At 70.9% G+C, this 43846-nt stretch carries 39 protein-coding genes; 19 read left to right on the top strand and 20 right to left on the bottom strand.

From position 1 onward, the window contains the following. The first annotated feature begins 233 nt into the window (after positions 1-233). A complete protein-coding gene (locus L2I40_RS01560; RefSeq protein WP_237213096.1) occupies positions 234-2591 on the top strand; it encodes a bifunctional salicylyl-CoA 5-hydroxylase/oxidoreductase in 2358 nt (785 codons plus the stop codon). Between the two features lie 3 nt (positions 2592-2594). Here L2I40_RS01560 and ade read toward each other — a convergent pair whose 3' ends face one another. From ade to L2I40_RS01545, 3 genes are all read right to left on the bottom strand, one after another. Further along, on the bottom strand, positions 2595-4295 hold the full coding sequence (gene ade / locus L2I40_RS01555) for an adenine deaminase (protein ID WP_237213095.1): 1701 nt from the start codon (positions 4293-4295) through the stop codon (positions 2595-2597). A gap of 110 nt (positions 4296-4405) precedes the next feature. Next, positions 4406-5365 carry a tripartite tricarboxylate transporter substrate binding protein gene (locus L2I40_RS01550; RefSeq protein WP_237213094.1) on the bottom strand — a complete coding sequence of 320 codons (960 nt, stop codon included), beginning with the start codon at positions 5363-5365 and terminating at the stop codon, positions 4406-4408. A gap of 127 nt (positions 5366-5492) precedes the next feature. Then, positions 5493-6296 carry an alpha/beta hydrolase gene (locus tag L2I40_RS01545; RefSeq protein ID WP_237213093.1) on the bottom strand — a complete coding sequence of 268 codons (804 nt, stop codon included), beginning with the start codon at positions 6294-6296 and terminating at the stop codon, positions 5493-5495. Between the two features lie 92 nt (positions 6297-6388). Between L2I40_RS01545 and L2I40_RS01540 the strand changes: the two genes are divergently transcribed. Continuing rightward, the gene (locus L2I40_RS01540; protein ID WP_237213092.1) at positions 6389-6952 is read left to right on the top strand and encodes a nucleoside 2-deoxyribosyltransferase; all 564 of its coding nucleotides are present in this window, start codon (positions 6389-6391) and stop codon (positions 6950-6952) included. Positions 6953-6955: 3 nt separating this feature from the next. On the opposite strand, the gene L2I40_RS01535 is transcribed toward L2I40_RS01540, so the two are convergent. Beyond that, positions 6956-7999: a hypothetical protein gene (locus L2I40_RS01535; protein WP_237213091.1), complete on the bottom strand. Its 1044-nt coding sequence runs from the start codon at positions 7997-7999 to the stop codon at positions 6956-6958. A 97-nt stretch (positions 8000-8096) separates the two neighbouring features. On the opposite strand from L2I40_RS01535, the gene L2I40_RS01530 reads away from it, so the two are divergent. The 3 genes from L2I40_RS01530 to L2I40_RS01520 all read left to right on the top strand — a co-directional run bounded on the left by L2I40_RS01530 (position 8097) and on the right by L2I40_RS01520 (position 11376). Next, positions 8097-8816: a DUF1194 domain-containing protein gene (locus L2I40_RS01530; RefSeq protein ID WP_237213090.1), complete on the top strand. Its 720-nt coding sequence runs from the start codon at positions 8097-8099 to the stop codon at positions 8814-8816. Positions 8817-8959: 143 nt separating this feature from the next. Then, a complete protein-coding gene (locus tag L2I40_RS01525) occupies positions 8960-10429 on the top strand; it encodes a circularly permuted type 2 ATP-grasp protein (protein ID WP_456305721.1) in 1470 nt (489 codons plus the stop codon). Positions 10430-10434: 5 nt separating this feature from the next. Next, entirely contained in the window at positions 10435-11376 is a 942-nt protein-coding gene (locus L2I40_RS01520) for an alpha-E domain-containing protein (protein ID WP_237213089.1), read from the top strand. Positions 11377-11498: 122 nt separating this feature from the next. Here L2I40_RS01520 and L2I40_RS01515 read toward each other — a convergent pair whose 3' ends face one another. From L2I40_RS01515 to L2I40_RS01500, 4 genes are read right to left on the bottom strand one after another with little or no spacing between them, the layout of a single operon-like run. Continuing rightward, positions 11499-12905 (bottom strand): FAD-binding oxidoreductase, encoded by a 1407-nt coding sequence (locus L2I40_RS01515; protein WP_237213088.1) that lies wholly within the window; start codon positions 12903-12905, stop codon positions 11499-11501. Then, entirely contained in the window at positions 12902-14260 is a 1359-nt protein-coding gene (locus tag L2I40_RS01510) for an FAD-binding oxidoreductase (RefSeq protein ID WP_237213087.1), read from the bottom strand. Before L2I40_RS01510 ends, L2I40_RS01515 begins: the two co-directional genes overlap by 4 nt. After that, complete coding sequence (locus L2I40_RS01505; protein ID WP_237213086.1) at positions 14253-15068, bottom strand: creatininase family protein; 816 nt, start codon at positions 15066-15068, stop codon at positions 14253-14255. Before L2I40_RS01505 ends, L2I40_RS01510 begins: the two co-directional genes overlap by 8 nt. 15 nt (positions 15069-15083) lie before the next feature. Next, complete coding sequence (locus L2I40_RS01500; protein ID WP_237213085.1) at positions 15084-16106, bottom strand: ABC transporter substrate-binding protein; 1023 nt, start codon at positions 16104-16106, stop codon at positions 15084-15086. Between the two features lie 227 nt (positions 16107-16333). Between L2I40_RS01500 and L2I40_RS01495 the strand changes: the two genes are divergently transcribed. Further along, complete coding sequence (locus tag L2I40_RS01495) at positions 16334-17350, top strand: aromatic ring-hydroxylating dioxygenase subunit alpha (RefSeq protein ID WP_237213084.1); 1017 nt, start codon at positions 16334-16336, stop codon at positions 17348-17350. Positions 17351-17390: 40 nt separating this feature from the next. On the opposite strand, the gene L2I40_RS01490 is transcribed toward L2I40_RS01495, so the two are convergent. Both L2I40_RS01490 and L2I40_RS01485 read right to left on the bottom strand, forming a co-directional pair. Further along, positions 17391-18824, bottom strand: a complete 1434-nt coding sequence (locus L2I40_RS01490; RefSeq protein ID WP_237213083.1) for an NAD-dependent succinate-semialdehyde dehydrogenase — start codon at positions 18822-18824, stop codon at positions 17391-17393. A gap of 65 nt (positions 18825-18889) precedes the next feature. Next, positions 18890-19921: a C-terminal binding protein gene (locus L2I40_RS01485; protein WP_237213082.1), complete on the bottom strand. Its 1032-nt coding sequence runs from the start codon at positions 19919-19921 to the stop codon at positions 18890-18892. 72 nt (positions 19922-19993) lie between these two features. On the opposite strand from L2I40_RS01485, the gene L2I40_RS01480 reads away from it, so the two are divergent. After that, positions 19994-20755 carry an SDR family oxidoreductase gene (locus tag L2I40_RS01480; protein ID WP_237213081.1) on the top strand — a complete coding sequence of 254 codons (762 nt, stop codon included), beginning with the start codon at positions 19994-19996 and terminating at the stop codon, positions 20753-20755. Between the two features lies 1 nt (position 20756). Here L2I40_RS01480 and L2I40_RS01475 read toward each other — a convergent pair whose 3' ends face one another. From L2I40_RS01475 to L2I40_RS01460, 4 genes are read right to left on the bottom strand one after another with little or no spacing between them, the layout of a single operon-like run. Beyond that, positions 20757-21659, bottom strand: coding sequence for a carbohydrate ABC transporter permease (locus L2I40_RS01475; RefSeq protein WP_237213080.1), 903 nt, complete (start codon positions 21657-21659; stop codon positions 20757-20759). Between the two features lie 14 nt (positions 21660-21673). Continuing rightward, complete coding sequence (locus tag L2I40_RS01470; RefSeq protein ID WP_237213079.1) at positions 21674-22630, bottom strand: carbohydrate ABC transporter permease; 957 nt, start codon at positions 22628-22630, stop codon at positions 21674-21676. A 52-nt stretch (positions 22631-22682) separates the two neighbouring features. Next, positions 22683-23999, bottom strand: a complete 1317-nt coding sequence (locus L2I40_RS01465; RefSeq protein WP_237213078.1) for an ABC transporter substrate-binding protein — start codon at positions 23997-23999, stop codon at positions 22683-22685. A gap of 33 nt (positions 24000-24032) precedes the next feature. Further along, complete coding sequence (locus L2I40_RS01460; RefSeq protein ID WP_237213077.1) at positions 24033-25073, bottom strand: ABC transporter ATP-binding protein; 1041 nt, start codon at positions 25071-25073, stop codon at positions 24033-24035. A 142-nt stretch (positions 25074-25215) separates the two neighbouring features. On the opposite strand from L2I40_RS01460, the gene L2I40_RS01455 reads away from it, so the two are divergent. Next, positions 25216-26400: a multidrug effflux MFS transporter gene (locus L2I40_RS01455; protein ID WP_237213076.1), complete on the top strand. Its 1185-nt coding sequence runs from the start codon at positions 25216-25218 to the stop codon at positions 26398-26400. Here L2I40_RS01455 and L2I40_RS01450 read toward each other — a convergent pair. Beyond that, positions 26389-27363 (bottom strand): alpha-ketoacid dehydrogenase subunit beta, encoded by a 975-nt coding sequence (locus L2I40_RS01450; RefSeq protein WP_237213075.1) that lies wholly within the window; start codon positions 27361-27363, stop codon positions 26389-26391. The two genes, L2I40_RS01455 and L2I40_RS01450, sit on opposite strands and share 12 nt — an antisense overlap. 1 nt (position 27364) lies before the next feature. Next, positions 27365-28351 (bottom strand): thiamine pyrophosphate-dependent dehydrogenase E1 component subunit alpha, encoded by a 987-nt coding sequence (locus tag L2I40_RS01445; RefSeq protein ID WP_237213074.1) that lies wholly within the window; start codon positions 28349-28351, stop codon positions 27365-27367. A gap of 87 nt (positions 28352-28438) precedes the next feature. Here L2I40_RS01445 and L2I40_RS01440 point away from each other — a divergent pair, with 87 nt between their 5' ends. The 4 genes from L2I40_RS01440 to L2I40_RS01425 are packed head-to-tail and all read left to right on the top strand — an operon-like array spanning position 28439 to position 33803. Continuing rightward, entirely contained in the window at positions 28439-29245 is an 807-nt protein-coding gene (locus L2I40_RS01440; protein WP_237213073.1) for a YunC family protein, read from the top strand. Continuing rightward, entirely contained in the window at positions 29246-30985 is a 1740-nt protein-coding gene (locus L2I40_RS01435) for a thiamine pyrophosphate-binding protein (RefSeq protein WP_237213072.1), read from the top strand. It begins immediately after the preceding gene. Further along, complete coding sequence (locus L2I40_RS01430) at positions 30985-32550, top strand: acyl-CoA synthetase (protein WP_237213071.1); 1566 nt, start codon at positions 30985-30987, stop codon at positions 32548-32550. The genes L2I40_RS01435 and L2I40_RS01430 overlap by 1 nt, the downstream gene beginning before the upstream one ends. A 23-nt stretch (positions 32551-32573) precedes the next feature. After that, positions 32574-33803 carry a metal-dependent hydrolase family protein gene (locus L2I40_RS01425; RefSeq protein WP_237213070.1) on the top strand — a complete coding sequence of 410 codons (1230 nt, stop codon included), beginning with the start codon at positions 32574-32576 and terminating at the stop codon, positions 33801-33803. Between the two features lie 33 nt (positions 33804-33836). Here L2I40_RS01425 and L2I40_RS01420 read toward each other — a convergent pair whose 3' ends face one another. From L2I40_RS01420 to L2I40_RS01405, 4 genes are read right to left on the bottom strand one after another with little or no spacing between them, the layout of a single operon-like run. Further along, complete coding sequence (locus L2I40_RS01420; protein WP_237213069.1) at positions 33837-34793, bottom strand: branched-chain amino acid ABC transporter permease; 957 nt, start codon at positions 34791-34793, stop codon at positions 33837-33839. Further along, positions 34793-35713, bottom strand: coding sequence for a branched-chain amino acid ABC transporter permease (locus L2I40_RS01415; protein ID WP_237213068.1), 921 nt, complete (start codon positions 35711-35713; stop codon positions 34793-34795). The genes L2I40_RS01420 and L2I40_RS01415 overlap by 1 nt, the downstream gene beginning before the upstream one ends. After that, positions 35713-36429 carry an ABC transporter ATP-binding protein gene (locus L2I40_RS01410; RefSeq protein ID WP_237213067.1) on the bottom strand — a complete coding sequence of 239 codons (717 nt, stop codon included), beginning with the start codon at positions 36427-36429 and terminating at the stop codon, positions 35713-35715. Before L2I40_RS01410 ends, L2I40_RS01415 begins: the two co-directional genes overlap by 1 nt. Continuing rightward, positions 36426-37172, bottom strand: a complete 747-nt coding sequence (locus L2I40_RS01405; RefSeq protein ID WP_237213066.1) for an ABC transporter ATP-binding protein — start codon at positions 37170-37172, stop codon at positions 36426-36428. The genes L2I40_RS01410 and L2I40_RS01405 overlap by 4 nt, the downstream gene beginning before the upstream one ends. A gap of 110 nt (positions 37173-37282) precedes the next feature. Here L2I40_RS01405 and L2I40_RS01400 point away from each other — a divergent pair, with 110 nt between their 5' ends. The 7 genes from L2I40_RS01400 to L2I40_RS01370 all read left to right on the top strand — a co-directional run. Further along, positions 37283-37618 carry a TIGR04076 family protein gene (locus tag L2I40_RS01400; protein WP_237213065.1) on the top strand — a complete coding sequence of 112 codons (336 nt, stop codon included), beginning with the start codon at positions 37283-37285 and terminating at the stop codon, positions 37616-37618. Continuing rightward, positions 37615-38652 (top strand): aldo/keto reductase, encoded by a 1038-nt coding sequence (locus L2I40_RS01395; RefSeq protein ID WP_237213064.1) that lies wholly within the window; start codon positions 37615-37617, stop codon positions 38650-38652. Before L2I40_RS01400 ends, L2I40_RS01395 begins: the two co-directional genes overlap by 4 nt. After that, a complete protein-coding gene (locus L2I40_RS01390) occupies positions 38645-39073 on the top strand; it encodes a DUF4440 domain-containing protein (protein WP_237213063.1) in 429 nt (142 codons plus the stop codon). Before L2I40_RS01395 ends, L2I40_RS01390 begins: the two co-directional genes overlap by 8 nt. 79 nt (positions 39074-39152) lie before the next feature. Beyond that, complete coding sequence (locus tag L2I40_RS01385) at positions 39153-40433, top strand: ABC transporter substrate-binding protein (RefSeq protein ID WP_237213062.1); 1281 nt, start codon at positions 39153-39155, stop codon at positions 40431-40433. Between the two features lie 104 nt (positions 40434-40537). Beyond that, on the top strand, positions 40538-41983 hold the full coding sequence (locus L2I40_RS01380; RefSeq protein ID WP_237213061.1) for an aldo/keto reductase: 1446 nt from the start codon (positions 40538-40540) through the stop codon (positions 41981-41983). Positions 41984-42045: 62 nt separating this feature from the next. Beyond that, positions 42046-42945 (top strand): polysaccharide deacetylase family protein, encoded by a 900-nt coding sequence (locus L2I40_RS01375; RefSeq protein WP_237213060.1) that lies wholly within the window; start codon positions 42046-42048, stop codon positions 42943-42945. Beyond that, positions 42942-43846: polysaccharide deacetylase family protein (locus L2I40_RS01370; protein ID WP_237213059.1), on the top strand; the 905-nt coding region annotated here is incomplete at its 3' end. The genes L2I40_RS01375 and L2I40_RS01370, both read left to right, overlap by 4 nt.

The following is a 43846-nucleotide window of genomic DNA, read 5'->3' as shown; positions in this document are numbered from 1 at the left end:
GCCGGCCCATCACGGTCACCCGCGCGCCGGCCGCGGTCAGCGCCGCGGCGCAGGCCGCGCCGATGCCCGTGCCGCCGCCCGTCACCAGCGCCTCGAGACCCGTCAGGTCCGTCCGCATCCGCCCTCCGATGCTTCAAGCTTAAAACATCGAAAGCCCGTGGCGCAACCTTGCATTTCCATGGACGCGCCAATCTTTGAAGCCTAAACTATCTGGGACAGGAAGAGGTGCCACCATGCGCATCGCGGTGATCGGCGGCGGCCCGGCCGGGCTCTACTTCGCCATCCTGATGAAGCGCGACATGCCGAGCGCCCGCATCACCGTGGTGGAGCGCAACCGGGCCGACGACACCTTCGGCTTCGGCGTGGTCTTCAGCGACGCGACGCTCGACATCTTCCAGGCCGCGGACGAGCCCTCCTACCGCGCCATCACTGAGAGCTTTGCCTATTGGGACGACATCGAGATCGTCCAGCGCAACGCCGACGGCAGCCTGAAGGCGCCGCCGCATCGCATCGGCGGCAACGGCTTCTGCGGCTGTTCCCGCCGCACGCTGCTTCTGCTGCTGCAAGAGCGCGCACGCAGCCTTGGCGTCGAACTCGAATTCCGGCGGGAGGCGCAGCCGGAGGACTTCCCCGACGCCGACCTGATCGTCGCGGCCGACGGCATCAACTCCCCGATCCGCGAGCGCTGGCGTGACCACTTCAAGCCCGAGGTGGACCTCCGTCCGAACCGCTTCGCCTGGATGGGTTCGACGCGCCCCTTCGACGCCTTCTCCTTCTTCTTCAAGGAAAGGCCGGAGGGCATCTTCATCGCCCATTGCTACCAGTACGAGGCGGGCGCGAGCACCTGGGTACTGGAGACCGACCCCGAGACCTTCGCGCGCGCCGGGCTGGACGGCATGGACGAGGCGGAGAGCGCGCGCTTCCTGGAAGGCGTCTTCGCCGAGGACCTGCAGGGTCACAAGCTGATCATCAACCGCAGCAACTGGCGCCGCTTCCCGGCGATCCGCTGCGGCAGCTGGGTCAAGGACAACATCGTCCTGCTGGGCGACGCCAAGGCGAGCGCGCATTTCTCCATCGGCTCCGGCACCAAGCTCGCCATGGAGGACGCGATTGCGCTGCACCAGGCCTTCATGGCCGGCGGTGACGTCGCGACCTGCCTCCGGCGGTTCGAGACGGCACGGCGCGAGGATGTCGAGAAGACGCAGCACGCTGCGGATGTCAGCCTCGTCTGGTTCGAGCATGTGAAGCGCTTCTGGCACTTCCACCCGACGAAGTTCGCCTTCGGCGTGATGACGCGGTCGAAGGCGATCACCTGGGACAACCTGCAGCTCCGCGCGCCGGAATTCGTCGAAGCGACACGGGAGGTCTTCGCCGCGGAGGCGCGCGCCAACGGCCATGCGGCGAAGGACGGCCGCCCGCCGATGTTCCAACCCTTCGCACTGCGCGGCATGCAGCTTGCGAACCGCGTCGTCGTCTCGCCGATGGACATGTACTCCGCGGAGGACGGGCTGCCCGGCGACTTCCACTTCCAGCACTACACCTCCCGCGCGCTGGGCGGCGCGGGGCTGGTCTTCACCGAGATGACCTGCCCCTCGCCCGAAAGCCGCATCACGCTCGGCTGCACCGGGTTGTGGAACGACGCCCAGCAGGCCGGCTGGACGCGCATCGTCGATTTCGTGCACCGGCACAGCGCGGCGAAGATCTGCCTGCAGCTCGGCCATGCCGGCCGCAAGGGCGCGACCAAGCTGATGTGGGAGGGGATCGACCAGCCTCTGCCCGAGGGCGCCTGGCCGGTGATCTCCGCCAGCCCGACGCCCTACTTCCCGCAGAGCCAGGTCCCGCGCGAGATGACGCGCGCCGACATGGACCAGGTGCGCGAGGACTTCGTCGCGGCCACGCGCCGCGCCATCGCCTGCGGCTTCGACATGCTCGAGCTGCACTGCGCCCACGGCTACCTGCTCGCGTCGTTCCTGTCGCCGCTGACCAATGTCCGGACCGACGAGTACGGCGGCAGCGTCGCGAACCGCCTGCGCTACCCGCTCGAAATCTTCGGCGCCATGCGCGCGGTATGGCCTGCCGACAGGCCGATGTCGGTGCGCATCTCCGCGACCGACTGGAAGGATGGCGGCCTCACGGACGAGGATTGCCTCGCCATCGCGCGCGCCTTCGCAGCCGCCGGCGCCGACCTGATCGACGTCTCGACGGGCCAGACCGTCCACGACGCCGAACCCGTCTATGGCCGCATGTTCCAGGTGCCCTGGTCCGACATGATCCGCAACGAGGCCGGCATCGCGACGATGTGCGTCGGCAACATCACCACCGCCGACCAGGTGAACACCATTCTCGGCGCCGGCCGCGCGGACCTCGTCGCGCTGGCGCGGCCGCACCTGACCAACCCGTTCTTCACGATCCATGCGGCGGCGCAGTACGGCGTGCGGGACATCGCCTGCCCGCCGCAATACCTCTGGGGCAGGGACGCGCTGATGCGCAACGAGGCGCGCAACCAGGCCGATCTGCGCGATCTGAAGCTCAAGGCGCGGCCGAAGAGCCATGCGCCGGAGCGCAAGGACCTGCCGCGCGCCGCGGAGTAGCGCTCAGCCGATCAGCTCGAAGCGGTCCACGTCCACCAGGCCGCGGTCGGTGATCTTCAGGTGCGGGATCACCGGCAGAGCGAGGAACGCGAGCTGGAGGAAGGGCTCCTCCAGCGTCGCGCCGATCTCCCGCGCGGCGGCGCGCAGCGCGACCAGCCGGTCGCGCACCTCCTCGAAGGTACCGAGGCTCATCAGCCCCGCGACCGGCAGCGGGAGTTCAGCCAGGACCTGTCCGCCCGCCGCGACGACGAATCCGCCCTCGATCTCGCCCAGCCGGTTGCAGGCCAGGGCGATGGCGGCGTCGTCGGCGCCGACGGCCACGATGTTGTGGTGGTCGTGGCAGATCGTGCCGGCGATCGCGCCGCGCTGCAGGCCGAAGCCCTTCACGAAGCCGACGGCGCGGTTGCCGTTGCGCCCGTGCCTCTCGACCACCGCGACCTTTAGGATGTCGGCGCCGAGATCGGCCACCGAGGCACCCTCCCGCACCGGCAGCACTGCCTCGAGCCGTTCGGTGATGATGCGGCCAGGGACCACGCCGATCACCGGCGTCGCCGCATTCGGCGCGGGCTTGCGGAAGTCGGCCGCCGTCACGCGCGGCGCGCGGACGCTGCGGCGGGCCACCGGCGGGATCGTCTCGCGTGCCGCAAACGCCGCCTCGTCCACCACCCGCCCGCCCGCCAGGACGAGCTGCGCATGGCAGCCTTCCAGGCTGTCCAGCGCGACGATGTCGGCGCGCCAGCCGGGCGCGATCAGGCCCCTGTCGCGCAGCCCGAAGATGCGCGCCGCCGAATGGCTCGCGGCGCGGTAGACGGCCAAGGGCTCCGCCCCGCGCGCGATCGCGGTCCGGATCATGTGGTCCAGATGCCCATGCTCGGCGATGTCGAGCGGATTGCGGTCGTCGGTGCAGAGCGCGAGGAACGGTGCATGGCGCTCCGTCAGGATCGGCAGCAGCGCCGCGAGGTCCTTCGAGACCGATCCCTGCCGGATCAGCACCGCCATGCCCTTGGAGAGCTTCTCCAGCGCCTCCGCCTCGCTCGTCGTCTCGTGGTCGGTGCGGATGCCCGCGGCGAGGTAGCCGTTGAGGTCCATCCCGCGCAGCAGCGGCGCGTGGCCGTCGATGTGCCGCCCCTGAAAGGCGGCGAGCTTCGCGAGGCACTCCGGGTCCTTCGCCAGCAGCCCCGGATAGTTCATGAACTCCGCGAGCCCGATGACCTTGGGATGGCCCGCGAGCGGCAGCAGGTCCTCGACGGTCAGCCGCGCGCCGGAGGTCTCGAGCGGCGAGGAGGGCACGCAGGAGGAAAGCTGCACGCGGAGGTCCATCACCAGCCGCTCGGCTGCCGCGAGAAAATAGCGGATGCCCTCGACGCCCGCGACATTGGCGATCTCGTGCGGGTCGCAGATCGCGGTGGTGATACCGCGCGGCGTGACGCAGCGGTCAAATTCGAAGGGCGTGATCAGCGAGGATTCGACATGCAGATGCGTGTCGATGAAGCCCGGGACCAGGACGAGGCCAGCCACGTCGATCTCGCGGTACCCGGCGTAGCTGCCGAAGGTGCCGACGATCCGCTCGCCGCAGATCGCGACGTCGGTCGGCACCAGCGCGCCGGTGACGAGGTCGAAGACGCGCCCGCCCTTCAGCACGAGATCGGCCGGCGCCAGGCCGCGGCCCTGGTCGATCACCGCGTTGAGGTCGAGCCCTGCCATGTCAGTCTCCCGGACGAGGCTGGGAGACTACACCGCGCGACCCCTCGGCGCAGCCTTGCCGCGCCGGTCCAGACCGCCGGGCCGAACGGCCCGACGGTCGTCGCAGCGCCTCAGCTGATCCAGGGCGCCTCGCGCCACAGCGAGGCGTATTGCTGCTGGGCGGCGCGCATCCGCGCTTCCCAGACCGGCCCCGGCTCCAGCGTCGGCGCAATGTGCTGCGCCTCGAAGGTCCGCACCGTCGCCGGGTCGGAGCAGGCTTCCTGGATGGCCTCGCGCAGACGCTCGACGATGTGCGCCGGGGTGCCGGCCGGCACGACGAGCCCCCGCTCGGAATACATCTCGAAGTCCAGGCCGAGGCTGCGGAAGGTCGGCACGTCGGGCGCGAAGCGGCTGCGCTCCGCGCCGCCATGGGCAAGAAGACGCAGGCCCCGCGGGTCCGGCATGACCTCGCCGATGGACATGGTGTTCACCATCACCTGGCCGCCCATCAGGTTGGTGCGCTGAATGGGCGCGCCGGTGAAGTGGACCAGCGTGAAGCGCGCGCCGGTCAGGCGCGTGATCATCGCCATCATCAGATGGTCGTCGGTGCCGATGCCGGAGGTGGAGACGGTGATCCCCTCCGGGTCCGCCTTGGCCCGCGCGATCAGGTCGGCGAGGTCGCGGATGGGGCCGTCGGCGCGCACCACGACACCCGTCGGGTCGGTCATGATGTTGCCCAGGAAGGCGAAGCTGTCGAGCGTGTACTGGGCGCGACGCTCCACCGGGACCGTCACGAAGGAGGGCATGTTGGTCAGCCCCAACACCTGCCCGTCCGGGCGGGACCGCGAGACGTAGGTCAGCGCCACCTCGCTCGACGCGCCGGGGCGGTTCACCACGGTGATCGGCTGGCCGAGCCGCGTCTCCAGATGCCGGGCGAAGAGGCGTGCCACGATGTCGGTGCCGCCGCCCGGTGCGAAGCCGACGACGAGTTCGACCGGCCTGTCCGGCCGCCAGGGCGCTGCGAGCGCGGGCGCAGCGAGCGGCGCGGCGAGCACGGTGCCGAGGATCGCGCGACGGGACAGAAGCGACATGGGTTCCCTCCGTGTTGGGGCCGCAGATGTGCGGCGCCAGAACGAAGGAGGGAACGGGCGTTGTGGGGTGGGCCCGGCGAAAGCTGTGCGCCGCTTTACAAGCCGCGCCTGTAAATCTGTGAAGGCTTTACCGCGCGAGCATCCGCTCCGCGGTCGCCACTGCCGCGCTGGTGGGATCGGCGAAGGGCGCGATGACCGTGAAGTGGTCGGCGCCGGGCAGCGCCTCCCATGTCCCGCCCCAGGCCTGCGCCATGTCGCGGCTCTGCCGGATGAATTCGCTGCTCTCGGCGCCGCCGACCAGGCAGTGGATCGGCCGGCCGGGCGAGGGAAGGAGGCGCGGCGAGACGGCGCGCGCCGTCTCCGGCGTGAGGTTCAGCCCTTCGCCGATCGTGGTGGCCAGCAGCGGTTCCAGGTCGAAGACGCCGGAGACGGGGAGCGCGGCATGCACCAGGTCGGCCGGCAGCGCCGGATCCAGCGCCCGCCAGTCGGTCGCGAGCAGCATGGCGGCGAGGTGCCCGCCGGCCGAATGCCCGATCGCCAGCATGCGCTGTCGCCGCCGCGCCCAGAGGAACCGCGCCGCTGCGCGCATCTGGTCCACGATGGTCGCCACCGGCACGGTGGGGCAGAGATCGTAGGAGGGCAGGGCGACCGCGACGCCACGCAGGTTCAGCCCCCGCGCGCAGTGGCTCGCGAAGCTGCGGTCCAGCGCCTTCCAGTAGCCGCCGTGGATGAAGAGCGCGAGCGGCGCGTCGCTGGCCGGTCCGGGATGCAGGATGTCAAGCTTCTCGCGCTCGCCCGGGCCATAGGCGAGGCCGAGCTCCGCGCGCGGGCAGGCTTCGCGCCAGGCGGCGGCGTCGCGCTGCCAGCCCGCGATGTGCTGCGGGTGCTCCGGCACGCGGGCGCGGTTGTTGTATTCCAGCTCGAGGTCCATCGCCGACCCTCCCGGATGCGCATGCAAGCCGGCCGCGGCGGCGCTCGCAAGGCCCGGTTCCACAGCAATCGCCAGTCGGGCAGAAGGAACGGATGAAGGTCTATCTCGCCGGTCCCGACGTGTTCCTGCCCGACCCGCTCGGCATGGCGGCGCGCAAGCGTGCGATCTGCGCCGCGCATGGCCTGACCGGCATCTTCCCTGTGGACAACCACCCGGCGCATCCGGGCACCGGCGACACGCCACTCTGGCTGCACATCTACCGCCGCAACGAGGCGCATATGCGCGACGCGGATGCGGTGATCGCCAACCTCACCCCGTTCCGCGGCCCCTCGGCCGATCCCGGCACGGTCTACGAACTCGGCTTCATGCGGGCGCTCGGCAAGCGGCTCGCGGGCTACAGCAATGCCGCCGCCGGGCTGTTGCCGCGCACCCGCGCCGCGCTCGGCGATGCGGCGTCGCGCGACGCCGAGGGGCGCTGGCGCGATGCGGAGGGCATGGCGCTCGAGGATTTCGGCCTCGGCGACAACCTGATGATCGATGGCGGGCTGCACGAGGCCGGCGGCGTCTTCATCCGCCGCGACGTGCCGGAGGCGGAGCGCTGGACCGACCTCGCGGCCTTCGAGGCCTGCGCGAAGGCGCTCGCGGCGGCGCGCTGACCGTCAGCGCGCCAGCGCGAGCGTGGTGAACCGGGCATTGCCGAGCCCGGTGCCGACCGTCAGCACACCCCAGCGCGGCACCTGGCGCATATGCGGGGCTTCCGAGAGCGCCTGCACCACAGCGTCGTTGTGCATCAGCACCTCGAAGCCGCGCAGCCCTGAGGACAGCGCGGCGGGGAAGCGGAACGCTTCGTTGTGCCAGTCGCCGGGCAGGTTCTCCGCGCCGCGCAGGATGCGCCCCTCGGCATCCGCCACGCCGGGCACGCCCACGCCGACGACGGGCGCGAGATGCAGCCCGGCCGCGCGCGCCTCCTCCACCAGCTCCATCAGCAGCCCGCACAGCCGTGCCACGGCCGCGTCGCGCTCCACCTCCTCCTCCGCGTGCCGCCAGCTTTTGCTGCGCCAGACGCCGGCGGCCGAGAGGTCGGGCGCGACGCCGAGCCGCGGCAGCACCACGCCGCCGCGGAAGGAGGTGCCGCCGAGATCGGCGACGAGCACCGCATCGCCGCCGGCCAGCGCGGCTTCAGGCAGCAGCATGGCCGCGCCGATCAGCCCGGCCTCGTCGGGGTGGTGGCGGATCGGCGTGATGCGCACGGGCGAACCGGCTGTACGCAAGAGGACGGCGGCGCGGCCGATCGCCACCTCCCCGATGCGGGCCGAGCGCAGCCCGCCGCCGACGGCGATCCGCTCCGTCCTCTGCCACTCGGGCAGCGTGAGGAAGCGGCGCGTCACCTCGGCCAGCGTGCGGGCGTAGTCCTCGATCACCCCATGCACGACGCCGGCGGCTTCGGGTGTCCCGTCGGCCAGTGCACGGTCCATCTCCTCCCGGCTCACGCCGTCTGCCGGGTCGTGGCCGAAGGGATCGGGTGCGCCGACGCGGCGCATGCGCTGTCGCCAGCGCTCGAGGATGGCATCGAGCGCGCGGTGGCTCGCCCGGTCGCCGAGCTGCCCGTCGCCTTCCGGCAGGTCGAGGCTGTGCGAGTCGAGACGCAGGCCGCGCAGCACCGTCGCATTGTGGGCAAGTCGGATCGGCCGGTCGGCGTGCATCGCGCGAAGGGGACGCGCCGCATGGCCCCCGGGTTCCGTGTTGACGCGGCGCGCGGCTTCGCCCGACAGAGGCGGCCGGAACGACCGGGAGAGGCCGATGAGCAAGCTGCGTGCGCGCCTGCGGCGCCGTTCGGTCCTGGCCGCGCCGGCGCTGCTGGCCGGCCCGGCCGTCGCCCAGCCCGCGGCGGTGGACCTGCTGCTGGTGCTTGCCGTGGATGCCTCCGGCTCCATCGACGAGGACGAGTTCGCCCTGCAGCGCGAGGGGATCGCGGAGGCGGTGCAGCACCCCGCCGTGCTCTCGGCGATCCGCTCGAAGCCGCGCGGCGCCATCGGCATCGCCATGGTCGAGTGGGGCTCGCCGGGCGGGGCGGAGACGGTGGTGGACTGGATGCGCGTCGCCGACCCGGCCTCGGCCGAGGCGGCGGCCGCCGCCCTGCGGGATGCACCGCGCTCCCGCCAGTCCTGGAACGCTATCGGCGATGCGCTGGTGCTGGCCGGCGCGCTGCTCGCCGCCGCGCCCTGGCGTGCGGCGGAGCGGACCATCGACGTCTCCGGCGACGGGCCGGACATGCGCAGCCTGGTGCCGGCGCCCGCCGCACGCGACGCCCTCGTGGCGCAGGGCGTCGTGGTGAACGGGCTCGCCGTCGAGGTGTCCAGCAACTGGCGCGACGGAAGGCTGGCGGCCCTCTACGAACGCGACGTGATCGGCGGGCCGGGCGCCTTCGTCATGCGGGCCGAGGACCGGCGGGACTTCGCGAGGGCGATGCGGGCGAAGCTGATCCGCGAGATCGCCGGACTGACTTCCACCCAGGGCTGAGGCGTTGCCCAAGGTCGTGGCAGGCCCGCCCGGCATCTGTGCAGCGGCCGGGTCGTTCCGGCCGGGCCCGCCTGTCTTCCTCTTCCCACGGCCTCACGATTCCGCGACAAGACAGGGAACGACGGGGAAGCCGGACTGACCAGGTGAACGAACTCAGCGCGACCCAACCGACCCGCGCCTTCGACGAGATGCAGGACGTGGCCGGCATCCGACCGGCCTATGCCGGGATCGCCGCCTGGATCGACCGACACGGCCTCGCGGCGCTCGCCACCAAGCGGGCCGAGGCGGAGGCGCTGTTCCGCCGCGTCGGCATCACCTTCGCCGTCTACGGCGAAGGCGGCGACCCGGAACGCCTCATCCCCTTCGACGTCATCCCGCGCATCCTGGCGCGCAGCGAATGGGACCGCCTGGCGCGCGGCCTGACGCAGCGGGTGAAGGCGCTGAACGCATTCATCGCCGACGTCTACGGCGCGCAGGAGATGATCCGCGCCGGCCGCGTGCCCGCCGCCCTGGTCAACGAGAACGAGGCCTTCTGCCGCCCGATGGTCGGGATGCGCCCGCCGGCCGGCGTCTTCACCCATATCTCCGGCATCGACCTCGTGCGGACCGGCGCCGACGACTTCTGGGTGCTCGAGGACAATTGCCGCACGCCCTCCGGCGTCTCCTACATGCTGGAGAACCGCGAGGCGATGCTGCGGCTCTTCCCCGGGCTCTGCGCCGACCACCGCCTCGCCCCGGTCGGCCACTATCCGGAGGAGCTGCTGGAGACGCTGAAGGAAGCCGCGCCGCCGAACTGCAAGGGCGCGCCCTGCGTCGCTATCCTAACCCCCGGCCATTTCAACAGCGCCTACTACGAGCACTGCTTCCTGGCCGACGAGATGGGCGTCGAGGTGGTGGAAGGCGCCGACCTCTTCGTGCAGGACGACGTCGTCTACATGCGCACCACCGCCGGGCCGAAGCGCGTGGACGTGCTGTATCGCCGCGTGGACGACGACTACCTCGACCCGCGCGTCTTCAAGCCGGAGAGCATGCTCGGCGTGCCCGGCATCTTCGCCGCCTATTGCGCCGGCAACGTCACGCTGGCCAATGCGCCTGGCGCGGGAATCGCGGACGACAAGGCGATCTACCCCTTCGTGCCGGAGATGATCCGCTTCTACCTGGGCGAGGAGCCGCTGCTGCAGAACGTGCCGACCTATCTCTGCGAGCGCGACGAGGACCGCCGCTACGTGCTGGATCACCTCGGCGAACTCGTGGTGAAGCTCGCGCGGGGCTCGGGCGGCTACGGCATGCTGGTCGGCCCGCACAGCACCGCCGCGCAGCGCGAGGAGTTCGCCGCGCGCATCAAGGCGCGGCCAGGCGACTACATCGCGCAGCCCACCCTCGCGCTCTCCACCGTGCCGACGCTGGCGGAGGCCGGCATCGCCGCGCGCCATGTGGACCTCCGCCCCTATGTCCTGATGGGCAGGGAGGTGCGGATCGTCCCGGGCGGCCTGACGCGCGTCGCGCTGCGGGAAGGCTCGCTCGTCGTGAACTCGTCGCAGGGCGGCGGCACGAAGGACACCTGGGTCGTCGAGGACCGCCCGGTGTCGTCGCAGTCGCAGCGCCAGGGCTGAACCGCATGCTCTCGCGCACCGCCGACAGCCTCTACTGGGTAGGCCGCTACACCGAGCGCGCCGGCAACATCGCACGCGGCATGCAGGTGGCGCTGCGCATGCAAGGCCTCGCCGGCAGCCTGGGCCGCGACCGCGACGAATGGCGCGCGCTGCTTGTCTCGGCCGGCGCCGAGCCCGGCTTCCGCGCCACCGGCAAGGAGGTCACGCCGGACGCGGTGATCGGCTGGCTGGCGCTGGATCCTGCCAACCCGTCCTCCATCGCCAACTGCATCGAGGCCGCGCGGCGCAACGGCCGCGCCGTGCGCACCGCGCTGACCGTCGACATGTGGGAGGCGCTGAACGACACCTGGCGCGAGATGCGCGCCCGCGCTGCGAGCGCGACGGACGCCGATGCGCTGCCCGGCTTCCTCGACTGGGTGCGCGCGCGGACGCTGCTGTTCAACGGTGCCGCGGCCGACACCATGCTGCGCGACGAGGGCTGGCTGTTCGTGCATCTCGGCGTGATGCTGGAGCGCGCCGACAACACCGCGCGGCTGCTCGATTCAAAGCATCGCGCGCTGAGCGGGCCGGGCGCGGAAGGCGCGGTCGCCTATGCCGAATGGCAGGCGCTGCTGCGTTCCGTCTCCGCGCTCCGCGCCTTCCAGCATGTCTATCACACGCGGCTCGACCCCCGTCTGGTCGTCGAGCTGATGCTGTTCCGCGAGGAGTTGCCGCGGTCGCTGATCTCCTGCCATGCCCGCGTGCTGAACGCGCTGGAGCGGATCGCGGAGCGCACCGGTGGGCGCCGCGGCGACCCGCAGCGCATCGCGGCCGAGATCACCGACGACCTGTCGAAGGGCCGTGTCGAGGCGGTGATGGCGGGGGGCCTGCATGACTGGCTGACCGCCCAGATCGACCGCAACATCGAGCTCGGCAACGCGATCCAGGCGCTCTACCTCGACGGGTAGGCAACCGTTTCTCCCGCCCCCGTTTACGGGGGAGGATCGGGGTGGGGGGCGTGAGGCGACGCGTCCTGATCCACCAACCCCCACCCTAACCCTCCCCCGCAAGCGGGGGAGGGACGCCATCGCTACTCCAGCACCTCGGCCGGCGCTTCGTAGTCGGTCTCGTAGAGGTGCACGCTCTGCGCCTTGCCCGGCTTCCAGTCCGGATCGTCCCAGGCCGCCATCTTGCCGGGATTGAGCAGCCCCTTCGGATCGGCCAGCCGCTTGAAGTCCAGCTGCTCCTGGTCCACGCGCTTCATCCCGCCATCCTCGAGCGTATAGGTGTGCGGGTTGAAGATCGGCGCGCCGGCCTCCTCGTGCAGGCGGATGATCTCGGCCAGGCGCTCCTCGGTCGTGAAGCGCACCACCTGCAGGCCGAAGGCGCAGACCGTGCCGCCGAAGCGCACGAATTCCAGGTGCAGCAGCACCTCCTCGCCGAACATCCGCTCGAGCTTCGCGATCAGCTCGAGGTGGTTCGGCGCCGGGAACAGCGTCTGGAGATAGGTGATCGACTTGTCGGTCTTCAGCACCTGCAGCGTGGTGTGGTTCCAGCTGTGCTCGTAGAGCGGCACCTCCGCCGCGTCCGAGTTCTCACGCAGGATCTCCGTCCCGCCATGGGAGGCGATGATCGGCGCGAGGATCTCGAGGAAGGGCGGCGCCACCATCAGGCAGGCGACGGAATGGCCGGCCGGCACCTTCGCGCCCCAGGCCTTGAAATGCTGCTGCGGGATCGGCGCCGGTACCACGCAGGCGAGCTTCTTCACCACCCCGTCCATGCGGCAGAAGCTGTCCGCGAAGCGCGCGGCGCCCATCAGCGTCGGGAAGGCAACGACCACGTCCACCCAGTCCCAGGCGGGCGCGAGCGGCATCTCGAGCTCGGTGATGATGCCGTTGGTGCCGTAGGCGTGGTTCGCCTTCTGGATGTCCGCCCCGCGCAGCTCCATCACCTGCGGCTCGGCCTCCATCGTCATCACCTTGAGGCCGAGGATGTTCCCGGGCTCCCGCAGGATGCCGTAGGTCGTGCTGCCGATGCCGGAGGAGCCGCCGGCGATGAAGCCACCGAGCGTCGCGGTGCGCCGCGTCGAGGGGTGGAAGCGCAGCTCGCCCCCGACCTCGCGCTTGAGGTAGGCATCGAGCTCGATCAGCTTCGCGCCGGCTTCCGCCCGCACCGCGCCGGGCTTGGCCCAGAGCACGCGGTTGAACTCCGTCATCTCCAGCACGATGCCGCCGCGCAGCGGCATCGCCTGGCCGTAATTGCCGGTGCCGGCACCGCGCGGCGTGACCGGCACGCCCTGCGCATGCGCTGCCGCGAGCAGCGCGCGCAGCTCGGCCTCGTTGCGCGGCGTCACCACCGCCTCACCCGTCACCTTGTTGAGCTGGCGCTTGAGCACGGGCGAGTACCAGAAGAAGTCGCGCGACTTCTGCCGCACCAGCGCGGGATCGGTGGTCCAGGCGAGGCCCGGCAGGGCCTCCATCACCGCGGCGACGCTCATGCCGCATGCTCCTCGATGGTGAAATCGCGCATCTTGCCGGGATTGAGCAGGCCCAACGGATCGGCCATGCGCTTGAAGCCGAGCTGGTCGCCCGGCACGCGGCGGTAGCCGCTGCCTTCCTCGATCGTCAGCACATGCGGGTTGGCGATGCCGATGCCGGCCGCCTCGAAGGCGCGGATGATCTCGTAGAGCCGCTCCGCGCTCCGCCAGCGGATCACCGGCAGCGCGGACATGGTGGTGCGGCCGCCGAAGCGGACGCATTCGGTGTGCATCCAGACCTCGTCGCGGAAGGGGATGCGCACCGCCTCCACGGCCTTCAGCGTGTCCTCGAAGGGGAAGCGGCATTGCAGGTAGCTGACGCCGCGATCCTTCTTCAGCACCTGCAGCGTCGTGTGGTTCCAGCAGTATTCGTAGAAGGGCGTCGCATCCGGATCGCGCTCGGCGGCCACCGCATCCTGTTCCGCGACGATGCGCCCGCCATGCTCGGCGGCCAGTTCGGCCAGCGCGCCGAGGCCCGCCGGCGTGACCATCGCCAGCACCAGCGCATGGCCGGCTGGCACCGCATCCGCCAGCCCCTTGAAGAAGGGCGGCAGCTGGCTGTCGAAGACGCCGCACATCTTCTTCGGGATGCCGTCCGAGAAGGCGAGGTCGAGCGCGAAGCGGCTTGCCGGCACGAAGTCCGGGAAGGCGATGGCGACGTCGCGCCAGGCCTGCGCCGGCGCGAGCGGCACGCGGATGCGCGTCAGCACGCCCGTGGTCCCATAGGTGCGGTTCACCGGGTTCGCAGCGAGGCCTTCCAGGTCCAGCACCCGCGGCGGGTCCTGCATCGTCGCGACGCGCGCCCCGATCAGGTTGCCGCGCTCACGCATCGTCCCATGCGCGATGCCGCCGACGCCGGCGCCGCCGCCGGCGACGAAGCCGCCGATCGTCGCGGTGCGCTTGGTAGAGGGCCAGAGCTTCAGCTCCCAGCCCCGCTCGCGGCACCAGAGGTCGAGGTCGATCATCTTCGCCCCGGCCTCGACCTCCACCACGCCGTCCTTCAGCGCGATGGGCGCCGACATCGCCGTCATGTCGAGCAGCACGCCGCCCTCGAGCGGCACGCATTGCCCGTAATTGCCCGTCCCGCCGCCACGCACAGTCACCGGCACGCGCCGCGCGCGGCAGGCCGCCAGGACGCGCAGCACCTCGGTCTCGTCCTTCGGGCGCGCGATCAGCTCGGCCGACTTGCCGTCGAGCTGCGCCTTCAGGATGGGGCTGTACCAGTAGAAGTCGCGGCTCTTCTGCTTGAGCAGTGCGCGGTCGGTCGAGAGCTCGATCCCGTCGAGCTCGGCGGCGAGGTCGGCGACGTCAGACATGCGCATCGGGCTCGTTCGCCAGCCAGGCCTCCACATCGAAGGCAGCCACCTGCTGCCACAGCTCCGCCATGCGGGCGGCGGCGAAGTCGAGGATCCCCTCGCCCTGCGCGGCGGTGGCGGCGGAGGCGTCGCCCACCGCGCCCGCCGGGCTCAGGTCCTGGGCCTGCCAGGCGAGCGGCGCCCCGGCGGGCGGCGCAAGCCTTGGCGCGACATTCGCTGCGCCCTGCCAGCGGCTGACGAAGTTCCGCGCCTTCGCCATGTCCACCAGATGCGGCGTCAGCGCGAGCATCACGGAGGTCTCGTCGCGCCCGGCATGGATGCCGTAGGTGCTCTCCACCGGGTCGCGCTGGCTCTCCGGCTTGCCCATCCGTGCCCACATCGCGTTGACGCAGAGGATGTTGGACTGGATGCGGATGCGTCGCGCCGCGATGTCGAGCGCCGCGACGTTCCCGCCATGGCTGTTGACGATCACCAGCCGCTTCACCCCGGCCCGCGCCACCGAAGCGCCGATATCCGTCACCAGCGCGATCAGCGTCTCCGCGCTGGTGGTGATCGTACCCGGGTAGCGCAGATGCTCGACCGACAGCGCCACCGCCTGCGTCGGCAGCACCAGCACCGGCAGCTCGGGCGGGATGACCTTCAGTGTGCGCCCGACGACGCCGCCATTGATGGTCGTGTCCACCGAGACCGGCAGATGCGGCCCGTGCTGCTCGATGCTCGCCACCGGCAGGACCGCCAGCGTGTTGGCCGGCAGCGTGCGGAAGGCCGGCCAGGGAAGGTCCTGCCAGTAGCGGGTCGGGAGCGCCATGCGGGCCCTCTGCGGTCAGGCCAGGCGCAACTCGCTGGCCGGGGGGAGATAGGAGGTGTCGTAGATATCGGAAGCCGCCAGCGCGCGCGAGATGCCGAAGGCCTCCCGCACCGAGTCCACGCTGCGCTGGAGGCGTGCCATGTCCACCCGGCCGAAGCCGTTCTGCCGGACATGCGGCGTGAAGGTCAGCTGCTCCAGCGCCATGCGCAGCCGCGCCGTCTCAAGCGCCACATCCGTCAGCGGCTCGCGCCGGCGGAGATTGACGATCGCCGCCTCTGGATCGGCCAGGCAGTCGTATTGCGCCCGGATCAGTCCGCGGATCAGCCCGGTCACGGCGCGCGGATTGGCCTGCGCCCAGCGCCGCGTGGTGATCAGCGAGGTGGCGTAGAAATCCGCCCCCACGTCGCTGTATCGGAAGGTCACGATGTCCTGCTCCGGCACGCCGAGCCCGCGGATCGAGAAGATGCCGGAGGTGATGAAGCCGGTGATCGCCTGCGCCTGGCCGCGCACCAGCATCGTCTCGCGCAGCTGCGGCGTCACGGTCTGCCAGCGGATGGTGGAGGCGTCGATGCCGGCGGCGCGCGCGAAGGCGGGGAAGAGCTGGCGCCCGGCATCCGTCTCCGGCGAGGCGAGCAGCTTGCCCTGGAGGTCGGCCGGCGTGCGGATGTTCTCCCGCCGCAGCGTCATCACCGCGAGCGCGGTGGAATCATAGACCAGGAAGGGGGTGAAGAGGTCGCTCTCCGGCCGCTCCAGCCGCATGCGGATGGTCGGGTTGATGTCGGCCACGCCGACATCATAGGCGCCGGCGCTGATCTTCACCGGCACGTCGCCGGAGCCGAAGCCGCGGTCCATCGTCACGTTCAGCCCGGCCTCGCGGAAATAGCCGCGGTCGAGCGCGAGCAGGAAGGCCGCCTGCGGCCCCTGGAAGGACCAGTCCAGCGTGAAGCGGACATCGAGCAGTTGTTGCGCCTGCACGGCGGGCGCGGCGAGGCTGGCGGTGGCGGCTCCAAACAGGGCGAGGGCGTCGCGGCGGCGCATGATCTGTCTCCGGGGTGAAACTTGGCCCGGGATTAGCAAGGCGCGGACCAGCCTGCGGCGGCCGCGTCGCGGAATGGCGCCGCTCGGGTCGCACAAGGATTCGGCAGATTGCCGGATCTCCGTGCAGGTCTCTGCGCGGCCGGGCATCCGGCTGCTGGACGCCTCTGGTCCGCCGCTTGCACGCTGGGCAGCGCCGGACGACCGATCGAGGAAGGAACCACGCAGCGATGCTGCAGACCGCCACCCCCGCCCTGCGGCGCTTCTGGTACCCGGTGATCCCGCTGTCGCATCTGAAGGACGGGCCGAAGCCCTTCACGCTGCTCGGCCAGAACCTGGTCCTGTGGGTGGATGGCGAAGGCAAGCCGGCCGCGATGGACGACCGCTGCTGCCATCGCACGGCCAAGCTGTCCAAGGGCTTCTACAGCAATGGCTGGCTGGCCTGCGGCTATCATGGCTGGGAATTCGGCGCGGATGGCCGCGTGATGCGCGTGCCGCAGCGCCCGGTGGACAGGCAGGGGGCGACCAACATGCGCGTGCCCGCCTACCGGGCGGAAGCGCGCTACGGCTATGTCTGGGTGGCGCTCGAGGACCCGCTCTTCGACATCCCCGATTTCGAGGAAGAGGCCGAAGGCTTCCGCCGCATCGACGAGTTCTACGAGATCTGGAACTGCGCCGGCCTGCGCGTGATGGAGAACAGCTTCGACAACGCGCATTTCTCCTTCGTGCACCGCGCGAGCTTCGGTGACCAGGGACACCCGGAACCGGCGAAGCTGGAGGTCGAGGAATACGACGACGGCTTCCTCTTCATCACCGAAGTCCCGGTGCGGAATCCCGAGATCCAGAAGAAGGTGCTGCGGATGGAGAGCGACACCACGGTGCGCCACATGCGCGGCCGCTGGTACATGCCCTTCCTGCGCAAGCTGCGCATCCGCTACCCGAATGGCCTCTCCCACTCCATCGTCACGGGTGCGACGCCGATCGACGACCGCTCCTGCCAGATCGTGCAGTTCGTGTTCCGCAACGACAGCGAGGCGGATGCGAAGGCCGAGGACATCATCGCCTTCGACCGGCTGGTGACGGACGAGGACCGCGACATCCTGGAGAGCACCGATTTCGACGTGCCGCTCGACCAGGCCGGCATCGAGATGAACATGCCCTCCGACCGGCCGGGCGTGCTGATGCGGCGGATGCTGCTGAAGCTGCTGGAAGCGCAATCCGCGACCGTTAAGGCCGCGGCGGAATAGCCGGGGACGGGGGGCGCGACAACGCCGCGCCCCGCCCGCCTCAGAGTCCTGCTTGCGTCACGAACTTCGTGTTGAGGTACGCCTCGATCGCCTCCGACCCGCCCTCGCTGCCGTAGCCGGAATCCTTCACGCCGCCGAAGGGCACCTCCGGAAGCGCAAGGCCGAGATGATTGATGGTCATCATCCCCGTCTCGACCTTCGACGCGACCGCATTCGCCGTCTTGGCGCTGCGCGTGAACGCATAGGCCGCGAGACCGTAGGGCAGGCGGTTCGCCTCCTCCACCACCTCGTCGAGGTCGCTGAAGGGCGCGATCATGGCGAGCGGGCCGAACGGCTCCTCGTTCATCGCGCGCGCCTCCTTCGACACCCCGGTCATGACCGTCGGCTGGTAGAAATAGCCCTTGTTCCCGATGCGCTCGCCGCCCGTGTGGACCTCGGCGCCCTTCTGCCGCGCATCAGCGACCAGGCTCTCGACCCAGGGAACGCGCCTGTCATGCGCGAGCGGGCCCATCTGCGTGCCCTCCGCCATGCCGTCGCCGACCTTCAGCCCCCTGGCCAGCGCCGTGAACTTCTCGACGAAGGGCGCGTAGAGCTTCTCCTGCACCAGGAAGCGCGTCGGGCTGACGCAGACCTGGCCGGCATTGCGGAACTTCGCCGCCGCCAGCGTCTTCGCCGCATGCTCGAGATCCGCGTCGTCGAAGACGATCGCCGGCGCGTGCCCGCCGAGCTCCATCGTCACGCGCTTCATGTGCTGCCCCGCCAGCGCCGCGAGGTGCTTGCCGATCGGCGTCGAGCCGGTGAAGGTCACCTTGCGGATCACCGGATGCGGGATGAGGTATTCGCTGATCTCCGCCGGCACGCCATAGACGAGGTTCGCGACACCGGCCGGCAGCCCGGCATCGGCATAGGCGCGGATCATCGCGGCGGGGCTCGCCGGCGTCTCCTCCGGCGCCTTCACGATGATCGAGCAGCCGGTCGCGACCGCGGCCGAGAGCTTGCGGACGACCTGATTGATCGGAAAGTTCCAGGGCGTGAAGGCGGCGACGGGGCCGACCGGCTCCTTCACCACCAGCTGGTAGATGCCCTCGCCGCGCGCGGGCACGACGCGGCCATAGGCGCGGCGCGCTTCCTCGGCGAACCAGTCGATGATGTCGGCGGCCGCCATCACCTCCATCTTCGCCTCGGGCAGCGGCTTGCCCTGCTCCAGCGTCATCAGCCGCGCCGTCTCGTCGGCGCGGGAGCGCAGGATGTCGGCGGCCTTGCGCATCAGCTTGGCGCGGTCATAGGCCGAGACCTTCTTCCAGGCCGCGAAGCCCTTCGCCGCGGCGTCCAGCGCCTCGTCAAGGTCGTCCTTCGACGCATGCGCGACGGTGCCGATGACCTCCTCGGTCGCCGGGTTGAGCACCGGGATGGTCCGGCCGGAGCGCGCCGGGCGCCACTGGCCGGCGATGAAGAGCTGCGTGTCCTGGTACATGCGTTCCTCCTGGCAGGGCGCGGAGACTAGGCCCGCGCGGCGTCGGCGTGAACCTTGGGGGGGGCTCAGCTGTTCGGCCCGCGTTCCATCGCATAGGGCTGCCAGCGCTTCAGGCCTGAGCCGGGCAGCACGGTCGGGTTGACGCAGGACATCGGCCAGCGCCCCGACAGCACCAGCGCCAGCTCCTGCCCCGCGCGGCGCTTGCGCGCCTCGTCGAAACGGGCCGAGGCGCTGGCGTTGTGCGGCGACAGGATCACATGCGGCATCGCGAGCAGCGGGTTGTCCGCCTTGATCGGCTCCACCTCGAACACATCGAGCCCCGCGCCGGCGATGCGGCCGGATTGCAGAGCCTCGATCAGCGCCGCCTCGTCCACCGTGGGGCCGCGGCCGGTGTTGATGAAGATCGCGTTCGGCTTCATCCGCGCGAAGTGCTTCGCCGTCAGCATCTTCCGCGTCTCCGCCGTGTCGGGCGCGTGCATCGAGACGAAGTCGGACTGGCTGAGCACTTGGTCGAGGCTCGCCGGCACCACGCCGAGCGCCGACATGGTGAGCTCGTCCACATAAGGATCGTAGGCCAGCAGCCGCAGCCCGAAGGCCTTGGCGCGCAGCGCGACCAGCCGCGCGACGCGGCCGAAGGCGACGAAGCCTAGCGTCTGGCCCATCAGGCGGGGGACCTTGTTGAGCTGCGGCCGGCCCTCCGCCCAGCGGCCCTCGCGCACCATGCGGTCCTGCTCGATGCAGCGACGATGCGTCGCCAGCAGCAGCATCATGGCGTGGTCCGCCACCTCCTCGATGAAGGTGTCGGGGCAGTTGGTGACCGGGATGCCGCGCGCGGTTGCGGCGGTGACGTCCACGTAGTCCACGCCGACCGTCGCGCAGGTGATCACGCGGGCCTTGCGCGCCGCCTCGATCATCGCGGCGGTCAGCTTCATGCCCTTGGCGTAGATCGCGTCGGCATCGGGTGCGGCGGCGATGAAGGCGGCCTCGTTCGGCGCGCATTCCACGATCTCGGCGCCGAGCCGCTCGAGCGCCTCCATCTCGTAGCCATAGCCGGCGGGCGCCTGGACCGCGGGCGTGAGGATCCTCGGGCCGGCCATCGCTTCCTCCCCTCTTCTGGACGGGCGCCGACGTTGCTCTAGGCTCAGGGACACGACAAGAGGAGGAACGGCATGGCACGGCTTGCCGGCAAGGTCGCCTGGGTCACGGGCGCGGGCAGCGGCATCGGCGAGGCCGCGGCGGTGAAGCTGGCGGAGGAGGGTGCTGCGCTGGTGCTGACCGGCCGCCGCCGCGCGCCGCTCGACGCGCTGGCGCAGCGGCTGCGCGAAGCGGGCGCGACGGTGGAGGTGCAGCCCGCCGACCTGATGGATCCTGCCGCCGTGAAGGCCGTGGGCGGCTTCATGGGGCAGCGTTTCGGCCGGCTCGACATCCTGGTGAACAATGCCGGGCTGAACATCACTCCGCGGCGCTGGGCCGTGCTGACGCCCGAGGGCGTGGACGAACTGGTGCGCGGCAACCTCTCCAGCGCCTTCTACTGCGTGACCGTGGCGCTGCCCTTCATGCGCGCGCAGCGCGACGGCGTGCTGATCCACACCGCGAGCATGGCGGGCCGCAACGTCTCGCCGCTCAGCGGGCCGGGCTACACCGCGGCCAAGCACGGCGTGGTGGCGATGAGCCACACCATCAACATGGAGGAATGCGTCAACGGCATCCGCAGCTGCGTGATCTGCCCCGGCGAGGTCGCGACGCCGATTCTCGACAAGCGGCCGAATCCGGTCGGGCCGGAGGAGCGGGCGAAGATGGTGCAGAGCGAGGATGTCGGCGACCTGATCCGCTACGTCGCCTGCCTGCCGCCGCACGTGACCCTGAACGAGGTCTGGATCACACCGACCTGGAACCGGAGCTACGTCGCCCAGCTCGAGCGGAAGTTATGAGTCACTCCTTCACCGCCCCGGTCAACGAGGAGACGTAGTAGTCCACGAAGAAGGAATAGAAGATCGCAACCGGCAGCGAGCCGAGCAGCGCGCCCGCCATCAGTGCGCCCCACTGGTAGACGTCGCCGGTCACCAGCTCCGTCAGGATCGCCACCGGCACAGTCTTGTTCTCGCTGCTCTGGATGAAGGCGAGGGCGTAGATGAACTCGTTCCAGGAAAGCGTGAAGCTGAAGATACCGGCGCTGATCAGGCCCGGGACGGCAAGCGGGAGGGTGATCCGGCGCAGGATCTGCAGCCGCGTGGCGCCGTCGATCAGCGCGCATTCCTCCAGCTCGTAGGGGATCGACTTGAAGTAACCGATCAGCAGCCAGGTGCAGAACGGCACCAGGAAGGTCGGATAGACCAGGATCAGCGCGAAGGGCGTGTCGAACAGCCCGAGCTGCACGACCATCGTCGCCAGCGGGATGAACAGGATCGAGGGCGGCACGAGGTAGGCGAGGTAGATCGCCAACCCGACATACTGGCTGCCCCGGAAGCGCAGCCGCTGGATCGCATAGGCCGCGAGCGTCGAGCAGAGCAGCGAGAGGAAGGTGGACGCGACCGCGACCAGCATCGTGGTCCAGAGCCACTTCGGATAGGCCGTTCGGAACAGCAGATGGTAGATGTGATCAAGCGTCGGCGAGCTGATCCACAGCGGGTTGTGCTCGGCGAAGTTGTAGAGCTCGGCATTCGGTTTGAACGCCGTCACGGTCATCCAGTAGAACGGGAACAGCAGGATGATCAGGAAGCAGGCGAGCGGGACATAGAGCGTCACGACACGCCGTGACTTGCTGTCCCAGGCCATCATCTCCGGCGCGGCGGAGGCGGTGTTGGTGTTTCCGGGGCTGGCGGCCACGTCGGACATGGTCGGCTCCGTGGTCAGTCGTTGCTCTCGCCCTGCTGCCACTTCCGCCGCGCGAGGGCGAAGTAGCTGAAGAGCGTGGCGAAGACGAGGAATGGGATCATCGCCACCGCGATCGCCGCCCCTTCGCCGAGCTGCCCGCCCGGGATGCCGCGCTGGAAGGCGAGGGTGGCCATCAGGTGGGTCGAGTTCACCGGCCCGCCGCGCGTGATCGAATAGACCAGCTGGAAGTCGGTGAAGGTGAAGATGATGGAGAAGGTCATCACGATCGCCAGGATCGGCAGCAGCATCGGGAAGGTGATGTGACGGAAGCGCTGCCAGGGCGTCGCACCATCCAGCAGCGCCGCCTCGTAGAGCGAAGGCGAGATGGTCTGCAGCCCCGCCAGCAGCGAGATGGCGACGAAGGGAATGCCGCGCCAGATGTTGGCCCAGATCAGCGACCAGCGCGCCGACCAGGGGCTGTTGATGAAGTCCACGTTGGTCTCGCGGATGCCGAGCTCGATCAGCATCCAGGAAATGATCGAGAATTGCGGATCGTAGATCCACCAGAAGGCGATGGCCGACAGCACCGTCGGGACGATCCAGGGCAGCAGCACGATCGCGCGGAGGATCGACTTCATCGGCAGGTGCTGGTTCAGCAGCAGCGCGAGCCACAGGCCGAGCGCGAATTTCCCGACCGTCGCGATGGCCGTGTAGAAGACGCTGAAGAACACCGCGTTCCAGAAGATCGGATCCTCGAAGAGGAACTCGAAATTCTCGAAGCCGACCCAGATCCCGCGCCGCCCGATCGTCTGGTCGGTGAAGGCCAGATAGACGCCGAGGCCGAGCGGATAGGTCAGGAAGGTCATCAGCAGCCCGACCGCGGGCAACAGGCAGATGACGATCAGGAAGGCCTTGTTGTCGAACAGCCGGGCAAGCGCGCCGGGCTGCTGGCGGACCTTGGTCCAGGCGGGCGCGGCGGTGGCTGTGGACATCGGGTGATCCCGCAAGAGGTGGCGCGGCGCCGAAGCGCCGCGCCTTCAGGTGTCAGCGGCTGCGGAAGTAACGCCGCGCGCGCCGCTCGGCTTCCGCCGCCGCGGCCTGCGGCGTTGCCTGGCCGGAGGCGACGGAGGCGCACATCTGCACCATGACGTAGTCGGCCGTCGCCGCCACCGAGCCCTCGGTGATCGGGCCCTTGAAGCCGTTCCAGAAGTTGCTGTTCATGGTGTCGCGGAACACCGCGATCTTCGGGTCCTGCGTCCAGGTCGCGCTCGCCGCATAGGCGTTGAGCGGCTGCGACCAGTAGCCGATATTCGCCCGCAGCCAGGGGTCGTACTGCTCCGCCTCCATCAGGAAGGTCAGCAGCGCCTTGGCCGCGTTCGGGAAGCGGCTGTGGCGGAACACCATGGCGTTCAGCGTGAGGCCCGCATTCGGCGCGCTGTCGGCCAGGCCCTTCGGCATCGGCGTCATCTGCGTGTCCTCGGCGATCGGGCGCAGCGCCGGGTCGTTCAGCATCGAGAAGTAGAGCGAGACGCCGTTCTGCGTCAGGTGGCACTCACCAGCCGAGTAGGCGCGGTTGTTGCTGATGTCGCCCCAGGCGAGCGTGCCCGGCACGAAGGTCGGGTAGAGCTCACGAAGGTAGTTCAGCGCGTTGATCGTCTCGCGCGAGTTGATCGCGACCGCGCCCTGCTCGTCCACCAGGAAGCCGCCATGCGACCAGACGAGCCAGTTCGCGAAGGCGTTGCCGTCGCCCACCGCATTGCCGAGGGCGAAGCCGGCCGGCTTGTTGATCCGCCGCAGCGCCTGGCAGAGGCGGAGGAAGCCCGCATGATCCTCCGGCGGCCGGTCGAAGCCCGCCTCGCGCAGCGTCGAGGTCCGCCAGATGGCCGGGCCGCCGGAGGCGCCGAAGGGCAGGCTGATCCAGCGGTTCTGCCGCATGCCGTAGGCGCGCGCGAGCGGCCGCCAGCCACCGTATTTCTGGCCGAGATAGGTCGCGACATCCGTCATGTCGTGGATCTTCTCGGCGAAGAGGTGCGGCCCGGCGTCGAAGCCGACGATGATGTCGGGCCCGGCATTGGTGTTCGCCGTCACCGCGGTCTGCTGGGTGATGTCCTCCCAGCCGACGAAGTCCACGCGGATCTCGATGCCGTGCTGCTGCGCGAAGCGCGCGCAGTTCGCGCGCCAGACCTGCTCGTCGGGCTCCACAAACCGCACGGGGCGCAGCATGCGCAGGCTGGCCCCGCGCTCGATCGGCAAGTTCGGCGCCGTCGCCGGCTGGGTCTGGATCTGGGCGGCCGCGCCGCCCGCGACGAGGGCCGAGCCGCCGGCCGCGAGTGCCGCGCGACGCGTGATGAGGTGTGCCATCGGACTTGCTTCCTCCTTGCCTGTTCTTCGCTTCTAGAGACGTCGTCCATCCGGCCCGAAGAGGTGGACCAGCGACAGGTCGGGCAGGACACGCAGCGTCTCGCCCGGGCGGCCCGCGATCCGCTCGCGGAAGGCGCCGATCATCGGCGTCTCCGCGATCCGGAAGCCCACCTGGGTCTCCGACCCGGTCGGCTCGACGATCGCGATGGTGGCCTCGATTCCGTCCGCGGCCAGGACCAGGTGTTCCGGCCGGATGCCATAGGTCGCGACGTTGCGCGGCGCATGCGGGGGCAGCGGCAGGACCGCGCCGCCCTGGCAGCGGAAGCCGCCATCCGCGACCTCGCCCTGCAGCAGGTTCATCGCCGGGCTGCCGATGAAGCCGGCGACGAAGACGTTGCCCGGCCTGTCATAGAGCTCGAGCGGCGCGCCGGCCTGCTCGATCCGGCCGCCGTTCATCACCACGATCTGATCGGCCATGGTCATGGCCTCGATCTGGTCGTGGGTGACGTAGACCGTCGTGGTCGCGAGGCGCTGCTGCAGCTCCCGGATCTCGCTGCGCATCTGCACCCGCAGCTTGGCGTCGAGGTTCGACAGCGGCTCGTCGAAGAGGAAGACCTGCGGGTGGCGCACGATGGCGCGCCCCATCGCCACGCGCTGTCGCTGCCCGCCCGACAGCTGCCGCGGATAGCGGTCCAACAACGCATCCAGGCCCAGGATTCGCGCCGCCTGCCGCACCTCCCGCTCGATCACGTCCCCTGGCGCCTTCGCCAGCATCATGGAGAACGCCATGTTCTCCCGGACCGTCATGTGGGGATAGAGCGCATAGTTCTGGAACACCATCGCGATGTCCCGGTCCTTCGGCGGCACCGTGTTCACGACCCGACCGCCGATCGCGATCTCGCCGCCCGTGATGTTCTCGAGTCCCGCGATCATGCGCAGCAGCGTGGACTTGCCGCAGCCGGACGGGCCGACCAGCACCACGAACTCGCCATCCGCGATCTCGACATCGACGCCGTGCAGGATGGGGGTGCTGCCGAACTGCTTGCGCACCTGTCGGACCGAGACACTCGCCATCCGCAGCCTCCCACGCGCCCCACTCGCGGGGGCTGCGTCTGACGGCAGGCTAACGTGCGTTTCGCGCTCAGCGCAACCATGGCGCCCTGGACGCCGTGGCCTGATCGCGTTACCCGACTCTCGCCACAACCCAGGGATGCGCATGCCCGACGGCTACCGGTGGCTTGCCGCCCTGCTCGCGTCGCTCACCGCATTGGGCCCGCTCGGCGTCGACATGTACCTGCCGGCCTTCCCGGTCATGGCGGCGGATCTGCAAGCGACACCCGGCGAGATCCAGTGGACTCTCGCTGCCTTCCTGCTCGGCATCGCCGCGGGACAACTCGTGTTCGGCCCGCTGTCGGACCGGCTTGGGCGGCGCCCGCCGCTCTTCGCCGGCCTCGCACTCTTCGCCGCGGCCGGCTTCGGATGTGCGCTCGCCGCCTCCACGGAGGCGCTGACGGTGCTGCGCGTGCTGCAGGCGATCGGCGGCTGCGCAGGCATGGTCATCGCGCGCGCCGTGGTGCGCGACCTTTGCGACGAGCGCGGCACGGTGCGCATGATGGCGGCGCTGATGCTGGTGATGGGCGCGGCGCCGATCCTGGCACCGATGATCGGCAGCGCATTGCTCGCGGCCTTCGGCTGGCGGTCGATCTTCTGGACGCTCGGGGCCTATGGCCTCGCCGCGCTGCTGCTGGTCTGGATGGCGTTGCCGGAAAGCCTGTCGCCGGAGCGCCGCCGGCGCGACAGCCCGGCGCAGGTCGTCGCGGTCTACGTCCAGATCCTGCGAGACCGGCGCTTTCTCGCGCATGCGCTGGCGGGCGCGGTGCCGATGCTCGGGCTCTTCGCCTATCTCGTCGGCTCGCCGGACGCGCTGATGGTCCGGCACGGGCTGAGCCCAACGCAGTATGGCCTCGCCTTCGGCTCCAACGCCTTCGGCCTGATCCTTGCCAGCCAGGTCGTGTCGCGCCTGGTCCGCCGCCACCCGCCGGCGAGCCTGCTCGTCGGCAGCCTCGTGATCTGCGCCGTGGCCGGGCTGCTGGTGCCGCTTGCGATCGGCACCGGCGTGCTCTGGGTACTGCTGGCCGTGCTGTTCCTCTACCTCTCGATCATGGGCGCTGTGCTGCCGCTGGCCTCCGCGCTCGCCATGGCTCCGATGGGCCGCTTCGCCGGCAGTGCCTCCGCGGTGATCGGCACGCTGCAATTCGGCGGCGGCGCGGTGGTCGGCATCGCCCTCGGCGCGCTCGGCGCCGGGTCGAGCTGGCCGATGGCATGGGTCCTGGCCGGGGCGGGCTGCGGCGGGCTCGCGCTTCATCTCGCACTGCGCCGCCAGCCGTCGTCAGTCGCGTAGCAGCGCCTCCGCCGCCGCGACGACCTTCGCCGCATCGGGCTTCAACGCATCTTCCAGCACCGGCGCGAAGGGGACTGGCACGCGGGGCTGCCCCAGGCGCGCCGCCCGCCGGAGGCGCGCGGGGCCGAGCCTCTCCACGACGCGCGAGACGACCTCCGCGCCGAAGCCGGCCACCGTCACCGCCTCATGCGCGACCAGCAGCCGTCCCGTGCGCGCGACCGATGCCAGGACCGCGCGCTCGTCCCAGGGCCAGAGCGTGCGGAGGTCCAGCACGTCGGCGGAGATGCCGCGCGCGGCGAGGGTGAGCGCGGCCTCCTCCACCGCGGGCACCATCGCCGACCAGGTCACGATGGTCAGGTCCGTGCCCTCCCGCATGCGACGTGCCTCCCCGAACGGGATCGGCTCGATCGCCTCCCCGACCTCGCCCTTCAGCGGGAAGAGGTTCTTCGGATCGAAGAACAGCACCGGATCGTCGCTGCGGATGGCCGAGACCAGCAGGCCCGCGGTGTCCGCGGGCGTCGCCGGCACGGCGACCACCACGCCGGGAAGATGCGCGAACCAGCTCTCCAGCATCTGCGAATGCTGCGCGGCGGAGTTGCGCCACATGCCGTGCGGCATCCGCACCACCACGGCCGGCCGCGCCTGGCCGCCGAACATGTAGCGGATCTTGGCGATCTGGTTCACCAGCTCGTCCATCGCGCACATCACGAAGTCGAAGATGCGCATCTCGATGATCGGGCGCGTGCCGACCAGCGCGGCGCCGAGCCCCGCACCCATGATCGTGCTCTCGGAGATCGGCGTGGAGACGATGCGCGCCGCGCCGAACTCCTCGATGAAGCCGCGGTACTGGCCGAACAGCCCGCCGCGCGCCACGTCCTCGCCCAGCACCCAGACGCGCGGATCGCGCCGCATCTCCTGCAGCGCCGCGAGCCGGGCGGCCTCCACCAGCGTCACCTCGGCCATCTCAGGCGGCCTCCACGGCGCCGGAATCCTGCACATCCTCCCAGGCGACCGCCGCATCGGGCCATGGCGCGGCAAGCGCGGCGGCGCGCGCCTGGCTCATCTCCGCCCGCGCGTCGCCCTCGATCGCATCCAGCGTGCGCGGTGCGACGCCCTGTTCCAGCAGGTGCGCGCGCAGCCTCAGGATCGGCTCCTCGGCCCGCGCGGCCTCGACCTCCCCCACCTCGCGCCAGGCGGCGGGATCGGTGCTGGTGTGGCCCATCAGGCGGAAGGTCGTGGCGTGCAGCAGTCGCGGCCCGCCGCCGCCGCGCACCTCCGCGACCAGTCTCGCCGCTGCGGCATCCACGGCCAGCGCGTCGTTGCCATCCACCGGGACGGCCGGCACGCCGAGCGCCTCGGCCCGAGCGGCGACGCCCGGTCCGGCGGTGACGCTCTCCGCCCGGGTGAAGGCCGCGACGCCGTTGTCCTCGCAGACGAAGAGGACGGGCAGCCGATACAACGCCGCCCAGTTCAGCCCTTCCAGGAAGGGGCCCCGATTGATGGCGCCGTCGCCGAAGAAGCAGCAGACGATGGCGTCCGAGCCGAGCAGCCGCAGCCCCTGCGCCGCGCCGACCGCGATCGGGATCCCGCCCGCCACCACGCCGTTCGCACCCAGCATGCCGACCGAGAAATCGGCGATGTGCATCGACCCGCCCTTGCCGCGGCAATGCCCGCCGGCGCGACCGAGCAGTTCCTCCATCATCCCCGCGACGCCGGCGCCCTTGGCCAGGGCGTGGCCATGCCCGCGGTGGTTCGAGGTGATGCGGTCGTCGGGGCGGAGGTTCAGGCAGACGCCGGCCGCCACGCCCTCCTGGCCGATCGAGACATGCAGCGGTCCCGGAATCTCGCCGGCGCGGTGCGCCGCCAGCGCCGTCTCCTCGAAGGCACGGATGCGGCACATCGTGCCGTAGAGCGCAAGCAACCTCGCCCGGTTGTCACCGCCGGCGTTCATCCTGCCGTTCCCCTAAACCACCCCTCTTGCCGGGGGCTTGCCGAGCATGAGGCAGTGGGCGAGGGAATCAAGACGGGAGGAGCCTGAATGTCGGACGGGCCGCTGGTGCTCGACAGCGTGACGCATCTGCCGGCGGATGCCGGCGGCCGGGTGGCGCTGTGCGCGAGCCATGGCGGCATCTACGCCGCCTGGTACGCCGCGCGGCGCGGCGTCTCCGCCATGATCCTGCACGATGCGGGGATCGGCCGGGAGCGGGCGGGCGTGGGCGGCCTCGACTGGCTCGCCGCGCGCGGTCTGCCCGCCGTGGCCGTCTGCCATCGCAGCGCGCGCATCGGCGACGGCGCCGACATGTTGGCGCGCGGCCGCCTCTCCACCGTCAATGCGCCGGCCGCTGCGCTCGGGATCGAGGTGGGGATGCCGGCGGCCGACGCGCTGTCCCGCCTCGCCGCGGCGCCGCCCGCCGCGCCGACGATCGCCGACGACATGGACGAGGCGCGGCGGGACATCGCGGCCCATCACGGCATCCGCGTGGTCGCGCTGGACTCGAACGGCCTCGTCGGGCCCGAGGATGCCGGCCATGTCGTCGTCACCGGCTCGCATGGCGGCCTGCTCGGCGGCCGGCCCGAGACCGCGGTGAAGGCGCCCGTCCTGGCCGCGATCTACAACGACGCCGGGATCGGCGCCGACGATGCCGGCATCTCCCGCCTGCCGGCGCTCGAGGCGCGCGGCATCGCCGGCGCCTGCGTCTCCTGCTTCTCGGCCCGCATCGGCGATGCGATGAGCACTTGGCAGGACGGCTTCGTCTCCGCCCTCAATCCGACCGCCGCCGCGCGCGGCGGGCGCATCGGCCAATCGGCGCGCGACTTCGTCGCCGCCCTGCTGGAGCACGCCTGAATGTCCTCGAACGCCACGCGCCGCATGACCGGCGGCCAGGCCCTGGCCGAGATGCTCAAGCTGCACGAGTCCGGGCCGATGTTCGGCATGGGCGGGTTCCAGCTTCTTCCGTTCTACGAGGCGTGCCGCGCGCTCGGCGTGAAGCACATGCTGATCAACGACGAGCGCTGCGGCGCCTTCGCGGCCGACGCCTTTTCCCGAGTGACCAACAAGCCGGGGCTGGTGGACGGCACGCTCGGGCCGGGCGCGACCAACCTCGCCACCGGGCTGGCCGAGGCCTTCAACGCCGGCATGCCGATGATCGCCATCATCGGCGACGCCAACCGCCAGCATGCCTGGAAGAACATGACGCAGGAGGCGCGGCAGTTCGACGTGCTGCGCCCGCTGGTGAAGGAGGCGATCCGCGTCGAGGTCATCTCCCGCATCCCGGAGCACCTGCGCCGCGCCTTCGCGGTCGCCACCTCCGGCCGCCCCGGCCCGGTGCTGGTCGCCGTGCCGGAGGATATCGCGCATGGCGAGCATGATTTCGACGCGGGCGACTTCTGGGTGGACCCCGGCACGCTCCGCGCGCAGGCGCGGCGGATGCGCCCCGACGCCGGCGACCTGTCGCGCGCCGCGGCGCTGCTCGCCAAGGCCGAGCGCCCGCTGATCCTGGCCGGCGGCGGCATCCACATCAGCGAGGCGCAGGACGCGCTGACCCGCTTCGCCGAGGCGCAGGGCATCCCCGTCGCGCACACCATGTCCGGCAAGGGCGCCATCGCCTGCACCCATGCCCTCTCGGCCGGCGTCTTCGGTCGCTACTCGCGCATCGCCAATGATCTGGTCGCCATGGCGGACTGCCTGCTGGTGGTCGGCTGCAAGCTCGGCGAGATCGCGACCAAGCGGTTCACCCTGATGCCCTCGGGCGTGCCGTTGATCCATCTCGACGTGCTGCCCGAGGAGATCGGCCGCACCACGCGCACCGATGTCGCGCTGGCCGGCGATGCGCGCGCGACGCTCGAGGAGCTTGCCGCGGCGCTGCGCTACGGCGGGGCGCGCGCTGCCTCCCGCGCCGGCTGGTGCGCCGAGGTGCCGAAGCGCATGGCCGCCTGGCGCGAGGGCGCGCGGGAGCGGCTGGAATCGGTCGAGAGCCCGATCAATGTCGGCCGCCTGCTCGGCGAGCTGAACAAGGTCATGCCGGAAGACGCCGTGCTGGTCGCCGATGGCGGCTTCGCCGCGCATTGGGGGGCGCTGTTCTTCGACACCAAGCGGCTCGGCCGCGGCTTCGTCGCCGATCGGGGCTTCGCTTCCATCGGCTACGGCGTGCCGGGCGGCATCGGCGCGCAGCTCGGCGTCGGCGCCGGGCGCCGGGTCGTCTCGCTGACCGGCGATGGCGGCTTCAACATGTCGATGGGCGAGCTGGAGACGGCGCGCCGCGCCGGCGCGCCCTTCGTCTGCTGCATCTTCAACAACGCCGCGTCGGGCTACGTGAAGGCGCTGCAGCACGCGGTCTATGGGCCGGGGAACTACCAGTCCTCCGACCTGGTCGAGATGGACTACGCCGCCGTGGCCAAGGCGATGGGCTGCCACGGCATCCGTGTCACCGACCCGGAGAAGCTGAACGCCGCGCTGCGCGAAGGGCTCGCCAACACCGACACGCCGACGATCCTCGACATCGTCGTCACCCGCGACCCGGCACGCATGCTGCCGGCCGCCGACAACCGCACGCTCAAGGTCCAGAAAGGCGACAGGCCCGTCTGATGCCAGGCATCGCGACCGCCTCCAACCTCGGCCGGCTGCTGACACACACCGCGCGCCGCCTGCCAGGCGCGCCGGCGCTGGTCTGGCGCGACCGGACATGGAGCTTCGCCGAACTCGACGGCCGCGTGGACCGGCTCGCCGCGGCGCTGCGCGGGCTCGGCGTGGCGAAAGGCGACCGCGTCCTCGTGCATTCCCGCAACTCGAACCGCATGTTCGAGAGCATGTGGGCCTGCTTCAAGGCCGGCGCCGTCTGGGTGCCGACCAACTTCCGGCTCACGCCGGCCGAGGTCGCGTACCTCGGGGCCTCCTCGCGCGCCGTCGTCATGCTGCGCGATGCCGGCTTCCGCGGCCATGCGGAGGCGGTGCGCGCCGCCTCGCCGCATCTGCGCCACGTCGTCGCCTGGGACGACCGCCAGCCCGACGAACTGGATTACGAGACGCTGCTCGCCGCCAACGCGCCCACGCTGCCGGACCAGGAAGCCGATGTCGCCTACGACGATCCCTGCTGGTTCTTCTACACCTCCGGCACCACCGGCCGGCCCAAGGCGGCGGTGCTGACGCATGGCCAGATGGGCTTCGTCGTCACCAACCACCTGGCCGATCTGCTGCCCGGCACGACGGAGCGCGACGCCTCACTCGTCGTGGCACCTCTCTCGCATGGCGCGGGCATCCACCAACTCACCCAGGTCACGCGCGGCGCGGCCACGATCCTGACCTCGGGCGAGAAGCTCGACCCCGAAGAGGCCTGGGCGCTGGTGGAGCGGCATCGCGTGGCGAACATGTTCACCGTTCCGACCATCCTGACCGCGCTGGTCCGCCACCCGGCCGTGGACGCGCATGACCATTCCAGCCTGCGCCACGTCATCTATGCCGGCGCCCCGATGTACGAGGCCGACCAGGCAGAGGCGCTTGCGAAGCTCGGCCCCTGCCTCGTGCAGTATTTCGGCCTCGGCGAGGTGACCGGGAACATCACGGTCCTGCGCCCCGACCAGCACACGCCCGAGAACGCCGGAAGCTGCGGCGTCCCCCGTACCGGGATGGAGGTCGCGATCCTCGCCGAGGACGGCACGCGCCTGCCGCCCGGCGAGGTCGGCGAGATCTGCGTGCGCGGCCCCGCCGTCTTCGCCGGCTACTTCGAGAACGAGGAGGCGAACCGCAAGGCCTTCGCCGGCGGCTGGTTCCACACCGGCGACCTGGGCCGCATGGATCCGCGCGGCTTCCTCTGGATCACCGGCCGCGCCTCGGACATGTACATCTCCGGCGGGTCGAACGTGTACCCACGCGAGGCGGAGGAGGCGATCCTGACGCATCCCGCCATCGCCGAATGCGCCGTGGTCGGCCTGCCGCATCCGAAATGGGGCGAGGCGGGCGTCGCCTGCGTCGTTGCGCGCGAGGGCATGGCGGTGGACGAGGCCGCGGTGCTCGCGCATCTCAAGGACCGCATCGCCCGCTACAAGCAGCCGCTGCGCGTCGTGGTCTGGGACGCGCTGCCGAAATCCGGCTACGGCAAGGTGCCGAAGACGCTGGTCAGGGCGCGTCTGGCCGAGGAGGGCATCGCGTTCTAGCCTGCGCCGCGAAGGAGCCCGCCATGTCCGCCACCCTCTTCGCCAATGCCCGCATCCTCGACGGCACCCACGACCAGGCGGTGGAGGGCCATGTCCTGGTCGAGCACGGGCGGATCAAGGAGGTCTCCGACAAACCCATCGCAGCCGCCTCCGCGCGCCGCGTGGACCTTGCGGGCCGGACGCTCATGCCCGGGCTGATCGACGCGCATGTGCATGTCATCGCCTCCGAGGTGAACCTCGCCCGCCACGCGCTGCTGCCCGATGCGCTCGTCGCCTTCCGCGCCGCGCGGATCATGCACGGCATGCTGATGCGCGGCTTCACCACCATCCGCGACCTCGGCGGCGCGACGCAGGGCCTGCGCGCCGCGCGGGAGGAAGGGCATTTCGACGCGCCGCGCATGGTGCTCTGCGGCAAGGCGATCTCCTCCACCGGCGGCCACAGCGACGGCCGTGGCCGCTGGGACACCCGCGACAACCACTGGGCCGAACAGCGCCTCGGCGCGCTGGGCCGCATCGCCGACGGCGTGGACGCGGTGCGTCGCGCCTGCCGCGAGGAGATCAAGGGCGGCGCCGACTACATCAAGATCATGGCCAATGGCGGCGTCGCCTCGCCCACCGACCCGATCGCCTTCCTCGGCTACAGCAAGGACGAGATCCGCGCCGCGGTCGAGGAAGCCGCGATGGCGCAGACCTACGTCGCCGCGCATCTCTACACCGACGAGGCGATCGGCCGCGCCGTGGAATGTGGCGTCCGCAGCCTCGAGCATTGCAACCTGATCGAGGAGCCGACGGCACGGAAGGCGGCCGAGGCCGGCGCCATCGCCTGCCCGACGCTGGTCACCTACCAGGCGCTGAAGGACGAGGGCGCGAGCCTCGGCCTGCCGCCGGAATCCGTCGCCAAGATCGACACGGTCCGGCTGCGCGGCCTGGAAAGCCTCGACATCATGCGCCGCGCCGGCCTGACCATGGCCTTCGGCACCGACCTGCTCGGCGAGATGCACCGCCACCAGTCCGAGGAATTCGTCATCCGCGGCCGCGTGCTGCCTGCCATCGAGGTCATCCGCAGCACGACGATGCATGCGGCCAAGCTGCTGCGGATGGAAGGCCAGGTCGGCGTCGTCGCGCCGGGCGCGCATGGCGACCTGATCGTGGTGGAGGGCGACCCGCTGAAGGACCTCTCCCTGCTGACGGGGCAGGGGAAGCACATCTCCGCCATCATGCTCGCCGGCCGCTTCGTGAAGGAAGCGTTCTGACTGCGACCGCCCGGGCGAGGACGACCTCGCGGCTCAGTCCTTGCCCGCGTGGCGCGACACCGTCGCGCGCTCGCCGAGGATGCCGCGCGGCCGCAGCACGAGGATCGCGGCGATCATCACGCCGATCAGCACGACCTGCAGAGCCGCGCCGCGCGCCTGCTCGGCCGCCGGCAGCACCTCGCGGATCAGGTTCCCGCTGACGCTCCAGATCGCCCAGACGAGGAAGGCGCCGAGCACCGCGCCGGCATTGTTCCCCGACCCGCCTACGATCAGCATCGCCCAGATCTGGAAGGTCAGAATCGGCAGGAAATCCTCCGGCGCGATGTAGCCGACGAAATGCGCGTAGAGCGCGCCGGCCAGCCCCATCAGCATGCAGCCGATGACGAAGCTCTGCAGCCGGAACGCGGCGGCGCGCTTGCCGAGCGAGGCGGCGGCCAGCTCGTCCTCGCGGATCGCGCGCAGCACGCGGCCCCAGGGGCTCGCCACCAGCCGTTCCAGCGCCCACCACGCGAGCCCCAGCACCAGCGCGACGAGGCCGAGATAGGCCAGGTTCCAGACGAAGCCGGTGCCGAGTGCCTCCACGAAGGGGCGCGGGATGGACTGGATGCCGAAGGGACCGCCGGTCAGCCCCTGCGCGTTGGTGGCGACGAGCTGGATCACCACCGCGATGCCGAAGGTGGTGATTGCCAGGTAGTCCTCGCGCAGCCGGAGCGCGGCGACCGCGACGACGAAGGCCGCGACGCCCGAGAGCAGCATCGCGCCGAGCCAGCCCACCAGGATCGGCAGCCCGAAGCCGCCGAAGCGCTCCGGTTCCGGCGGGCCGGTGAGGATGGCGGAGGCATAGGCGCCGACCGCGACGAAGCCCGCGACGCCGACGTTGAACAGCCCCGTGAACCCCCATTGCAGGTTCAGCCCCAGCGCCATCACCGCGAAGATCCCGGCGAAGACCATGAAGAAGGCGAGGTAGTTGAGGACGGGCAGGATCTCCATCAGGCGCGCGCCCCGAACAGCCCGTTCGGGCGCAGCAGCAGGATGCCGATCAGCACCGCGAAGGCGGTCGCGGCGCGATACTCGGCACCCACCAGCGGGACCGAGAGGCTCTCCGCCAGCCCGACGATGTAGCCGCCCACCACCGCGCCGCGCACGCTGCCGATGCCCCCCAGGATCGCCGCGGCGAAGAGCGGCAGCAGCAGGTCGAAGCCGAGCATCGGCCGGATCTGCAGCGTGATGCCGACGAAGACGCCCGCAATCGCGGCCAGCGCCGCGCCGATCACCCAGGTGGCCCGGATCACGCCTTCCACGTCCACGCCGGCCACGCGCGCCAGCGCCGGGTTCATCGCGGTGGCCCGCATCGCGCGCCCCAGCGTGGTGCGCGTCAGCAGCCATTGCAGCGCGAGCATCAGGACCAGCGTCAGCCCGATCACCAGCATCTGGTCTGGCGTGACGCGCAGCCCGCCCATCACGTCGCGCGGCACCAGCCGGATCGCGATCTGGATCTCGCGCGAATAGTATTCGGGCAGCGTGCCGTAGAGGAACTGCACCAGGTTGCGCAGCGCGAGTGCCGCGCCGAAGCTCGCGATCACCAGCGTGATGGCGTTGCCGCGGCGCAGCCGGCGGAACAGCAGCCAGTCCACCACCAGGGCGAGGATCGCCGTCAGCGCCGCCGCCAGCAGCATGGCGACGATCAGCTGCCATCCGAAACTGAACGGGCCGAGCGGCTCCATCACGCCGCCGCCCGTCACCGCCAGCACGAAGGCCAGCGTCGAGACGGCGAAATAGGCGCCCCAGGTCATGAACTCGCCTTGGCCGAAATTGGCGAAGCGCAGGATGGAGTAGGTCAGCGTCAGCCCCACCGCGCCCAGCGCGATGACGCTGCCCACCACCAGCCCGTCGGCGACCAGCTGCAGCATCAGGCGGCGGCTCCCAGATACAGCGCGGCCATGCGCGGGTCGTTCACCAGCTCCGCCGCCGGCCCTTCCAGCCTTTCGCGCCCTTCCACCAGCACCACCGCGCGGTCGGCGATGGCCAAGGCCGCCTTCACGTTCTGCTCCACCAGCAGGATGGTCACGCCGGTGTCGCGCACCGCCTTCAGCCGCTCGAACACCACGCCGACGAGCTTCGGCGAGAGCCCGGCGGATGGCTCGTCCAGCATCAGCACGGAGGGCGAGGCGACCAGCGCGCGCGCCACCGCCAGCATCTGCCGCTGGCCGCCGGAGAGCCGCCCGGCCTCGAGCTTCCGCTGCCGGTCGAGGTCCGGGAACAGCTCGAACATCCGGCCCAGGTCCAGGCGCCGCTTCCGCGCGACCAGGGCGCTCGCGAGCTGCAGGTTTTCCAGGACCGAGAGGTTGGCGAAGACGTTCTCCGTCTGCGGCACGAAGCCCAGCCCCTCATGCACCATCCGGTGCGCCGCCAGCCCCGTGATGTCGCGCCCCCCCAGCATGACGCGGCCCGACCAGACGGGAACGAGGCCCGCCGCGGCCTTGACCAGCGTGGACTTGCCGGCGCCGTTCGGCCCGAGCAGCGCCACGATCTCGCCCGGTGCCACGGACAGCGACGCGCCGCGCAGGATCGGCAGCCCGGGTTCGTAGCCGCCCTCGATCGCGGCCATCTCCAGCGCCGCCGTCATCCGAGATAGGCCTCCACCACGCGCGGGTCGTTCTTGACCTCTTCCGGCGAGCCCTCGAGCAGCAGCCTGCCCTGCGCCAGCACCATCACCGGCCGGCACAGAGTCATCACCAGGTCCATGTTGTGCTCGATGATCAGGAAGGTGATGCCGCGGGCGTTCAGCTCCGCGATCTTGCCCATGATGATCTCGAGCAGCGGCGGCGAGACGCCGGCGCCGGGTTCGTCCAGCAGGATCAGCCGCGGCTCCGCCACCAGCACGCGAGCCAGCTCCAGCAGTTTGCGCTGCCCGCCCGAGAGCACGCTCGCCGGCTGCGCCGCGAGCTTCGAGAGGCCGACGAAGTCGAGCCAATGCATCGCGCGCTCGCGGTTGCGCCTCTCCTCCGCCGCGACCGCGCCGGGGCTCAGCCAGTTCGTCCAGAACCGCTCGCCGCGCTGGCCGGTCGGCGCCAGCATGACGTTCTCCAGCACCGTCATGGCGGGGAAGGGGCGGGGGATCTGGAAGGTGCGCGCCAGGCCGCGGGCGAAGACCTGGTCGGGCCGCAGCCCCTCGATCCGATCTCCCGCCAGCGTCAGCGTGCCCGAATCGGGGGCGAGGCTCGCGGCGATCAGGTTGAACAGCGTCGTCTTGCCCGCGCCGTTCGGCCCGATCAGGCCGGTGATCGTGCCGCGCGCAAGGGTGAAGGAGACGCCGTCCACCACCGGCGGCCCCCCGAACGCCTTCGTCAGTCCCTGCGCAACCAGCACGCACGCATCCCCCGGCCTTGCTGCGAAAGGCCGCGCGCGCGCCGCAGCGTCAAGTCCCCCGCTTGCGCCGCGGCGCCGCGCCGCCGACAAATCGCTGGCGGGAGGGCGCGATGGACGAGGACGAATTCGACCTCTGGGACCTCAAGGTCGAGGTCGTGGCGCCGCCGGGCGCCAAGCTCTGGTGCGGTGCCGTGCCGGGGGATCATTTCGAGCTGCGCGGCGAGATGCTGCACCTGCCGCCGGGGCAGGGCTTCTCGATCTACTCGCTCGCCGCCGTGCTGCCGCTGCTCGCCGCCAAGCAGCGCCCGACGCATCCGATGGACTGGATGACCTCGGATGCCGAGGTCGCCTGCCCCGACCCGAACTGCCCGAGCCGCCTCCGCATCACCCGCACGCAGCTGCGCCGGTTCCGCCGCAGCGACACGACCGCGACGAAGGTTCCATGAGCGTCCCCACCTACGAGCTCGCCCCCGGCTACCGCATCTCCCGCCTCATCCGTGGCGGCTGGCAGCTCGCCGGCGGTCATGGCGAGATCGACATGCCGCGTGCCATCGCCGACATGCGGGCCTTCCTCGACGCCGGGGTCTCCACCTTCGACTGCGCCGACATCTACACCGGCGTCGAGGAGATCATCGGCGCCTTCCGCGACACGCTGTCGAAGGCCGAGCGGGCGCGGCTGCACGTCCACACCAAGTTCGTCCCCGACCTCTCCGTGCTCCACACGCTCGACTTCGCGCAGGTCGAGCGGATCATCGACCGGTCGCTGCGGCGGCTGCGCGTGGATGCGCTCGACCTGGTGCAGTTCCACTGGTGGGACTACGCGTCCCCCGGACTGGTGGAGGCAGCGGGACACCTCGTCGAGCTCCGGCGGCGCGGCAAGATCCGGCATATCGGAGGCACGAACTTCGACACGCCGCACACCCGCCGCCTGCTCGACGCTCCCATCCCGCTGGTCTCCATGCAGGTCCAGTATTCGCTGCTGGACAGGCGCGTCGCCGGTCCCCTGTCGCAGCTCTGCGCCCGCAGCCATCTCCGCTTCCTCTGCTACGGCACGGTCGCGGGCGGCTTCCTGTCCGCGCGCTGGCTCGGCCAGCCCGACCCGGCCGAGCCGCTGCCGAACCGCAGCCTGGTCAAGTACCGGCTCATCATCGAGGAGTTCGGCGGCTGGAATGCCTTCCAGGCCCTGCTCCGGCTGCTGGACGGGATCGCGCGCAAGCATGGCGTCTCCATCACCGCCGTCGCGACGCGCTGGGTGCTGGACCAGCCGCATGTCGCCGCCGCCATCGTGGGCGCGCGCTACGCCGAGCACCTGCCGGACAACCTCTCGGTGTTCAGCTTCTCGCTCGACGATGCCGACCGCGCCGCGATCGCCGCGTTGCTGGCGCAGCACCCCGGCCCGCAGGGCGACTTCTACGCGCTGGAGCGCGACCGGCACGGCCCGCATGGCCGCATCATGAAGTACGAGCTGAACCGTGACTGATCCTGCCACCACCTGCGCGGCCGAGATCGTCGCGGCTTGCCGCGCGGAGATCATCGCGCTGCATCAGGTCTTCGAGCGCGCCCTGGGCGCGCCGGGCGAGGATGCCTCGGCCCGGTTCGAGGCCGCCTTCGCCCCCGGCTTTGCCATGGTGATGCCGAACGGCCGCCGCCTCGCCCGCGCCGAGGTGCTGGCCTTCCTGCGCGATGCACGCGGCGTCCGCGGCGAGGGCTTCCGCATCGCGATCGAGGATGTCGCGGTCCTGCACGCCGCACCGCCCCTCATGCTGATGCACTACGTCGAGCGGCAATGGGTCGGCGGCGCGGAGACAGCCCGCCGCGCCGCCGCCCTGTTCGACCTCTCGGGCCCGACCCCGCGCTGGCTCTTCGTCCAGGAGACCTGGATCACGCTGCCGCCCGCGTGACGCCCTGTTTACAACCCCCTGGCGCAGGGCGAGATTGCCGCCTTCACGTCCGGGATCGGGGGAGACCAACGATATGACCATGACGCGACGCACCGCGCTCGGCGCGGGCCTCGGCACGCTGGCGCTGCCCCTGGCGGGTGCCCAGGCGCAGCAGTTGGCGACCCACACCGTCGGCGTCGTCGTCTCCCTGACCGGCCCCGCGGGCCGCTTCGGCCAGGCCGCCGCCAAGTCCGTGGAGCTCGCCTTCAACGAGCTGAACGCCGCCGCCGGCGCGCAGGGCATCGCCGGCGGCCGCCTCGCCTTCGACCTGCGCGACGCGCAGTCCCAGGGCTCCGTCGCCGTCGACCAGGCGCGGCAGCTCGTGGATCTCCGCCGCGTACCGGCGATCATCGGCGGCATCATCAGCTCGGTCTCGATCCCGATCGTCACCAGCGTCACCGGCCCGGCAGGCGTCGTGCAGATCAGCCCCGCCTCCTCCTCGCCCACCCTCACGCGCCTTGCGGCCGAGGGGCAGACGCGCGGCTGGTTCTTCCGCACCATCACCTCCGACGCATTGCAGGGCACCGCCGCCGCGCGCTACGCGATGGACCAGGGCCTGCGGCGGCTGGCGATCATCCATGTCAACAACGACTTCGGCGTGAACATGGTGAACGAGTTCCGCCGCGCCTATCTCGCGCTCGGCGGCACCATCACCACCACCGTCCCCTACAACGAGCGCCAGGCGAGCTACGCGCCCGAGGTTACGCGTGCCATGGCGGGCGACCCGCCCGCGCTCTACCTCGTCTCCTACCCCGGCGACGGCACGACCATCGCGCGCACCTGGATCCAGCAGGGCGGCGCGCAGACCTTCCTGCTGAACGACGGCATGAACAGCGCCGACTTCATCCGCGACGTCGGCCCGCGCTTCCTCAACAACGCCTTCGGCACGTCGAGCGGCACCGTCAGCACGCCCTCCACCGAGTTCTTCGCGCAGGCCTATCCGGCGATGTCGGGCGGCTTCGGCGCCGGCGCGCCAGCGGCCGACCGCGCCTTCGACGCCGCGGCCATCATCGGCCTCGCCACCGCCCGTGCCGGCCGCTTCGAAGCCGGCCCGATCCGGGAGGCGATCCGCCAGGTGACCGGCCCGGGCGGCGAAGTGGTGCATGCCGGACCGCAGGGCTTCCGCCGCGCGCTCGAGTTGATCCGCGCCAACCAGCCGATCCGCTATGTCGGCGTGATCGGCCCGGTGGAGTTCGACCAGCACGGCGACATCACCGGCCCCTTCCGCAAGTGGCGCATCCAGAACGGCGAGATCACCACCGTCGGCCAGATGACCACCGAGGAAGTGCAGGCCGTGCAGCGCCAGCTTCCGCCGCGGTAAGTCGCGGCAGCCCCGCCTGCGCACCCATCTCCCTCTCCCGCCAAGCGGGGGAGAGTCGGGGTGGGGGTGATCACCTCGAAACGTCGCAGGACTGAATCAGCTCCATGCCCCACCCCCCGCGCATCGCCCTCGCCCCCGGCCTCGACATCCCCCGCATCGTCACCGGCCTCTGGCAGGTCGCCGACCAGGAGCGCGACGGCCGCACGCTGGACCACGCCGCCGCCGCCGCGACGCTCGCCGACTACGCCGCCGCCGGCTTCGACGCCTTCGACATGGCCGACCACTATGGCGGCGCCGAGGACATCGCCGGCCTGTTCCGCAAGCAGGGCGGGCAGGCCGCGCTCTTCACCAAATGGGTGCCGACGCCGGGCCCCATGACCCGCGACGTGGTGCGCGCCGGCGTTGGACGCAGCCTCGACCGCCTCGGCTCGATCCCCGAGATCATGCAGTTCCATTGGTGGAGCTTCCGCCACCCCGCCTGGCTCGACGCGCTGCGCGAGATGGCGGCGATGCGGGCCGAGGGCGCGCTGCAGCACATCGGCGTCACCAACTTCGACACCGACCATCTCCGCGTCGCCGTGCGCAACGGCGTGCCGGTGCTGACCAACCAACTCTCCTTCTCGCTGCTCGACCGCCGCGCCGCGGGCGACATGTCGGCCTTCTGCCTCGCCCACGGCGTCCGCATCCTCGCCTACGGCACGCTCGGCGGCGGCTTCCTGTCGGAGCGCTGGGTCGACCTCGACGAGCCCGCCGAGTCCGACATAGCCGACTGGTCGAAGATGAAGTACCGACGCTTCATCGGCGCGATGGGCGGCTGGGGCGTGTTCCAGCGCCTGCTGCGCGAGGTGCAGGCGATCGCGCGGCGCCACGGCGTCTCGGTCTCCAACGTCGCGACGCGGTGGGTCCTGGAGCATCCAGCGGTTGGCGCCGTGATCGTCGGCGCACGTCTGACCGAATCCGAGCATCGCGCCGACAACCTGCGCCTCTTCTCCTTCGCCCTCGACGAGGAGGACCGTGCGCGGATCGAGACGGCCTTGCATGGCAGCCGCCCGATCCCCGGTGATTGCGGCGACGAGTACCGCAAGCCGCCCTACCTGACGGCGGCCGGCGACCTCAGCCACCACCTGGACAGCCTGCCGAAGATCTACGGCACAACGGAGTTCCGCCCCGGACGCCTGCGGGTCGATTCCGGCAGCGTCTGGGAAGGCCTCTGCGGCTATTCGCGCGCGGTGCGCGTCGGAGACCGCATCCTGGTCAGCGGCACCACCGCGACTCACACGGACGGCTCCGTCGTCTGCCCCGGCGATCCCGGCGGGCAGGCGGTCTATATCCTCGACAAGATCGCCGCCGCGATCGAGGCGCTGGGTGGCACGATCGACGACGTGGTGCAGACCCGCATCTGGCTGCGCGACGCGAACCACTGGGAGCCGGTCGGCCGCGTGCATGGCCGTGTCTTCGCGACCGCCCGTCCCGCCAACACGTTGGTGGAGGTCGGGCGTCTGGTGGGCGACTATCTCGTGGAAATCGAAGCCGAGGCGATCGTGGGGTGACGGCATGCGATGACCGCAGGGCGCAGCAGGCGTAGCCTGCGAGCACCGGAGGTCTGAATCGCATGCCTGGTGTTCTCCCGGAGGACCGCCTCCCGCACGCGCCGCTGCCGCTTCGCCCGAAGCTGACCTGGCCGGGCGGCGTGCGGATCGCCGTCTGGGTCTGTCCCAACATCGAGCACTACGAATGGATGCCGGCCGCGATCCGCCAGCGCGATCCCTGGCCGCGCACGCCGCATCCCGACGTGCTCTCCTATTCGCTCAAGGACTACGGCAACCGCGCCGGCGTCTGGCGCGTGATGGAGGTGCTGGACGCGCACGGCATCCGCGGCTCCACCTCCTTCTCCATGGCCGTCGGCGACATGTTCCCCGAGGTGCTGGACGCGATGCTCGCCCGCGACTGGGACGTGTTCAGCCACGGCCTCTACAACACCCGCTATCATTGGGGCCTGTCTGAGGACGAGGAACGCGCGGAGATCGCCGCCAGCGTGGACGCCTGGCGCCGCCTGACGGGGCGGCAGCTGCGCGGCTGGTTCTCGCCCGCCGGCTCCAACACGCTCGCCACGCCCGACCTCGTGGCGGAGGCCGGGATCTCCTACCTCTGCGACCTCTACCACGACGACCAGCCGACGCCGGTCCGCGTGCGCTCCGGCCGCCTCGTCTCGCTGCCTTACCAGATGGACCTGAACGACGCGGTGGCGATCGCCGCTGGCGCCATGGAGGGCGAGGAGTTCGCGCAGTCCGCGCGCGACGCCTTCGACACGCTCTACGCGGAAGGCGAGGCGCAGCCGCGCGTCTTCTGCCTCGCGCTGCATCCCTACATCATCGGCCGCCCTCACCGGATCCGTTGGCTGGACGAGATCCTGGCCTATCTGCGTCGCCACGACGGCGTCTGGTTCGCGACCGGCGCCGAGATGGCCGACTGGTATCTCGCCCACCACCACGACGCAGCGCTCGGCCGATGATCGCACGCGGCCCCGACCACGCGATCCACCCCTTCGCGCCGCATCCAACGCGGCAGGATTTTCACTGGCCCGGCGGCAAGCGCGTCGCCGCCTACATCCTGCTGCACATCGAGCACACCGAGATCGCCCCGCCCGCAGACGCCCATCGCGACCCGCGCTTCCGCGGCGCCTTCTTCACCGGCACGCCCGACTGGCACAGCTGGTCCTATCGCGACTACGGCAACCGTATCGGTGCCTGGCGCGTGCTCGACCTCCTCGACACGCTGAAGCTCCCGGCGAGCGTCGCCGTCAACATCCTCGCCGCGCAGCGCCACCCCGAACTCGTCGCCGCCTGCGCGGCGCGCGGCTTCGAGCCCGTCGCGCATGGCATCTCGGCCAGCCGCATGATCACCGCGCGCATGACCGAGGCCGAGGAGCGCGTGCATATCGAGCAGGCGCGCGACGAACTGGGGAAGATCTGGCCCGGCGCGACGGGCTGGCTCGGCCAGGACCACGGCGCGACGGAGCGGACCACGCGACTGCTGCGCGAGGCCGGCTTCGGCTACGGCCTCGACTGGGCGAATGACGACGAGCCCTGTCTCCACGCTTCCGGCCTGCTCGCGCTGCCGCCGCCTGCGGAGCTCGACGACGTCCAGACGCTCTGGCTGCGCCGCGTGCCGGTCACGCGTTGGCCCGCGGTGATCCGCGATGCGCTGGATCGGTTGCTGGCGGAGTCGCGCGGCGGGCGCGTGCTCGGCCTCGGCGTGCATCCCTGGATGCTCGGCGCCCCGCACCGCGTGCGGTACCTGCGCGAGGCGCTGGAGGATGTGGCCGCGCGCGCCGACTTGCTTGTCGCGACCGCCGGCGACCTTGCCGCGCATGCGCGGGCCGCCCTGCTGGGCGCCCCGGCCCGCGCCGGCGC

The organism is Falsiroseomonas oryziterrae, assembly GCF_021864505.1.
Taxonomy (GTDB): domain Bacteria; phylum Pseudomonadota; class Alphaproteobacteria; order Acetobacterales; family Acetobacteraceae; genus Falsiroseomonas; species Falsiroseomonas oryziterrae.
Note: the sequence above shows the minus strand (reverse complement) of the source record. Positions and strands in the feature narration are given on the sequence as shown.

Coding starts and splice junctions, on each gene's coding strand:
- L2I40_RS01455 (WP_237213076.1), top strand. CDS start 25,216: ATGCCCGACGGCTACCGGTGGCTTGCCGCCCTGCTCGCGTCGCTCACC.
- L2I40_RS01425 (WP_237213070.1), top strand. CDS start 32,574: ATGTCCGCCACCCTCTTCGCCAATGCCCGCATCCTCGACGGCACCCAC.
- L2I40_RS01490 (WP_237213083.1), bottom strand. CDS start 18,824: ATGTACCAGGACACGCAGCTCTTCATCGCCGGCCAGTGGCGCCCGGCG.
- L2I40_RS01480 (WP_237213081.1), top strand. CDS start 19,994: ATGGCACGGCTTGCCGGCAAGGTCGCCTGGGTCACGGGCGCGGGCAGC.
- L2I40_RS01440 (WP_237213073.1), top strand. CDS start 28,439: ATGTCGGACGGGCCGCTGGTGCTCGACAGCGTGACGCATCTGCCGGCG.
- L2I40_RS01475 (WP_237213080.1), bottom strand. CDS start 21,659: ATGTCCGACGTGGCCGCCAGCCCCGGAAACACCAACACCGCCTCCGCC.
- L2I40_RS01385 (WP_237213062.1), top strand. CDS start 39,153: ATGACGCGACGCACCGCGCTCGGCGCGGGCCTCGGCACGCTGGCGCTG.
- L2I40_RS01500 (WP_237213085.1), bottom strand. CDS start 16,106: ATGCGCCGCCGCGACGCCCTCGCCCTGTTTGGAGCCGCCACCGCCAGC.
- L2I40_RS01415 (WP_237213068.1), bottom strand. CDS start 35,713: ATGCTGCAGCTGGTCGCCGACGGGCTGGTGGTGGGCAGCGTCATCGCG.
- L2I40_RS01550 (WP_237213094.1), bottom strand. CDS start 5,365: ATGTCGCTTCTGTCCCGTCGCGCGATCCTCGGCACCGTGCTCGCCGCG.
- L2I40_RS01540 (WP_237213092.1), top strand. CDS start 6,389: ATGAAGGTCTATCTCGCCGGTCCCGACGTGTTCCTGCCCGACCCGCTC.
- L2I40_RS01560 (WP_237213096.1), top strand. CDS start 234: ATGCGCATCGCGGTGATCGGCGGCGGCCCGGCCGGGCTCTACTTCGCC.
- L2I40_RS01515 (WP_237213088.1), bottom strand. CDS start 12,905: ATGAGCGTCGCCGCGGTGATGGAGGCCCTGCCGGGCCTCGCCTGGACC.
- L2I40_RS01495 (WP_237213084.1), top strand. CDS start 16,334: ATGCTGCAGACCGCCACCCCCGCCCTGCGGCGCTTCTGGTACCCGGTG.
- L2I40_RS01375 (WP_237213060.1), top strand. CDS start 42,046: ATGCCTGGTGTTCTCCCGGAGGACCGCCTCCCGCACGCGCCGCTGCCG.
- ade (WP_237213095.1), bottom strand. CDS start 4,295: ATGGCAGGGCTCGACCTCAACGCGGTGATCGACCAGGGCCGCGGCCTG.
- L2I40_RS01520 (WP_237213089.1), top strand. CDS start 10,435: ATGCTCTCGCGCACCGCCGACAGCCTCTACTGGGTAGGCCGCTACACC.
- L2I40_RS01380 (WP_237213061.1), top strand. CDS start 40,538: ATGCCCCACCCCCCGCGCATCGCCCTCGCCCCCGGCCTCGACATCCCC.
- L2I40_RS01420 (WP_237213069.1), bottom strand. CDS start 34,793: ATGGAGATCCTGCCCGTCCTCAACTACCTCGCCTTCTTCATGGTCTTC.
- L2I40_RS01505 (WP_237213086.1), bottom strand. CDS start 15,068: ATGGCGCTCCCGACCCGCTACTGGCAGGACCTTCCCTGGCCGGCCTTC.
- L2I40_RS01450 (WP_237213075.1), bottom strand. CDS start 27,363: ATGGCCGAGGTGACGCTGGTGGAGGCCGCCCGGCTCGCGGCGCTGCAG.
- L2I40_RS01535 (WP_237213091.1), bottom strand. CDS start 7,999: ATGCACGCCGACCGGCCGATCCGACTTGCCCACAATGCGACGGTGCTG.
- L2I40_RS01465 (WP_237213078.1), bottom strand. CDS start 23,999: ATGGCACACCTCATCACGCGTCGCGCGGCACTCGCGGCCGGCGGCTCG.
- L2I40_RS01510 (WP_237213087.1), bottom strand. CDS start 14,260: ATGTCTGACGTCGCCGACCTCGCCGCCGAGCTCGACGGGATCGAGCTC.
- L2I40_RS01435 (WP_237213072.1), top strand. CDS start 29,246: ATGTCCTCGAACGCCACGCGCCGCATGACCGGCGGCCAGGCCCTGGCC.
- L2I40_RS01410 (WP_237213067.1), bottom strand. CDS start 36,429: ATGACGGCGGCGCTGGAGATGGCCGCGATCGAGGGCGGCTACGAACCC.
- L2I40_RS01460 (WP_237213077.1), bottom strand. CDS start 25,073: ATGGCGAGTGTCTCGGTCCGACAGGTGCGCAAGCAGTTCGGCAGCACC.
- L2I40_RS01470 (WP_237213079.1), bottom strand. CDS start 22,630: ATGTCCACAGCCACCGCCGCGCCCGCCTGGACCAAGGTCCGCCAGCAG.
- L2I40_RS01395 (WP_237213064.1), top strand. CDS start 37,615: ATGAGCGTCCCCACCTACGAGCTCGCCCCCGGCTACCGCATCTCCCGC.
- L2I40_RS01445 (WP_237213074.1), bottom strand. CDS start 28,351: ATGAACGCCGGCGGTGACAACCGGGCGAGGTTGCTTGCGCTCTACGGC.
- L2I40_RS01485 (WP_237213082.1), bottom strand. CDS start 19,921: ATGGCCGGCCCGAGGATCCTCACGCCCGCGGTCCAGGCGCCCGCCGGC.
- L2I40_RS01430 (WP_237213071.1), top strand. CDS start 30,985: ATGCCAGGCATCGCGACCGCCTCCAACCTCGGCCGGCTGCTGACACAC.
- L2I40_RS01545 (WP_237213093.1), bottom strand. CDS start 6,296: ATGGACCTCGAGCTGGAATACAACAACCGCGCCCGCGTGCCGGAGCAC.
- L2I40_RS01530 (WP_237213090.1), top strand. CDS start 8,097: ATGAGCAAGCTGCGTGCGCGCCTGCGGCGCCGTTCGGTCCTGGCCGCG.
- L2I40_RS01400 (WP_237213065.1), top strand. CDS start 37,283: ATGGACGAGGACGAATTCGACCTCTGGGACCTCAAGGTCGAGGTCGTG.